This window comes from Gordonia sp. McavH-238-E, from assembly GCF_022348225.1.
Taxonomy (GTDB): Bacteria; Actinomycetota; Actinomycetes; order Mycobacteriales; family Mycobacteriaceae; genus Gordonia; species Gordonia terrae.
On record NZ_JAKRFE010000015.1, the window covers coordinates 1 to 56,509 of the forward strand.

Below are 56,509 nucleotides of genomic sequence, written 5' to 3' on the forward strand. Positions count from 1 at the left end.
ATACCGCGGTGGCCCCGGTGGCGGCGGCGGTGCACCCGGTGCACCCGCAGGTGGCGGCTTCCGCGGTCGTCCCGGCGGCGGTGGCGGTGGCGGCCGTGGCCGCGGCGGCGCAGCAGGCGCCTTCGGTCGTCCCGGTGGTGCACCGCGCCGTGGTCGCAAGTCGAAGCGGGCGAAACGCGCCGAATACGAGAACATGCAGGCACCGGCCGTCGGTGGCGTCCGGCTGCCGCGCGGCAACGGCGAGATCATCCGCCTCGCCCGTGGTGCGTCGCTGTCCGACTTCGCCGACAAGATCGACGCCAACCCGGCATCGCTGGTCCAGGCGCTGTTCAACCTCGGCGAGATGGTGACCGCGACCGAGTCGGTCAACGACGAGACGCTCGAGCTGCTCGGCTCGGAGATGAACTACCGCGTCCAGGTGGTCAGCCCCGAGGACGAGGACCGCGAGCTCCTCGACAGCTTCGACCTCACCTACGGCGAGGACGAGGGCGGCGAGGAAGACCTCGAACAGCGTCCGCCGGTGGTCACCGTCATGGGCCACGTCGATCACGGTAAGACCCGACTGCTCGACACGATCCGCAAGGCCAACGTCCGTGAGGGCGAGGCCGGCGGTATCACCCAGCACATCGGTGCCTACCAGGTGAACACCCACCTCAACGGTGAGGATCGCCTGATCACGTTCATCGACACCCCGGGTCACGAGGCGTTCACCGCCATGCGTGCCCGCGGTGCCAAGGCGACCGACATCGCGATCCTGGTGGTCGCGGCCGACGACGGCGTCATGCCGCAGACGGTGGAGGCGGTCAACCACGCCCAGGCGGCCGACGTGCCGATCGTGGTCGCGGTGAACAAGATCGACAAGGAAGGCGCCGACCCGCAGAAGATCCGCGGACAGCTGACCGAATACGGTCTGATCCCCGAGGAGTACGGCGGCGACGCCATGTTCGTCGACATCTCGGCCAAGCAGGGCGAGAACATCGACGCGCTGCTCGAAGCCGTCCTGCTCACCGCGGACGCGTCGCTCGACCTGCGGGCCAACCCGGACATGGACGCCCAGGGTGTCGCCATCGAGGCGCACCTCGACCGCGGCCGCGGCCCGGTGGCGACCGTGCTGGTCCAGCGCGGCACGCTGAAGGTCGGCGACTCGATCGTCGCCGGTGACGCCTACGGACGTGTCCGTCGCATGGTCGACGAGCACGGCGACGACGTCCCCGAGGCGCTGCCGTCACGTCCGGTCCAGGTCATCGGTTTCACCTCGGTCCCCGGCGCAGGCGACAACCTGCTCGTGGTCGAGGAGGACCGCATCGCCCGGCAGATCGCCGACCGGCGCAACGCGCGCAAGCGCAACGCGCTGGCCGCACGCAGCCGCAAGCGGATCAGCCTGGAAGACCTGGATTCGGCGCTCAAGGAGACCAGCCAGCTCAACCTCATCCTCAAGGGTGACAACTCGGGTACGGTCGAGGCCCTCGAAGAGGCGCTGCTGAACATCGAGATGGGCGACGAGGTCTCGCTGCGGATCATCGACCGCGGCGTGGGTGGCGTGACCGAGACCAACGTCAACCTGGCGGCGGCCTCGGATGCGATCATCATCGGCTTCAACGTCCGTGCGGAGGGCAAGGCCACCGAGCTGGCCAACCGCGAGGGCGTCGACATCCGGTACTACTCGGTGATCTACCAGGCCATCGACGAGATCGAGAGCGCGCTCAAGGGCATGCTCAAGCCGATCTACGAAGAGGTGGAGCTCGGCCGCGCCGAGATCCGCGCGATCTTCAAGTCGTCGAAGGTCGGCAACATCGCCGGTTGTCTCGTGCAGTCGGGCATCATGCGGCGCAACGCCAAGGCCCGCCTGTTGCGCGACAACGTGGTGGTCGCCGAGAACCTCACCGTCTCCTCGCTCAAGCGCGAGAAGGACGATGCCACCGAGGTTCGCGAAGGCTACGAATGTGGTCTCACGCTGACCTACTCGGACATCAAGGTGGACGACGTGATCGAGACCTACGAGCTGCGGGAGAAGCCGCGCGACTGATCGCGGCAGCGACTGCCCTCGTACGACATCTCGACAGCTGTGGTGCGCGCCGACCGGTTTCCGGTCGGCGCGCACGCAGCGCTACGGAAGGAGTCCTGTAATGGCTGATCCGGCACGAGCTCAGCGCCTGGCCAAGCGGATCTCGTCGATCGTCGCGTCGGCGATCGCGCACGAGATCAAGGATCCGCGACTGGCGTATGTCACCGTCACCGATGCCCGGGTGACCAACGACCTGCACGACGCGACGATCTACTACACCGTGATGGGCGAATCCATCGATGCCGAGCCCGATGTCGAGGCCGCGGCCGCGGGGCTGGCGAAAGCGACCGGCGTGCTGAGGTCGAAGGTCGGCGCGGGCACCGGGGTGCGCTTCACCCCGACGCTGCGTTTCGTACTCGACACGGTGCCCGACGCGGCACGTCAGATGGAGGAGCTCGTCGCCCGCGCCCGCGCGAACGACGAAATCGTCGCCCGGCGTGCGGCGGAGGCGAAGCCGGCGGGCGATTCGGACCCGTACCGTTCGGCGGACGACTCCACCGGTACCGAAGAGTGAGCGGTTCGTCGAGCGCGGCGATCGCCGCGACGCTGGCCTCTGCGACCGCGGTGACCATCTGCTGTCATGTGCGCCCCGATGCGGACACGATCGGCAGTGGTCTGGCGCTGGGGCTGGCACTCGACCGCCGGGGCGTCGACGTCGAGGTGTCCTACCCGGGGACCGAGCAACTCCCGGCGTCGCTCGCCGGGCTGCCCGGCAGCAAGCTGCTGTGTTCGCCCGCGCAGGTCGTCGGACATCCGCTCGTGGTGGCGGTCGACGCCGCCAATCTCGATCGTCTCGAGTCGCTCGGCGCGACGTTCACCGCGGCGCAGACCTCGGTCGTGATCGACCACCATGCGTCGAATCCCGGCTTCGGGGACCTCGACCTGGTCGACCCGGACGCCGACTGCACCGCGGTCCTGGTGCTCGACGTCCTCGACGACCTGGGCGTCGAACTCGACGCCGACATCGCCACCTGCATCTACGCCGGTCTCAGCACCGACACCGGTTCGTTCCGGTGGGCTCGTCCGGCGTCGTTCCGGGTGGCGGCCCGACTCCTCGAGACCGGCGTCGACGCGCGTAGGTGGAGCCGCATCCTGTTCGACTCGCATCCGTTCGCGTGGTTCTCGATGATGTCGGGCGTCCTGGCGTCGGCGCAGCTCGCCCCGTCCGCGTGCAACGGCGAGGGTCTCGTCTACGCGATCGTCGATCACCAGGCACTGGCCGGGATGAGTTGGGACGAGGCCGAGAGCGTCATCGACACGATCCGTACCGCGCGCGAAGCCGAGGTGGCCGCGGTCTTCAAGGAGAGCGAGCCGGGGAGGTGGACGGTCTCGCTGCGATCCAAGGACATCGTCGATCTCGTCCCGATCGCCCGGGCCCATGGTGGCGGCGGACATCGTCAGGCCTCCGGGTACAGCGACACCGGTACCGCTGACGACGTGGTCGCCAGGTTGCTGGAGTCGCTCTGAGCGAGGATTCCCCAGGCGTGGCGCGCATCGCCACGCTGACCGTCTCGGCTCTCGCGGTTCTCATCGCGCCTCCGCTCTACCTCCTGCTGGACCTTGCCGTCGTGGGACGTCTGGGCGGCGAACAACTGGCCGCACTGGGAGTCGGCACCCTGGTGCTCTCGATCGTCAGCACCCAGCTGACCTTCCTGTCCTACGGCACCACGGCCCGGTCCGCGCGACGCTTCGGTTCCGGTGACCGGCCCGGTGCGGTCGTCGAAGGCGTGCAGGCGAGTTGGATCGCGGTGGCGGTCGGCATCCTGATCGTCGCGGTGGCGTATCCGTGTGCCCCGGTCGTGATGCGCCTGCTGGTCGGAACGTCGTCGCCGGAGTCGGCCGCGGTCGCCCAGGACGCGGCGGGCTGGCTGCGGATCGCGATGTTCGGTGTCCCGCTGATCCTGTTGTCGATGGCGGGCAACGGGTGGATGCGCGGAGTGCAGGACACGCGTCGTCCGGTCGTCTACGTCGTGGTCGGTCTGTCCCTCGCCGCGGTGCTCGTCGTCGGACTGGTCCACGGCATCGGCCCGTTCCCGCGTCTGGGCCTGGACGGCAGCGCGGTGGCCAACGTGATCGGACAGGGTGTGACCGGCATGCTGTTCGCCGTGCGAGTGGTCCGTGAGGCGCGACGGGTCCCGGGTTCGCGCGCCTTCGCGCCCGACTGGTCGATCATCCGCGCCCAGCTGGTCATGGCGCGTGATCTGGTCGTGCGCAGTCTGTCGTTCCAGATCTGCTTCGTGTCCGCGGCCGCAGTCGCCGCCCGATTCGGGGTGGCCCAGGTCGCCGCTCATCAGCTGGTGCTGCAGCTGTGGGAGTTCATGGCGCTGTTCCTCGACTCGCTGGCCATCGCCGCCCAGGCCCTGGTCGGCGCCGCACTCGGTGCGGGACGCCTCGGCGCCGCCGACTCCGTGGCCCGTCGCGTCACCGCGGTGTCCGTGGTCGCCGCCACCGCGATGGGTGCACTGTTCGCCGCCGGCGCGACGCTGATCCCGCGCATCTTCACCTCCGACGCCGCGGTCCTCGATGCCGTGGGTGTGCCGTGGTGGTTCTTCGTCGGGATGCTGCCGATCGCCGGGGTGGTCTTCGCGCTCGACGGCGTCCTGCTCGGCAGCGGCGACGCCGCCTTCCTGCGCACCGCGACACTCACCGGCGCCCTGGTCGGCTTTCTGCCACTGATCTGGCTGTCGCTGGTGTTCGACTGGGGCCTCGCCGGCGTCTGGTCGGGCCTGGTGGTGTTCATGCTCGTCCGGCTGGCCACCGTGGTGTGGCGGATCCGATCCGGACGCTGGCGGCAGGCGGGTGCGGTCCGCGCCTGAGACCGCGACTCTGGCACGATGGATCCTCGTGGCTACTCTGTGGGCGATCAGCGATCTGCACATCGCACATCGGGGCAACGAGCACATCATCGACAGCATTCGGCCGACGTCGCCGGAGGACTGGCTCATCGTGGCCGGTGATGTCGCCGAACGCACCGACGACGTCGTCGACACCTTGCGTCGACTGCGGGCGCGCTTCGCCACCGTCGTCTGGGTGCCGGGCAATCACGAGCTGTACACGACGGCCAAGGATCCGCTGCAGGTGTTCGGGGTCGCGCGCTACGACTACCTGGTGCAGGCCTGCCGCGACATCGGTGTGGTCACCCCGGAGGACATCTATCCGCTCTTCGACCCGGGTGACGGCTCGGATCCGGTCCGCGTGGTCCCGATGTTCCTGCTCTACGACTACACCTTCCGCCCCGAGGGCACGGCGAACAAGCTGACCGCGCTCGCGCTCGCCCGGGAACGCAACGTGGTGGCGACCGACGAGTTCCTGCTGTCGCCCGAGCCGTTCCCCACCCGCGACGCCTGGGGGCGAGCGCGGATCGAGATCACCCGACGCCGGCTGGAGGCCATCGATCCGGCCGAGAAGACGATCCTGATCAATCACTGGCCCCTGCGTCGGGAACCGTGCGACGCACTCATCTATCCCGAGTTCGCGCTCTGGTGCGGCAGCGAACTGACGGCCGACTGGCACACCGAGTTCAACGCGGCCTGCTGCGTCTACGGCCATCTCCACATCCCGCGGACCACCTGGTACGACGGCATCCGGTTCGAAGAGGTGTCGGTCGGCTACCCGCGGGAATGGAAGCGTCGCGGACTGCCGAATCCGTTGATGCGCAACATCGTTCCCGGCGATGGGCTCGGCGCGGCCGATCTGCCCGAGCACGGGGTCCGGTTCGATCTGCCCCCGGACTATGCCGAACGCGCCGCCGAGTTCCGCCAGCGCGTCGAGCAGCGGCAGGCGGAGCGCCGCACCCGACAGGCCGAGAGACAGGCCGAACGCCAAGCACGAGAGGACAACCGATGATCGAGCAACTCCTGCCGGCGGGCGTCGCCTCGGCGGAGGCGTTCGCCGACCCGCCCGGTCTGGTCCTGATGCCGGCCGAGCAGAGCCTGATCTCCCGTGCGGTGGAGAAGCGCCGCCGCGAGTTCACCACCGTCCGGCACTGCGCCCGCCAGGCGCTGGGCGAGCTCGGTCACGAGCCGGTCCCGATCCTCAAGGGCGACAAGGGTGCACCCGTCTGGCCGGCCGGGATCGTGGGCAGCCTCACACACTGCGACGGCTATCGCGCCGCGACGGTGGCGTATGCCATGTCGGTGCGGTCCCTCGGCATCGACGCCGAACCGCACGACGCCCTGCCCGACGGCGTGCTCGAGCACACCAGTCTGCCGGCCGAGCGGGAGGTCCTCGCGACGCGATCGGGCGACCTGCACTGGGATCGATTGCTGTTCTGTGCCAAAGAGGCCACCTACAAGGCGTGGTTCCCGGTCGCCAAGCGCTGGCTGGGTTTCGAGGACGCGCACATCACCTTCGAGCAGTCCACCCCGACGTCGGGCACGTTCACCTCGCGCATTCTCATCGACCCGGCCGCGACCGACGGGGGGCCGCCGCTGCTCGAGTTCTCCGGTCGCTGGCTGGTCGAGCGGGGCATCATCACCACCACGATCGCGCTGACCTGACGTGGCCGACGCAACCATCGAGAACGCCGGGCTGCTCGTCGTCGACAAGCCGGCCGGTATGACGAGCCACGACGTCGTCTCGCGCTGCCGGAAGATCTTCAACACCCGCCGCGTCGGCCATGCGGGCACCCTCGACCCGATGGCGACCGGCGTCCTGGTCGTCGGGATCGAGAGGGCCACAAAACTTCTCGGTCTGTTGTCGCTGACCACGAAGTCCTACACGGCGACGATCCGGCTCGGTGCGTCCACGACGACCGACGATCGCGAGGGGGAGATCCTCTCCACCGCGGACGCATCCGGGGTGTCCGATACCGAGATCGCCACGGCGATGGTCGAACTCACCGGTGACATCCAGCAGGTCCCGGCGAAGGTCAGCGCGATCAAGGTCGACGGCCGACGGGCGCACGCGCTCGTGCGTACCGGCGCCGACTTCGACCTCGCGGCGCGCCCGGTCACCGTGTCCCGCTTCGAGCTGCTCGCCACCCGGCGCGACGGGGAGTTCGTCGATCTCGATGTGGTGGTGGACTGTTCGTCGGGTACCTACATCCGATCACTGGCACGCGATCTCGGCGCCGCCCTGGAACTCGGCGGGCACCTCACCGAACTCCGCCGGACCGCGGTCGGCCCGTTCACGCTCGACCATGCGCGCACGCTCGACGACGTGCGCGAGGAGCCGCGCGTCAGCCTCGACATCGACGAGGCGGTCAAGATCTCGTTCCCGCGCCGGGACATCGACGACGACGAGGCCGAGTCGATCAGTCAGGGACGGTGGCTGGAGCCGATCGGACGCAAGGAGATCTATGTCGTCGTCGACCCGCGGGAGCAGGCGATCGCGCTGATCCAGGAGAAGGGTCGTCGCGCGAGTTCGGTGATGGTGGTCCGGCCGGCGACGCTGCGCTGACGCCGGTGACCGCGCTCCCGGACCGGGTCAGGCGCGCGGGACGACGAAGATGGCGCGCGCGGCGATGTCGCCGAGGTCGATCGGATCGGCATCGTCGAGCGACACCGAGATCGTGCCCGCGAACGGGCGTTTCTCGGCGACGGTCACCACGCAGTCGAGCGCGACGCCCACCTGATCGAAGTAGCGCAGCATCTCGGGATCGGTGTCGGAGATCCGGGCGATGGCGCCCGACGCCCCCACATCCAGGTCGGCGAGCAGGGCCGCGTCCGGCGCGGGGATCGTGCCGTCCAGGGCGGGGATCGGGTCACCATGCGGATCCCGGTCGGGGAAACCGAGTTTCGCGTCCAGCCGGGCCATCAGACGGTCGGAGACCGCGTGCTCGAGGATCTCCGCCTCATCGTGCACCTCGTCCCACCGGTATCCGAGTTCGCGCACCAGGAAGGTCTCGATCAGACGATGGCGGCGCACCATCAGGATGGCCGCGGATCGACCCTCGTCGGTCAGGGTGACCGCGCCGTACGGTTCGTGGGAGACGAATCCCTGGTCGGCGAGCTTGCGGATCGCCTCCGAGGCGGTGGATGCGGACACACCGAGGGACTGGGCCAGCAGCTTGGTGGTGACCTTGACGTCCTCCCACTCCTGGCTGGTCCAGATCACTTTCAGATAGTCCTGGGTCACCTGTGACAGTTCTGTCACCGGACGATCCGATCCCCGAGGCATGACCAAGAGCTTAACCCCACCGCAAACGCGAGTGGCGGTGGTGGTTTGGAACACCGGGTGCCCGTAGTCTGGTCGCGTGTTGCGATGGCGAGGTCTGGACGACATCCCCGCGGACTGGGGACGGTGCGTGGTCACCATCGGTGTCTTCGACGGTGTCCACCGGGGACACGCCGAGCTCATCAGCGCCGCCACCACGGCGGCGAAGGAGCACGGGGTGCCGGCGGTGCTGATGACATTCGATCCGCATCCGTCCGAGGTGGTCCGGCCGGGATCCCATCCGCCGCAACTGACGACGCTGACGCGGCGCGCCGAGCTGGCCGAGGAACTCGGCATCGACGTCTTCTGCGTCATGCCGTTCACCCCCGAACTCGCCGCCCGGTCGCCGAAGGACTTCGCCCACGACATCCTCGTGGAGACGTTGCACGCTGCCGTCGTGGTGGTCGGCGACAACTTCACCTTCGGTCGCAAGGCGGCCGGGGACGTGTCCAAGCTCGCCGAACTCGGTGGGAAATTCGGCTTCTCGGTGGAATCGGTGTCGCTGTTCGGTGAACACGCGGTGACGTTCTCGTCGACCTACATCCGTTCCTGTGTCGCGGCCGGTGACGTGGACCGTGCCACCGAGGCGCTCGGTCGACCGCATCGGGTCGAGGGCGTCGTGGTGCGTGGCGACGGCCGCGGCCGCGACCTGGGCTACCCGACGGCCAATGTGGCGCCGCCGATGTACGCCGCCATCCCGGCCGACGGCGTCTACGCCGCCTGGTTCACGATCCTCGGCGCCGGTCCGGTCGTCGGCGAGGTCGAGCCGGGGGAGCGGTACGAGGCCGCGGTGTCGGTGGGCACCAATCCGACGTTCTCCGGCCGGACTCGCACCGTCGAGGCGTTCGTGCTCGACAAGAGTGCCGATCTGTACGGCCAGCACGTCGCCGTCGACTTCGTCCATCGCATCCGCGGCATGGAGCAGTTCGACGGCGTCGACGATCTGATCACCGCGATGGGTGACGACGTCACGAAGACCAGGGAGATCCTGGCCGCGGCCGAGAGCTGAGGGTTCACGGCCCGCTCGCTGCGCTCCCGGCGCCGATTTGGGCCGCGTCCCACCCGGGCTGTAGCCTGATCAGTCGGTGTTGCTGCAGTCCGCGGTGGCGCACCGTTGTCGTTTCGGACGCGGTACTGAGAAACAGGAGTATCTCCATGGCTTTGACTGTCGAGCAGAAGAAGGAAATCCTCGCCGAGTACGGTCTGCACGAGACCGACACCGGTTCGCCCGAGGCCCAGGTCGCGATGCTGACCAAGCGCATCACCGACCTCACCGAGCACCTGAAGCAGCACAAGCACGACCACCACAGCCGGCGCGGCCTGCTCCTGCTGGTCGGACGCCGTCGTCGTCTGCTCAAGTACGTCGCCAAGGTCGACATCAACCGCTACCGTTCGCTCATCGAGCGCCTCGGCCTGCGTCGCTGATCTCACGACTTCGACCGGCCGCCCCCGAATCCGGGGGCGGCCGGTTTGTCGTATGCATGTTCGTCGTATTGAGGTATTGACAGTCGGCGGTGATACGCTGACAGACGGATCGTGCCGGAACTCGAGGCAGTACGGAACGACCAGCCAGATCGGTCCTCGGTAGTGGCCGCCGGAAACCTCGCCCGGGCAATCCCCGGGCGCGCAGGATTCCGGCCGCTTCGATCGAAGGCCGTCTGAGCACTCATCCGGCGCTGATACGTTGCGCCATTCACCGTGCTGCCGCACATTCTCGGCGCGTTCTGGGTCGGTCCGATCCGCGCGTGCGCTCTCGAGGACATGTCCGCTCGACGCGGCATGTGAGTACGTGCTGCGCACCTCCGCGATGACCACCCCCAACCGCACAAGCGGCCGACTTCGCGTGGCCGCGTCAGACGGCCGCCACCGGCAGCCGCTACGAAGGGATTCCACCCCACATGACAGATGTGAACACGACCGAAGACTTCGCCGACGACTACGACGACGCCATCACCGAGGCGACCGCCGTCATCGACAACGGGAGTTTCGGCACCCGCACGATCCGGTTCGAGACCGGACGCCTCGCGCTGCAGGCCGCCGGGTCGGTCACCGCCTACCTCGACGACGAGAACATGCTGCTCTCGACCACCGCTGCGTCGAAGCACCCGAAGGAGCACTTCGACTTCTTCCCGCTCACCGTGGACGTCGAGGAGCGGATGTACGCCGCCGGACGCATCCCCGGATCGTTCTTCCGCCGCGAGGGCCGCCCCTCGACCGACGCGATCCTGACCTGTCGCCTCATCGACCGTCCGCTGCGCCCGTCGTTCGTCGACGGTCTCCGCAACGAGATCCAGGTCGTCGTGACCGTCCTCTCGCTCAACCCCAACGACCTCTACGACGTCGTCGCGATCAACGCCGCGTCGGCCTCGACCCAGCTCGCCGGCCTGCCGTTCTCCGGCCCCGTCGGCGGCGTGCGCGTCGCGCTCATCCCGACCGAGGAGAACAAGGCCGGACAATGGGTCGCGTTCCCGACCGTCGAGCAGCTCGAGGGCGCCGTGTTCGACATGGTCGTCGCGGGCCGCATCGTCGCCGGCTCCGGTGACACCGCCGACGTCGCGATCATGATGGTCGAGGCAGAGGCCACCGACAACGTCATCGACCTCGTCGCCGGTGGCGCACAGGCGCCGACCGAGGCGATCGTGGCCGAGGGCCTCGAAGCCGCCAAGCCGTTCATCGCCCGCCTCTGCGAGGCGCAGAAGTCCCTGGCCGCCGCCGCGGCCAAGGAGACCGCCGAGTTCCCGCTGTACCCGCCGTACCAGTCGGACGTCTACGACGCCGTGGCCGCCGCTGCCACCGATCGCCTGTCGGAGATCCTGACGATCGCGGGCAAGCAGGAGCGCGACGACAAGACCGACGAGCTCAAGGCAGACATCCTGGCCCAGCTCGGCGAGCAGTTCGAGGGTCGCGAGAAGGAGATCGGCGGCGCCTACCGGTCGCTGACCAAGAAGCTCGTACGCCAGCGCATCCTGACCGACCACTTCCGCATCGACGGTCGCGGCATCACCGACATCCGCGCGCTGTCGGCCGAGGTCGCCATCATCCCGCGTGCGCACGGCAGCGCGCTGTTCGAACGCGGCGAGACCCAGATCATGGGTGTCACCACCCTCGACATGGTCAAGATGGCGCAGCAGATCGACTCGCTCGGACCCGAGACGTCGAAGCGGTACATGCACCACTACAACTTCCCGCCGTACTCGACCGGTGAGACCGGCCGCGTCGGTTCGCCCAAGCGTCGCGAGATCGGCCACGGCGCGCTCGCCGAGCGTGCCCTGGTGCCGGTGTTGCCGAGTGTCGAGGACTTCCCGTACGCGATCCGTCAGGTCTCCGAGGCATTGAGCTCCAACGGTTCGACCTCGATGGGTTCGGTCTGCGCGTCGACCATGTCGCTGCTGAATGCCGGTGTGCCGCTGCGCGCCCCGGTGGCCGGTATCGCCATGGGCCTCGTCTCCGACACCGTCGACGGCGAAACCCGTTATGTCGCACTGACCGACATCCTCGGCGCCGAGGATGCCTTCGGCGACATGGACTTCAAGGTCGCGGGCACCAAGGACTTCGTGACCGCGCTGCAGCTCGACACCAAGCTCGACGGCATCCCGTCGCAGGTGCTCGCGGGTGCGCTCAGCCAGGCCAAGGACGCCCGGCTGACCATCCTCGACGTCATGGCCGAGGCCATCGACGAGCCGGACGAGATGAGCCCGTTCGCGCCGCGGATCACCACCATCAAGATCCCGATGGACAAGATCGGTGAGCTGATCGGCCCCAAGGGCAAGACGATCAACGGCATCACCGAGGAGACCGGCGCAAACGTCTCCATCGAGGACGACGGCACCGTGTTCGTCGGCGCCGCCGACGGCCCGTCCGCGCAGGCCGCGATCGACCGCATCAACGCGATCGCGAACCCGCAGCTGCCGAAGGTCGGGGAGCGTTTCCTCGGCACCGTCGTCAAGACCACCGCGTTCGGTGCGTTCGTGTCGCTGCTGCCGGGTCGCGACGGCCTGGTGCACATCTCGAAGCTCGGCAAGGGCAAGCGCATCAACAAGGTCGAGGACGTCGTGAACGTGGGCTCCAAGCTCCGCGTGGAGATCGCCGACATCGACGAGCGCGGCAAGATCAGCCTCGTCCCGGTCGACGACGACGCCGACAAGGCGGAGGCACCGGCTGCCGAGGCAGCCACCGCAGACGCCTGATCTGACACCGAGTGGGTCCGGAAGGGGCCCGTCGTCCATGCGGACGGCGGGCCCCTTCGCCGTGTCGTGGCTCTACCGACGATCGGGTTCGTCGAACCAGATCTCGAATCCGTCGGTCCAGGCCGTTCCGGAGCCGGCGATCTGCTCGTACAGACCCTCGATGGTCTGGGCCGTCGAGATCGCCTGGTCGGGGTTCTGGGTACCGAAGTTCCCGCTCGAGGAGATCCCGACGAGGACGTACCGGCCGGCGCGGGTCTCCTGGTACCAGGGCGACTCGGAGTCGCCGCCCAGGACGACGAGCTCGGCGTTGACGAGCCGGTGTTCGGGTGCCGCGTCCTGATGCAGCAGTCCCGTCACGGTGCCGACGGTCGTGCCGGTGCGTTCACCGGTCTTGGCCACCGGTTCGCCGACCTCGGGGTCGGCCGCCGTCACGAACACCGGGTCCACGTCCCAGTCGTCCTCGATCGCGATGACGGTGTAACCGCGGGGATCGGCGAGGGCGATCGACCCGTCCGGGGTGCCGCCGTCGTCCTTCCATTCCACGACCTCGCCGATCGGCTCGCCGTCGGTGGTGGTGACCTCGTCGCCGACACCGTCGGCGCAGTGCCCGGCGGTGACCGCGAGACGGTCGCCGTCGGCATTGGTCCCGAAGAATCCGATGGAGCACAGTCCGTCGCCGATCAGGATGCCCTGCCCGGCGGTGAGCGTGTCGGCGTACCGGGGCGTGACCGCGGTTGCGGGGGTTGCGGTGCCCAGCGCCACGGCCAGGGCGGCCAGCAGGGTGGTCGCGGCAGCGACGTGAGGCTTGATCATCGGGGTGTCCTTTGCTCCGAGCGGGTGTCTGCTCCGTTGGAGTGCCGCACGGGTCCTGTGGTGTCCGGCCCGACCCGGAATCATCCGACCGGCCGACGGCCCGGTCGGTCGCGACGCGCGCCTAGACTCTGCAGAGATGTCCGGTGAGGAGAAGGTGCAGCTGACGGTCGCGCGCCGTCGCGACGCCGGCGACGTCTCCGCCGCGCGCGCCGTCGCCGAACTCCTGCGCACCGCACCGGTGATCGGCCGGGCCGACATGACCGTCCGTCAGGCGGCCGCGCTGATGACCGAGCGCGGACAGGATTATGTGGTCATCCCGCTGCCGGACCGACGCCACGGTGTGCTGACCGACGGCGACATCCGGGCCGAGGTGGTCGCGGCCGGGCGCAGCGTCGACACCGAGGTCGGGGAGATCGTGACGGAGCCGGCGTTCGTCGTCGATGCCGGGGCGGCCGCCGTGGACGTCCTGACCGAACTCGTCGATCGTGACCTCTCGATCGTCCCGGTGTGCGATGCCGACGGCGATGTGGTCGGTGTCGTCGGTCCGGGCGATTTCGTCGCCGACCCGGCGGGTGCCGGAATTCCTCTGCGCGAACAGATCCGGCGGTCGATCGACGTCGACGAGCTGAAGGGGCACGCGCGCCGCCTGCCGCAGTTCGTCGCCGACCTGGTGCGCCGCGACCGGCCGCCGTACGAGATCACCCGCGCGGCGTCCCTGATCGTCGATTCGGTCGTCGGTCGTGCGCTCGATGTCGTCCTCGCCGCCCATCCCGAGCTCGATCCGGCGGCGTTCACCTGGCTGTCGCTGGGCAGCACCGCTCGTCGGGAACCGGTCTTGAGCTCCGACGTGGATTCGGCTGTCTCTCTCGATGATTCGGTGGCCGACGAGATCGATCGGTACCGGGCGGCGTTCGGTGAGGTCGACGAGGTGTTGCGGAACGCTGGACTGCGGGTCGACGCCAACGGCGCCCTCGCGTCGAAGCCGCTGTTCGCGCGGACGCACTCGCAGTGGCAGGCGGCGGCGCGGGGCTGGATCGACGACCCACTCGCGGGCAAGGGGATGATCTTCACGTCGCTGATGCTCGACGGCCGGCCGGTCCGCGGGGGCGGCGCGTCGTCGGCGACGCCGGCGGTCGCGATGATCGCCGGCCTGCGGCGTGACCCGAGGACGATGAATCTGCTTCTGGCCGAGACTCTGTCGACGCGCGCCCGGTTGCGTTCCCGGCGTGATGTGCTGACCGGGCGGGGCAACGTCGTCGACATCAAGCAGCATGCGGTCACACCGCTGGTCAACATCGCGCGATGGGCTGCGGTCAGTGTCGGGTCGACCGACGTCGACACCCGGGGCCGTCTGCGCGCGGCGTCCGGCAGCGAGATGCTGCCGGACGAGCAGGCGTCGATGCTCATCGAGGTCTTCGACGTGTTGCAGCGCGTCCGACTGCGATATCAGGTCGCGCAGTTCGACAACGGCGACCCGCCCGGCGATCGGTTCGACGTCAGACAGTTGTCCCCGCTGGACCGCAGCCTCCTCGGGCAGGCGGTCCGCGAGATCGCCGGTGTGCAGCGGCGGATGTCCACCATGAGCCGACTCCTCCCCGGACCCGAGCAGGTGACCTGAAACCCGATGTGTCTGATCCTCTTCGCGTGGAACGCCCACCCCACCCGGCGTCTGATCGTGGCCGCCAACCGGGACGAGCAGCACCGCCGCCGCACGTTCGCGCTGTCGCACTGGGACGACCTGCCGAACCTCGGGGGTCGCGATGCCGTCGCCGGCGGGACGTGGATGGCCGTCTCGGCGGAGACGCCCGACCGGGTGGCGATGGTCACGAACGTTCGCGTCGGTCCGGCTCGACGAACCGGAATCCGTTCGCGCGGACAGCTTCCGGTGGACTATCTGGTCGGTGACGACGATCCGAAGGTGTACGCGCACCGGGTCGTCGACGACGCTGCCGCGTACGACCCGGTCAATCTGCTCGTCGCCGATCGGAACGAGCTGTGGTGGATGACGAACTGGCCGGAGCCGCGCGCCGAGCGGGTTGCCGACGGCGTGCACGGTCTCTCCAACGGGGCCCTGGACAACGACTGGCCGAAGGTCGTCGACGGTGCGGCGGCGCTGGGTGAGCTGGTCGAGGCGGAGGGCGCCGATCCAGACGCCGCCACCCTGGACGAGTCCTATTTCGCCATGCTGGCCGACCAGGATCGGCCGGACCCGGCGAGGCTGCCCGACACCGGCGTCGGCCCACAGGCTGAGGCGGCGCTGTCGTCGATGTTCATCAACATCCCCGGATACGGCACCCGGGCATCGACCCTTCTGCGGGTCGGGCACGACGGCCACGGATCGATGACCGAGCGACGCTATGGCTGGCGTGCGCGACGTCGAGGAACCACGACGCTGACCTTCTGACCGCTTGTGCTCAGTTGTGCGCGAAGGGGTTCGGCGACACTTCCAGGCCGAGTGCGGCGCCGACCTCCGCGGTGAACAGTTCGCCGTCTCGCGTGCTCAGCCCCGAGGCCAGTGCCGGGTCGGCCGCGCACGCCTTCGCCGGTCCCGAATCGGCCAGCCGGAGGACGTGCGGGAGGGTGGCGCCGGTGAGCGCCTGGGTCGACGTACGCGCGACATTGCCGGGCATGTTCGCGACGCAGTAGAAGACGGTCTCGTGGACGGCGAAGGTCGGATCATCATGCGTGGTGGGCCGGGAGTCCTCGAAACAACCACCCTGGTCGATCGCGACGTCGACGAGCACCGCGCCCGGCTTCATCCGGGCGACAGTGCTGTTCGAGACGAGGACCGGTGCCTTGGCACCCGGGACGAGAACGGCTCCGATCACCAGGTCGGCGTCGACGACGGCGGACTCGATCGCGAGTGCCGTGCTGTACCGGGTGTGGACGCGGCCGGCGAAGCGGGCGTCGACGGCCCGCAGTTTGGCGATGTCGATGTCGAAGACGGTGACCTGGGCGCCCATGCCGAGCGCGATCTGGGCCGCGTTGACGCCGCTGACGCCACCGCCGAGAACGACGACGTCGGCGGGCTCGGTTCCCGGGACGCCGCCCATCAGTACGCCCCGGCCACCCGCCGAACGCATCAGGTGGTAGGCGCCCACCTGCGGTGCGAGGCGTCCGGCGACCTCGCTCATCGGGGCCAGGAGGGGGAGTGCACCGTCGGCGCTGCGGACCATCTCGTAGGCGATGGAGGTGATGCCCGAGGCAAGCAGTGCCTGTGTGCACTCTCGGCCCGCCGCGAGGTGAAGGTAGGTGAACAGGGTCTGATCCCGGCGCATCAGCGGGAACTCGGAGGCAATCGGTTCCTTGACCTTCAGCAGCAGATCGGCCTGCTCCCACACCTCGGCGGCCGATCCCAGGATCTGTGCGCCCGCGGCCTTGAAATCGTTGTCGGGAATCGCCGAGCCCTCACCCGCACCGGCCTGGATCACGACGTCGTGACCGCGATGGTGGAGTTCGGCGACGCCGGCCGGGGTGATGGCCACCCGGTACTCGTGGTTCTTGATCTCGGTGGGGATGCCGATACGCATGGTGACTCCGTACTGGTTGCGTCTCCTGAATGTTCCTCGGTGAACTGATTCCAGCGTGAAGGAACGTCGACCGTGTCACAATGTGACTGAAGAATATTCTCGACAGTCGGGATTCGCCGACGATTCTGTGATCGGAGAGCATGCGATGCCCGCGACGCCGAAGGATGTTCGGACGGGCGACCTCGACGCGACGGACCAAGAGCTATTGCGACTGCTGCAGTCGGATGCGCGGATGCCCAACAGCGAACTGGCCCAGCGCGTCGGCATCGCCGCGTCGACCTGCCATGGGCGTCTGCGGAGGCTCGTCGAACTCGGCATCATCCGCGGCTTCTTCGCCGATGTCGACCCGGCCGCGCTGGGACGTCCGTTGCGCGCGATGGTCGCCGTCAGCCTGCAGTCCGACGCGCGCGGGCGGATCCGGCAGTTCGTCGGCGAGATCGCCACCCACGACGAGGTGATCGATGTGTTCTTCCTCGCCGGCACCGACGACTATCTGCTGCATGTCGCCGCTGCCGACACCGAGGCGCTGCGCCAGTTCGTCGAACGACTCAACGGCCGGCCGGAGGTCGCCGGCACCACCACGTCGCTGGTGTTCGAGCACCGCCGCGGCGGTGCCCCGATCTTCTGAGGCTACGACGCCACTAGACTGGGCCGGCAACGATTGGGATGTGGCGCGTCGACAAGAAGAGGGTGGGCATGAGCGGTATCAAGGTGGGCGTCCTGGGCAGCCAGGGCAAGGTCGGGCAGGCGATCGTCGCCGCGGTCGAGAACGCCGACGACCTCACCTACACCGTGGGCGTCGACAAGGGGGACTCCCTGGAGTTCTTCACCGACACCGAGACCCAGGTCGTCGTCGACTTCACCCACCCCGATGTGGTGATGGACAACCTGAAGTTCCTCATCGCCAACGGGATTCACGCCGTCGTCGGCACCACCGGATTCACCGAGGAACGACTGGACACGGTCCGTGGCTGGCTGTCGGACAACCCCGGCGTGGGCGTCCTCATCGCACCCAACTTCGCGATCGGCGCCGTGCTGTCCATGCGTTTCGCCGCGCAGGCCGCCAAGTACTACGAGTCGGTCGAGGTGATCGAGTTGCACCACCCGCACAAGGCCGACGCGCCGTCGGGTACCGCCTATCGGACGGCAGAGCTGATCGGGCGGGCGCGGGCCGAGGCCGGGGTCGGACGGAGCCCCGACGCCACGACCGAGGAACTCGACGGCGCCCGCGGCGCTGTCGTCGACGACGTGCGCGTCCACTCGGTGCGGCTCGCCGGACTCGTCGCCCATCAGGAGGTGCTGCTCGGCACCGCCGGTGAGACGCTCACCATCCGGCACGACTCCCTCGACCGGGCGTCGTTCGCACCGGGAGTGCTCCTGGGCGTGCGCAGCATAGCCGGCCGCCCGGGCCTCACCATCGGGCTCGAAGAACTGATGGACCTCTGACCGATGACCCCCGCCGACCCGCAGGGTGAACCAGCCCACGACGACGACACCGAAGGCGGCGCACCGCGCCTGGGCCCGCGGAAGAAGGACTCCCGGCCGATCGTCTGGATGATCGGGTTCCTGGTCGTGGCGCTGATCGTCTACTTCGTGTTGCTCGGATGGCGCGGCTTCCAGCTGATCGCCTCCGGTTCGCTGGCGGGCATCGGTCTGGGCGTGGGCGTCATCGCGCTGCCGCTCATCGGGGCATGGCTGGTCTACGCGACGCTGCGGGCGGGGCTCGAGCACCAGAAACTCGCCGCGATCATGGCCGACGAAGGTCGCGAACTCGACATCTCCCACCTGCCGCACCGCGCATCGGGCCGCATGGAGCGCGATGCGGCCGACGAACTCTTCGCACAGGTGAAGTCCGAGTGGGAGGCCGACCCGAACGACTGGCGCAACACCTACCGCATCGCCCGTGCCTACGACTACGCCGGCGACCGCACCCGCGCCCGCTCGATGATGAAGCGGGCCGTCGCCCAGTACCACGGCCGGGAACAGTAGACCGGTGAGCCGGCTGCTGATCGTCCACCACACGCCGTCTCCGGCGTGCCAGGAGATGTTCGAGGCCGTCGTGTCCGGCGCGACCGATCCCGAGATCGAGGGCGTCGAGGTGATCCGACGGGCCGCGCTCGCCGTCACCGCCTCCGACTTCCTCGACGCCGACGGGTACCTCCTCGGCACGCCCGCCAATCTCGGATACATCAGCGGCGCACTGAAACACGCCTTCGACGTCAGCTACTACCAGATCCTCGACTCGACCCAGGGCCGGCCGTTCGGGCTGTACCTCCACGGCAATCAGGGCACCGAAGGTGCTGTGCGAGCAGTCGATTCGATCACCGGCGGGCTCGGTTGGACCAAGGCCGCCGAACACGTCATCGTCTCCGGGGCCCCGGGCAAAGACGACCGCGAAGCATGCTGGGAGCTGGGTGCGACGGTCGCGGCGGGGTTGATGGAGGGGTGAGCGAGCGGGGCGCGGCCGTTGCTGCGCTTATCGTGTCGACCAAGAGCGCCTGTATCTCCCTCGAGCGGCCTGAATGACAACGCATTCTTCGATAGGATCGATTGTGGCGCAGCATTATTCAATCGGTCCGTGTCGATCGGCCCCAGATGCACTGTTCTCGGCGTGCTCGGTCTCGGCGTTGATGACCTGCTCGATCTCGTCGGAGTCGACCAACCCTGCGTCGATGAGTACCTGGTGAACTGATAGCCACTGGGTGGGGTCGAGATCCTGTGACGGGTCGCTGGGCATCGGCGGTGGTTCTCCGTCCTCGCCCGCGGGAGCCCTGGGGCGGCTGCGTGGTAGCGGTCGTCGATGCTGAGGTCTTTGATCACTGGGGATCGCGGTGTGGTGGCGTGAACCAAGTCGCCGTAGATCCAGGCGTACACGAGCTTGCGGTCGGTGATTTGGCCGCTTGCGGTGCCGACTAGGTCCGCCCGGTCTAGGTCGGCCTGGGTTGCCGCTCGTCGATCAGCGCTCTCTCGGCGAGCTGTGAAAGTACAGAGATGGACGCGGGATCGACGTCATCGCGACGATTCGTTTTGAGCTTCTGGAGTGGCTGGCGAGTGTTCCGCGGAACACTCGTGACTCGGCTTGAGGCCCGCGCGATTGTCGGTGCCGGGCGATACCTTGTTGCTGTACTTCTCGTTTGTTTCAGGGGGTTGCGGTGGGGGTCAGTGCTTTTCGTTCGGGTGGGGATGTGTCGTCGATGTTCGATGATGCGCATCCGGAGTCGCTGTCTGACGAGGTGCTCGAGGGTCGGGTGCTGGGGTATGCCGCGCAGATCACGGCACTGACAGCGAACTTCCTTGAACTGGTGGCGGAATTGGATGGGCGGGAGTCGTGGCGGGGGCCGGGGATTCACTCGCTGGCGCACTGGTTGTCGTGGAAGGCCGGCATCGCACCGCGAACGGCGCATGAGCATGTGAGGGTCGCGAAGGCGATCCGAGGATTGCCGTTGATCGGCAACGCTTTTGGCGAAGGTCGGCTCTCGTATTCGAAGGTCCGCGCCCTGACGCGGGTGGCCACCCCGGAGCGGGAGGCCGAGTTGGTCAATCTGGCGTTGTCGTGCACGGCGAGTCAGTTGGATCGGGCGGTACGGGCGATGGGCCAGATCGACCGTAACCGTGGCGTCGAAGACGAAAGCCGGCCGCCGGTGGAGTCGACGGGCCGGTGGAAGTGGAACTTCGACGGTTCGTTGTCGGTGTCGTTGACCCTGTCTCCGTTGGACGGTGCACGTTTCCTGGCGGGCACGGTGCGCGCCGAGTATGAACGCACCCGGACCTGTGATGACCCGGATCTATCGTCGGCTGAGAGTGTTCCGCGGAACACTGAACCTGATTCGGAGATGGTTCCGTCGCGGCGTCGGGATCTGTGGCGGCAGGTGCCGTCGAATGTGGCGCCGGCGGTGGTGGCGATGGCCGACATGGTGCATGAGGGGATCGCGATGCCCGATCTCGCGCCGGGTGCGGAGATTCTCATTCATGCCGGTGAGGGTGTGGGCCAGTCTCATCTCAATGATGGGCCGGCGTTGTCGGAGGCTGAGGTGGCCGAAGCCCGGTGTGGTGCGTCGACGCGGGAGGTGGTGAGCCGCAGAATTGCTGGCCAGCCGGGGAAACTGGCGTTGTTGGGGGTGGGTCGTCGGAAGCGGTCGCCGAACAAGGCGTTGGTGCAGGCGTTGTTCGTGCGGGATCGGTGTTGTCAGATGCCGGGGTGTGGTCGGACGCGTCATCTGCATGCTCATCATGTGCGGTTCTGGTCGGCGGGTGGGCGGACCGATCCGGATAATCTGATCTTGTTGTGTGGGTCGTGTCACCGCTCGCTGCATCGGGGCGAGTTCTCGATCACCGCACACGGGAAGCAGCGGTTCACGTTTCATCGACCGGACGGCACTGAGATCGAGGTGGCGCCACCTACGTCGAAACCGGGCGGGTGGCGACCCGATCAACGGATCGGGGTAGATGCGACGGTGCCGATCGGTGGTGGTCGGATGGACCTGGGGTACACGACCGAGGTGCTCTACGCGGTGTGGGAGTGGAAGGCGCGCAACGCAACTCACTCCGAGTCTGCTGTGCACAGGGCTGCGTAGATGCGTAGCTGTTAGACTAACACGCGGTGTGCCGGGAAGTCTGGTCGGCTGCGCGTTGACGGTGAGCCCTGCACGCTGGGCGGCCACGACGCGTACGTAGCCCACCCGACGAAGGACTCCGTACGCACCATGACTGACACCGACTCACGTCGGGCCACCCCGACGCTCTTCTCGCGCGGCTCCTGGCCCGAGGCTTCTCGCATCGCCGACATCTTCCGGCGCGAAACCATCGGCGGCATGCTGCTTCTCGTCGCCGCGGTCGTCGCCATCATGTGGGCGAACTCCCCGTGGTCCGCCGCGTACTTCGGTCTCGGCGACATCCACGTCGGATCCGACGCGCTCGGTCTGTATCTCGATCTGTCCCTGGCGACCTGGGCTGCCGACGGCCTGCTCGCCATCTTCTTCTTCGTCGTCGGACTCGAGCTCAAACGCGAGTTCGTCGCCGGCGACCTCCGCGACCCCGCCCGCGCAGCCCTGCCCATTGCGGCGGCGGTCGGCGGAATGGCCGTTCCCGCACTCATCTTCGTCACCATCACGATGCGGGCCGGCGACGGCGCGGTTCAGGGTTGGGCCATACCCACCGCCACCGACATCGCATTCGCGGTCGCCGTGCTGGCCGTCATCTCCACGCACCTGCCCGTCGCGCTACGCACCTTCCTGTTGACCCTCGCAGTGGTGGACGACCTGCTCGCCATCACGGTGATCGCGGTGTTCTACACCGATTCCATCAACGGCACCGCGCTCGCGGTGGCCCTCGTCCCGCTCGCGGCGTTCGCCGTGCTCGTGCAGCGGCGGATCACCTCGTGGTGGCTCCTGCTCCCGCTGGCGGCCTTCACGTGGGCGTTCGTCCACGAGTCCGGAGTCCACGCCACCGTCGCCGGCGTCGTCCTCGGCTTCACCGTCCCGGTGCTCCGTCGGGCCGGGAGCGACGAGACGGATACCCGGCATTGCCTGGCAGAGCATTTCGAACACCGGGTCCGGCCCATCTCGGCCGGCTTCGCCATCCCGGTGTTCGCCTTCTTCGCCGCCGGCGTCACCATCGGCGGTCTCAGCGGCCTCCGCGAGGCGCTCACGAATCCCGTTGCGCTGGGCATCATCTTCGGTCTGGTGGTCGGCAAGACGGTGGGCATCGTCGGCACCACCGCACTCCTCGCCAGGTTCACGCGCGCCACCCTCGACGCCAGCATCCGATGGATCGACGTGACCGGGGCGGCCATGCTCGCCGGCATCGGATTCACGGTCTCCCTGCTCATCGGCGACCTTGCGTACGACCCGGAATCCGACCGCGCGGAGTACGTCAAGATCGGTGTCCTGGTCGGTTCACTGACGGCCGCCTCGGCCGCGGCGATCATCCTGCGGATGCGCAACCGGCACTACCGCCGGGTCGCCGAAGAAGAGTCCCGGGACGACGATCACGACGGCATCCCGGATGTCTATCAGCGGGACAGCTGATAGGCGGGACTGGAGGTCGTCGCCATCGCGGCTGCCGCCAGGCCTGTGGCGTAGTCGTCGATCGTCGTCGGACCGGTGATCACCGTGGTGCCCGGACGTCGGCCGACGACCCGGCCGTCGTTGATGGCCCGGGTCATGCCCACATGGTGACGCGCGACGTCGGGGCTGAAGCCGGCCTCAGCAACGAGGGTCGCGATCATGTCGTCGTCGGACAACCGCTGGTAGTGCAACTCGGGGAGACCGAAGGCGTCGCCCAGTGCGTTTGTCACAGTCCGCTGATCGACGTCCACCGGACCCAGGATTTCACTCGTCAGATGTCCGCCGCCCCAACCCGTTTCGACCAGCGCGTCCACCGCTGCCGCGGCGATGTCCCGCGTGGCGACCATCGGAACACGCACCTCGGCGTCGAGCGAGTCCGCGATCAAGCCCGCGTTCTGCATCAGCGGGAGGTAGGAGCGGGCGTTGTCGTAGAACCAGCCCGCACGCAGAGCGAGTACCTCGACATCGGACAACGCCGCCAAGCCCTCCTCCAGGATGTGCAGACCGACGAGAAACCCGGTGCCGGCCGGGATCTCCGCTCCGACACTGCTGAGGGCGACCACTCGCGGAACGTCCGACTCACGGACCGCACGGACAATCGATTCGGTCATCGTCCGTTGCGAGGCGAGATGGTCGGTGGCGGTGTAGTCCGCGGGCTGCAGAACGAACACGGCCGACGAGCCGCGCAGCGCTGCGGCGAGCGCGGACGGATCTGTTGTGTCGCCGACCGCGGTATCGGCGCCCAGCCGAGCCAGGGCGTCGAGCCGCTCGGGCGAACGGCCGACCGCCCGAACCCGATGTCCGCCGTCGAGCAGGCGGGTGGTGACCTGTGCGCCGACGGTGCCCGTCGCGCCGAGAATTGTGTACATGAGACCTCCTTGACTGATGCTGTGAGTCCAGAATCGTCGGAGATGGCCGGACGTTCCATGGCGTAGAGTCCGTCATTCTTGTCCGAACGTCCGAGATCTCCGGACGTTCGGCACGCAATGGTCGATCATGGAGGGGTGCGCACCGCCGACGACATACATCCGGACCCGTTCCACACCCCCGATCCGCTCGGGGAGGCCCTGCACTTCTTCCGGCTGAACGGCGCGTTCTACTGCCGATCCGAACTGAGCGAGCCGTGGGCCCTCACGATGCCGGTGTGGGAGGACTGCCTGTGCGTACACCTGGTCGTGTCGGGAGTCCTGCGCCTGTCCGCGCCGAATGGTGAGACGCTGAGCTTCGGGCCGGGGGATCTCGTCGTCGTGCCGCACGGCCGGTCGCACGTCATCCGCGGACACGCCGAGGCGACCTTCGCCCCGGTCGTCACCGAGCTGCCCCATGACTACCTGAGCGACCGGTATGCCATCCTGCGCCACGGCGGCGACGGACCCGATCGAACTGTCCTCATCTGTGCGGTGGTCAGATTCGACCATCCCTCGGCGCGATCGTTGACGTCGATGCTGCCGCCGGTCCTCACCATCCGCGCCACCGAATCCCGCTCCGGTGCGAACGCATCGTGGCTGCGGGACCTCATGCGCATCGTGATCGACGAGGCCGGCGAACTCCGCCCCGGGGGCGAAGCGGTCATCACCCGGTTGTCCGACATCATCGTCATCCACGCCATCCGATCGTGGTTACAGGACGCGGAGGGCGCCCGCACCGGATGGCTCGGAGCTCTCGCCGATCCGCAACTCGGCCGAGCGGTCGCCGCGGTCCACCGGGATCCGGCTGCACCGTGGAGCGTCGATCGTCTGGCCCGGGTGTGCACCATGTCGCGGTCGACATTCGCGGCGCGGTTCACCGCCGTCGTCGGCGAGCCGGCGATGCAGTACGTCACCCGCTGGCGGATGTATGTGGCGGCAGATCGTCTCCGCGATCAGGACGCGTCGGTCGCGTCGGTGGCGGGTGGTCTCGGCTACTCGTCCGAAGCGGCGTTCAGCCGGGCGTTCAAGCGGGTCAACGGGTCATCGCCCGGCCGGGTTCGACGCGAGGCGCGAGCTGGGTGATCAACCGTCCTGGTCGGCGTCCGGGTCGACGGCTTCGGCGAGCGCCCTGCTCACCTCGAACTGCCGGACCAGGAACGCCTTCTCGTCCAGCTTCTTGCGCCGCATCCACGTCGTGACCTCGGAGTTGCACTTGCTCGCATTGCACGAACCGCAGCACGGCACGACGTTGGCGATGGTGTAGCGGCCGCCCCGGGAGATGGCCAGCATGCAGTCCCGCTGCAAGGCGACACCGACCGCGCCGCAGTACGCGCACCCACCCCAGGCCTCCTGCAGTGCGAGCCACTGGGTGTCGGTGAGGTCGTTGTCGCGGGCGGCGACACGCTTTCGACGACGCTTCGCGTAGCGATTGGCGCGGGTCGTGCTGCGGGTGGCCACGAGGGGAGACTACCGCCCGGACCACATGAGTCACAGCTGTCACAACCTGACGTGGCGTCGTGTCGTGCGCCCGGCAGTACGACCGCGGCTTTGCCTAGACTGGCAGCCGTGAGTACGGCCATCCGCGACATGTCATCGACCGGGACCATCCCGACACCGTACGAGGACCTGTTGAGCCTCGTCATGGAGACCGGGACACCGAAGGCCGACCGCACGGGAACCGGGACACGCAGCCTGTTCGGACGACAGTTGCGCTACGACCTCGCCGAGGGCTTTCCGCTGATCACCACCAAGAAGGTGCACCTGAAGTCGATCGTCTACGAGCTGCTGTGGTTCCTGCGCGGTGATTCCAACGTGCGGTGGCTGCAGGAGCGCGGGGTGAGCATCTGGGACGAATGGGCCGACGAGAACGGTGAACTCGGACCCGTCTACGGGGTGCAGTGGCGGAGCTGGCCGACTCCGTCGGGCGAGCACATCGATCAGATCGCGGCCGCTCTGGATCTACTCAAGACCAACCCCGATTCGCGCCGGAACATCGTGTCCGCGTGGAACGTGGGGGAGATCCCGCAGATGGCGCTGCCGCCCTGCCATGCGTTCTTCCAGTTCTACGTCGCCGACGGCAAACTGTCGTGCCAGCTGTACCAGCGCAGCGCCGATCTGTTTCTCGGGGTCCCGTTCAACATCGCGTCGTATGCGCTGCTGACCCACATGATGGCCCAGCAGGCGGGCCTCGAGGTCGGCGAGTTCGTGTGGACCGGCGGCGACTGCCACATCTACGACAACCACGTCGACCAGGTCACGCTGCAACTGTCGCGCGAGCCGTATCCGTATCCGAAACTGGAACTGGGCAAGCGGGACTCGATCTTCGACTACGAGTACGACGACATCGCCATCGTCGATTATCAGTCCCACCCCGGGATCAAAGCCCCGGTGGCAGTGTGACATCCGACCTCGCGGAGGAGGGGTCGCGCCAGGTGCGGCTGGTCTGGGCGCAGGGACGGGGCGGGGCGATCGGCCGGGACAACACGATCCCGTGGCGGGTCCCCGAAGACGTGGCGCGATTCAAGGAACTGACGGTCGGGCACCCGGTTGTCATGGGCCGCAAGACCTGGGATTCGCTGCCGCCGCGCTTTCGGCCGCTGCCCGGCCGTACCAATGTGGTGGTCACCCGCGACGCGGGATGGTCCGCCGACGGGGCGACGGTCGCGGGATCGGTCGCCGACGCACTCGAGCTGGCCGGCGGCGACCACATCGGGGTCATCGGTGGTGGCGAAATCTACCGTCTGGCAATGGAATTCGCCACCGAACTGTGCGTGACAGAGATCGACGTCGAGGTCGACGGTGCCGACGCGCATGCGCCGGAGATCACCGACGACTGGACGGTGGCGGTCCGTGGCGAGTGGCAGACCTCGACGAGCGGGATCTCGTACCGATTCGTCGACTACCGGCGGACCCGGCAGGCCTGATGCCGCCGGATCGTCTCTCGCCGGCTCAGGCGCGCCGAACCGCGCTGGCCGCACAGGGTTTCACCGACCGCCGGCCCGCCGCGGCACCCACCATGGCGCACCTGAAGCGGGTCGTCGGCCGGACCAGGCTCCTGCAGATGGACTCGGTCAACATCGCCGCGCGAGCCCACTACATGCCGCTGTACTCCCGGCTCGGCCCCTACGACCCCGATCTGCTGCACCGCGCCGCGTGGCAACCCGGGCGGAGTCAGCGGTTGCTCGTCGAATACTGGGCGCACGAGGCCGCGCTGATCCCGGTGGCCGACTGGCCGCTCTTCCGGTGGCGGATGGACGAATTCGCCGATGGACGATATCGGCACACGCGAGACGTGATGCGTCGCAACCGTTCTCTGGTGAGTGACGTCCGGGCGGTGATCGAGGCGGTGGGTGCGACCACGCCCCGCGCCATCGAAGCGGAACTGGGCATCGAACGGGCACCCGGCGCCGCGGGCAGCTGGTGGCAGCGGGGTGAGGTCAAGCACCTGTGCGAGGCCATGTTCGCCGCAGGTGACCTGTCCGCCGTGCGCAACGGCAACTTCGTGCGCCACTACGACCTCACCGAACGGGTCGTCGGCGCCGACACCCTCGCGCAGCGACCCAGCCGCGCCGAGGCGCACCGTGAACTCGTCAGCCGCGCCGCACAGGCACTCGGAGTCGCGACCGTCGCCGATCTGGCGGACTACTACCGGCTCCGGCCGGCCGACGCGCGACCCGCGGTCGCCGAACTCGTCGAGAGCGGGGCGCTGCAAGAGATCTCCGTGGACGGCTGGCGCGACCCCGCCTACCTGGCCGCGGGTGCACCGATGCCGCGACGCGTCGACACCTCGGCCATCCTGTCGCCGTTCGACCCGCTGGTCTTCTTCCGTCCGCGGGCCGAGCGTCTCTTCGACTTCCACTACCGCATCGAGATCTATGTGCCCGAACACAAACGCGTGCACGGCTATTACGTGCTGCCGTACCTGTTGGGCACCGACATCGCCGCGCGCGTGGACCTGAAGGCCGACCGCAAGAACCGCACCCTCCTGGTCCTCGGGGCGTACTGCGAACCGGGGCATCCCCGCGACCTCGTCGCCGACCGGATGTCCGCGGATCTGCGGAACTTCGCCGGCTGGCAGGACCTCGACGACGTCGTCGTGGCCGGGCGCGGGGACCTCGCACCCGACCTGCAACGCCTCGCGCACGGCGGGTGAGTCACGGCGGGTGCTGTGCACCGGTTGATGCAATCCTGGAGATCAGAAGTTCACGACAGCGATGGGAGACGAAGAGATGACCGTGTCGTATGAGGGCAACGACTACCGATTGGTGATGTTCGATCTCGACGACACCCTGGCGCCGTCGAAGAGCCCGCTCGACGACAAGATGGTCGAGCTCCTGCGTCGCATGCTCGACGTGAGCCTGGGCTGCATCATCTCCGGCGGCAACTTCACCCAGTTCCAGAAGCAGGTGCTCGCGCGCCTGGGCAGTTTCGACAGCGTCGGGAACCTCCACCTCATGCCGACCTGCGGAACCCAGTACGTGCGATGGTCCGGCGACGAGTGGGAGACGGTCTACGCGGAATTCCTCACCGACGACGAGAAGCAGCGCACTCTCGACGTGCTGGAGACCGGCGCTCGGGAACTCGGCCTGTGGGCGAGCGAGACGTGGGGTGACATCCTCGAGGACCGCGGCAGCCAGATCACCTTCAGCGCGCTGGGCCAGAAGGCCCCGGTCGATGCGAAGGCGGCCTGGGACCCCGACGGGGCGAAGAAGGAGTCACTGCGTGCCTACGCTGCGGAGCGACTTCCCGACCTCGAGGTGCGCAGCGGCGGTTCGACGTCGGTGGATGTCACCAAGAAGGGCATCGACAAGGCCTATGGCGCACTGAAGTTGATGGACATCCTCGGACTGGGCACAAGCGACATCCTGTTCTTCGGCGACCGGCTCGACGAAGGCGGCAACGACTACCCGGTCAAGGCCCTCGGGATCACCTCGATCGCGGTCCACGGCTGGCCCGACACCCACGCCAAGCTGTCGGCGCTGCTCGATCAGGTCGACACCGGCAGCTAGACCGCGGGCCCGCCCGCCGGGACGACCCGCTGGGTGCCGCTGGCGACCCGGTAGGACTTCGCGTAGTACTGGCCCGACCGCGGGTTCGTCTTGTCGTGCACGAAATACCAGTCCATCTGGGTGGCCGCCGGGGTCACGGTCAGGACCGAGTAGCCGTGCGCGTCGAACTCGCTCCAGCGCACGTGGTGGTTGGTGGCACCGAAGGCCGAGGACACGGCGACCCCCGCGGTGTTGGCGGGCACGTTCAGCATGTCGTCGATGTTGGTGGACGTGATCGATGTGCCGACCAGTTCGGTCGCGACACTCCCGCCGCCGGGGTAATTCGCCGGGTCGGCAGGGATGTCGCAGGCCCACGACGAGTGGATGTCGCCGGTGATGAACACGACGTTGTCCACACGATCGCAGCGGAGCGATTCCAGCAACCGCCGGCGATCGGCCGCGTAACCGTCCCACTGGTCGGCGTTGTACGGGATTCCCTCGCGCGGGATGCCCAGCAGCGCGGTGACCGCCCCGGTCGTCTGCGGATCCAGCGGGGGGATCAGCACGGGGGCGATCATCACCGGATTGCCGACGATCTTCCAGCGGGTCTCCGACGACGTGAGTCCGTTGGTCAGCCACGACATCTGCGCGCGGCCGAGGATCGAGCGGGCGGGATCGTCGATGGCCGCCGACCGCGCGCTGACCTGCAGGTCGCGATAGGAGCGCAGATCGAGCATGGACAACTCGAGCAGACGGCCGAAGCGGAGCCTGCGGAACAGATGCCGGCCCGCGGTGTCGACGGCGGGGCGGATCGGCATCCACTCGGCGTAGGCGCGTAGCGCCGCGGTGCGCCGCGCGGCCCAGGACCCCTCGCCCGGTTGGTGATTCTCCGCGCCGCCCGACCACGAGTCGTTCGACGACTCGTGGTCGTCCCAGATGCAGATGAACGGCTGTTCCCGGTGCAATGCGGCCAGATCCGGGTCGGTCTTGTACTGCGCGTGGCGAGTTCGGTAGTCGCGCAACGTGATGATCTCGTGCCGGGGCTCGTGCGCCCGAACGGTTCCGGTCTTGCCGGTGTAGCGGCCGGTCTCGTACTCGTAGAAGTAGTCGCCGAGATGGACCACAGCGTCGAGTGCGGGCTGCGCGGCCAGATGACGGTAGGCGGCGAAGTAACCGGCCTCCCAGTTGGCGCACGAGACGACGCCGAAGCGGATCTTCGCGACGTCGGCGCCGGCCGCGGGAGCGGTGCGCGTCCGCCCCACCGGCGACACCGCACCGGCCGCCGGGCCGGACACGACGGTGAAGCGGTAGTGGTACCGGGTCCGCGGGGCCAGGCCGGTGACATCGACCTTCACCGTGTGGTCGGCGTCGGCCGAGGTGCGGGTCTGGCCCGACGCCACGACAGTCCCGAAGCCGGGATCACCGGCGACCTCCCAGCGAACCAGACTCTCCGGTCCGATCCCGGAACCGGGCGTCGCCGCCGGGGTCGGGGTGATGCGGGTCCAGAGGATGACGGCATTCGGAAGCGGGTCGCCCGAAGCGATGCCATGGGCGAAGACGCGCGCGGACGAGGACTCGGGCGACCGCGGTGCCGCGTGGGCGACGACTGCGGGTGCGGCGAGCGCGGTCCCGGTCACGACCGCACCGGTGCGCAGGAAATCGCGTCGTGTCGTCATCGCATCCCACCCCCGGTCGTCGAGCACGCCCCAGGGACTCTACCCGCGGGCACAGCCCGAAGGTGCGGTACGGAGGCGGTGGGGGAGAATCGGGTACCGCAGGGCACGCGGAGGTGTGGCCGTACGTGAGGGACGACAGGAGACATGCGTGTCCGAATTGGTGCCGCTGAAGGTGCAGATGGTGGCGATGACCCAGTTCACCCCTCCGGAGGACGTGCCGTGGAGCACCGACGCCGAGGGTGGTGAGGCGCTCGTCGAGTTCGCCGGTCGGGCGTGCTACCAGAGCTGGGACAAGCCGAACCCGCGCACCGCGACGAACGCCGGCTATCTGCGGCACATCCTCGAGGTCGGGCACCTGTCGCTGCTCGAGCACGCCTCGGTGACCTTCTACATCAGCGGCATCTCGCGGTCGTGCACCCACGAGCTGATCCGGCACCGGCACTTCTCGTACTCGCAACTGTCCCAGCGGTTCGTGCCCGAGCACGACTCGAACGTCGTCGCGCCGCCCGCGATCGTGGGCGACCCCGAACTCGAGGACCTGTTCACCGCGGCGACCGAGGCCAGCCGGGCCGCCTACACCGAACTCCTCGCGGCGCTCGAGGCGAAGTTCGCCGACGTCCCCAACGCCATCCTGCGTCGGAAACAGGCACGTCAGGCCGCTCGGTCCGTGCTGCCGAACGCCACCGAGACCAAGATCGTCGTCACCGGCAACCACCGGGCCTGGCGGCACTTCGTCGGCATGCGTGCCACCGAGCACGCCGACGTCGAGATCCGCCAGCTGGCGGTGGAATGCCTACGCCAGCTGATGCGCGTGGCGCCCACCGTGTTCGGTGATTTCGAGATCGGCACCCTGGCCGACGGGACCGAGGTCGCGACCTCACCGTTCGTGCTGGAAGGGTGAGGATCGTCACGGACAGGGAGGCGGTAGCCTTGAGCACCATGAACGCAGTCCAGGAACCGCTGCACGAGCATCCCTTCGGGACGAACGTGGTTGCGATGGTCACCCCCTTCCGCACGGACGGAAGCCTCGATCTGGACAAGGCGGCCGTCCTCGCCGATCACCTGGTCTCCAAGGGCTGTGACGGGCTGGTCGTGTCCGGTACCACCGGCGAGTCGCCGACCACCACGGTGCCGGAGAAGCTCGAGCTGCTCCGGGTCGTCCTCGACGCGGTGGGCGACCGGGCCCGGATCACCCAGGGCGCAGGCAGTTACGACACCGCCGAGAGCGTTCGGTTCGCGATCGAGTCCGAGAAGATCGGCGCCCACGCGCTCCTCGTCGTGACCCCGTACTACTCGAAGCCGCCTCAGGCCGGCCTCCTCGCGCACTTCCGGACCGTCGCCGACGCCACCGCGTTGCCGGTCCTGCTCTACGACATCCCGCCGCGGTCGGTCGTCCCGATCATGAACGAGACGATGCTCGCTCTTGCCGAACACCCCAACATCCGCGGGGTCAAGGACGCCAAGGGCGATCTGCACTCGGCGGCCGGTCTGATCGCGAGCACCAGCCTCGAGTACCTCTCCGGTGAGGACGCGCTCAACCTGCCGTGGCTCTCGATCGGTGCCACCGGGTACGTCAGCGTCATCGGTCACCTCGTCCCGGATCGGTTGCGGGACATGCAGATCGCCGTCGAGAAGGGCGATCTGCACGCCGCCCGGGCGATCAACACCTCGATGCTCCCGCTGGTCAACGCCATGGGCCGGCTCGGCGGGGTCACGATGGTCAAGGCGGCACTGCGCATCCTCGGGCTGGAGGTCGGCGACCCGCGCCTTCCGCAGGTCCCGGCGAACCCGGCGCAGATCGAGCAGCTGATCGTGGATCTGCGTGCGGCAGGTGTCCTGGTCTGATGACGGACAACGACACCACCGGTCCCCACACCGGCAACGACACCCCCGGCACCGACCGTCCCCGGACCCGACGCCGGGCGGCCGCCCGCAAGGCCGGCCCGCCCAGTCCGCCGCCGGCCGTGGCCACGCAGCCCGCCACACCCGCCACCTCCGACGCGACCGCCCCGAAGCATGCGGCCAAGCGTCCGGCGAACCCCGCGTCGAACACCCGCCGGCCGCGTCACGAACGCGGTGATGCCCGCGGTGGGCGTCGGACCGAGCCGGCGACCCCGGCCCCCGTCGACCGGTTGGGCACACCCCGACGACTGCCCAAGGGTGGTCTGCGCGTGGTGGCTCTCGGCGGTATCGGCGAGATCGGCCGCAACATGACCGTCTTCGAGTACAACGGCCGTCTGCTGATCGTCGACTGCGGTGTGCTGTTCCCCGAGGACGCACAGCCGGGTGTCGACCTGATCCTGCCGGACTTCCGGTACATCGAAGACCGCATGGACGACGTCGACGCGGTGATCCTGACCCACGGCCACGAAGACCACATCGGCGCCCTGCCGTTCCTGCTCCGGCTCCGCAGCGACATCCCGGTGATCGGTGCGAAGTTCACGCTCGCCCTCGTCGAGGCCAAGTGTCGCGAGCATCGCCTGCGACCCAAGCTCGTCGAGGTCGTCGAAGGCCAGAAGACGTCGCACGGCCCGTTCGAGTGCGAGTACTTCGCGGTCAACCACTCGATCCCCGACGCGCTCGCGGTGGCGATCCGGACCCCCGCCGGCGTGGTGCTGCACACCGGCGACATCAAGCTCGACCAGCTCCCGCTCGACGGCCGCCTGACCGACCTCGCCGGCTTCAGCCGACTCGGCGACGAGGGCGTCGACCTGTTCCTGGTGGACTCCACCAATGCCGAGGTGCCGGGCTTCGTCACTCCCGAACGCCAGATCGGCGGGGTTCTCGACCAGGTCATCGGCAAGGCCAAGCAGCGCGTCATCGTGGCGTCGTTCGCCAGCCACGTCCATCGCATCCAGCAGATCATCGACGTCGCCCACACCCACAACAGGCGGGTGACCTTCGTCGGCCGTTCGATGGTGCGCAACATGCAGATCGCGCAGGACCTCGGCTACCTCTCGGTCCCCGACGGCGTCGTCGTCGACCTCGACACCGCCGCGAGCCTGCCGGACCATCGCGTCGTGCTGATCTCCACCGGTTCGCAGGGTGAGCCGCTGTCGGCGCTCTCGCGGATGGCACGCGGCGAGCACCGGCAGATCAACATCCGGGCCGACGACCTCGTCGTGCTGGCGTCCTCGCTCATCCCCGGCAACGAGAACTCGGTGTTCGCCGTCGTCAACGGTCTCGCCAAGCGCGGCGCGACCGTCATCACCCAGCAGAGCGCGAAGGTCCACGTCTCGGGCCACGCGTCGGCCGGCGAGCTCCTCTACCTCTACAACGCGGTGCGCCCCTCGAATGCGATGCCCGTGCACGGCGAATGGCGGCACCTGCGTGCCAACGCCGCACTCGCGGTCGCGACCGGTGTGCCCGAGGACCGGGTGGTCCTCGCCGAGGACGGCGTCGTGGTCGACCTCGTCGACGGTCGGGCCGACATCGTCGGACGGGTTCCGGTCGGGCACGTCTACGTCGACGGCCTCTCGGTCGGCGACGTGGGGGAGTCGACGCTCTCCGAACGCCTCGTGTTGGGTGAGGGCGGCTTCATCGCCATCACGGTGGCCGTGGACGTGGCGACGGGCCGGGCAGTGAGCACGCCCGAGGTCTCCGGCCGCGGATTCTCCGATGACCCCGACGCGCTCAAGGAGGCGGCGAACATCGTCAACCAGACGCTCGATTCGTTGGCCGCCGAGGGCGTCTCCGACACGCACCGGATCGCCCAGGGGATCCGGCGAGCGGTCGGGCGCTGGGTGTCGACCGCCTATCGTCGCCGGCCGATGATCGTGCCCACGGTCATCGCGGTGGGGGACTGACCGGCGCCAAGGAACGAATTCCCGGTGATGTCGCTACCGTGGTCGTGTGACCGGTGCACAGAACGAAAGAGCAGCCCTCGTCGAGACCCTCGCGAAGGTGGGCCCCGACGCGCCCACCCTGTGTGAGGGTTGGACCACCCGCGACCTCCTGGCCCATCTCGTCGTCCGCGAGCGGCGACCCGACACCGGCCCGGGCATCCTCATCCCCGCCTTCGCAGGCCACACCGAGAAAGTGCGGGTTCAGGCGACGTCGAAGGACTGGGATGAGCAACTCGCGCTGCTGGCGTCGGGGCCACCGGTCTTCTCGCCGTTCAAACTGGTCGACCGATTCGCCAATCTGGCCGAGATGTTCGTCCACCACGAGGACGTCCTGCGTGGCGGCGCCGATCCCGACGGTCCCTGGACCCCGCGGGCGCTGACCCCGGAACTCGAGGCGGAGCTGCGCACTCCGGCGAAGTCGATGGGCAAGATGACGCTCAAGAAGGTCCCTGCCCGGGTGACACTGCGTACCCCCGACGGTGAGGACCTCGTCACCGCGGGATCGGGCGAGGAGGTCGTCGTCACCGGCCGGATCGGTGAGCTGGTGCTCTTCGCGTTCGGTCGTTCCCCCGTCGACGTCACCTTCACCGGCGACGACTCGGCGATCTCAGATGTCCGAGCGAGTTCCCGGGGCTTGTAGAGCGGTCACAACTTCGACACGTACCCCGTTGTCCGTGTTGCCCGTGTGACTGATGTGATCACCGCCCACTAGTCTGTCCGTATGGCTTCGAAGGCAAGCACGGGTACGCGCGCGTCCTCTTCGCGCGGCGCCGCCGGCTCCACACGCGGCGGTTCCGCACGCGGTGGGTCGACGCGCGGGAGTTCGACCTCGGGGAATCCGACCGCCGGCCGGCGTTCGACGAGCGGTTCGAAGGGTGGCGCCTCGAGGAGCGGCAAGTCCACCGGCAAGCCGACGAGCGGCGGTACCACGAGGTCGAAGGCCGGGGCCTCGCGAGGCGGCTCCCGCTCCACTGCACGATCGGCGCCCGCCGAGTCGGTGGACCTGCATCGCCGGTCGGTCGCCGCGGCCGGGGCGTCCGCGGTCGGCAAGGGCATCGGCGCCGGGTGGTCGCTGTTCGCGCGCGGAGTCGGAAGTGCCGCACGGGCGGGTTCAGGCGTCGGGCGCGGGCCGCGCACGGAAGTGGTCGGGGAGTACGACGACGACTCGGACTTCGATGCGGACCTGTTCGACGACGACGCCGGGGTGGACGAGCGTGGTCGGCCCCGCGCCGGCGGTCACAGCCATCGACGTGACGGAATCGCGCTCGGACTCCTGGCCTTCGGCCTGCTCGTCGGTGCCAGCGTCTGGTTCGGCGCGGCCGGCCCGGTGGGCGCCTTCATCGAAGCCCTCATCCGTGCGGTGATCGGCACCGCGGCGGTGGTCGTGCCGGTCGGTCTGCTCGCGCTGGCCGTCGTCCTGATGCGCCGCCCGGCTGCTCCGGAGCGACGCGGTCGCTACCTGGCGGGCGGGTTCCTCGTGGTCCTGCCGCTGCTGGGTCTGATGCACCTCATCGCCGGGGCGCCGGTTGATCTCCCGGGCCGTTCCGAGGCCGCCGGGTTCGTCGGTTTCGCTGTCGGCACACCGTTGACGGCGGGTGTGACCGCCTGGGTGTCCGTCCCGATCTTGTTGCTGTGCATGGCATTCGGCGTGCTCATCCTCAGTGGACGAACCGTCCGCGAGGTGGTGGACGCCGCCGCGGGCTACCTCGGTCTCGGGGTGGGCCGCGCCGACGACGCGCCCTGGGACGACGACGAGTGGGACGCGGAGGCGTGGGACACCGACGCCGAGAACTACGAGGATCCCGACTTCGGCGATCCGGCCGGCGGCGATGCGGACGCCGACTCGGACCGCTGGGATTCCGACGCCCTCGCATCGCGGTCCCGGCGCCGCCCGTACTCGTCGAATCCGTACGACAACTACCCGCCGGACTCGACGCCCGCGCGGACCTCGGGACGAACGGCGCGGCGCAAGCCCACCGACGTCGCCGACGCCGCACCGCTCGAGGAGGCCGTCACCGAGAATTTCGCGGATGCCCCCGGTGGTGTCACCGATCAGGTCACCGAGGTGATCGCACCGAGCCCCCGTACCCGTACCACCCCCGCCCGGCGGGTGACCGCGCGGCCGGCACCGCGCCCCGCACCCGAACCGGAACCCCAGCCCGACCCCGCGGACGAGAGTGTGGACGACGAGGCGTTCGTCCCGTCGGACCCGACGGGCGACGGGGACTATCGACTGCCGCCGCCCGATCTGCTCCTCGAGGGCGATCCGCCCAAGATGGGCAGCAGCGCCAACGACGACATGATCGACCGGATGACCGGGGTGCTCGAGCAGTTCAAGATCGATGCCGCGGTGACCGGATACACCCGCGGCCCGACCGTCACGCGCTACGAGATCGAACTCGGCCCGGGCGTGAAGGTCGAGAAGATCACCGCGCTGCAGCGCAACATCGCCTACGCCGCGGCGACGGACAACGTCCGCCTGCTCGCGCCCATCCCCGGCAAGTCCGCGGTCGGCATCGAGGTCCCCAACTCCGACCGCGAGATGGTCCGCCTCGCCGATGTGCTGAACTCGCCGTCGACCCGAAAAGACAAGCATCCGTTGGTGATCGGCCTCGGCAAGGACATCGAGGGCGATTTCGTCAGCGCGAACCTGGCGAAGATGCCGCACCTGCTCGTCGCCGGTTCGACCGGTTCGGGCAAGTCGAGCTTCGTCAACTCGATGCTCGTCTCGCTGCTCAGCCGGGCGACCCCGGAGCAGGTGCGGATGATCCTCATCGACCCGAAGATGGTCGAGCTCACCCCGTACGAGGGGATCCCGCACCTCATCACGCCGATCATCACCCAGCCCAAGAAGGCCGCCGCGGCCCTGGCGTGGCTCGTCGAGGAGATGGAGCAGCGCTACCAGGACATGAAGGCCTCGCGCGTGCGTCACATCGACGACTTCAACTCGAAGGTCCGGTCCGGTGACATCACCGCCCCGCTGGGCAGCGAACGCGTCTACAAGCCGTATCCGTACATCCTGGCCATCGTCGACGAGCTCGCCGACCTGATGATGACCGCGCCGCGCGACGTCGAGGACGCCATCGTGCGGATCACCCAGAAGGCGCGCGCCGCCGGTATCCACCTGGTGCTCGCGACGCAGCGCCCGTCGGTCGACGTGGTCACCGGTCTGATCAAGACCAACGTGCCGTCGCGGCTGGCGTTCGCGACGTCGTCGCTGACCGACTCACGCGTCATCCTGGACCAGCCGGGTGCGGAGAAGCTGATCGGCATGGGCGACGGGTTGTTCCTGCCGATGGGTGCCAACAAGCCGATCCGCATGCAGGGCGCCTACATCACCGACGAGGAGATCGCGGCGGTCGTCGACTTCTCCAAGGAGCAGGCCGAGCCGGAGTACACCGAGGGCGTCACCGCGGCGAAGGCCGGCGACAAGAAGGACATCGACAGCGACATCGGCAACGACCTCGACGATCTCCTGCAGGCCATCGAACTGGTCGTGTCGAGTCAGTTCGGCTCGACGTCGATGCTGCAGCGCAAGCTGCGGGTCGGTTTCGCCAAGGCCGGCCGGTTGATGGACCTCATGGAGACGCGTGGAGTGGTCGGACCCAGCGAGGGATCGAAGGCGCGAGAGGTGCTCGTCAAGCCCGACGATCTCGCCGGCGTGATCGCCTCCATCACCGGCGGGGACGGCGAAACGGACAGTTCCGACACCTGACGCATTCGCCTGACCAGCGGTTTCTGCGCGTCACCGGCGGTTTGTATATGGTGGCCGAAGATCCATGAGGGGAGTATCCCCAAAGCGGCGTCTCCGTCAATACGGTCACGACCCCCGACGATGCCGATCATCGTCGCGGCCGGGACCCGGAGCGTCGGCCCCCGTTCGGTGGGAGAGACCTCTGGCTCGTCAGCTCATGCTGCCTGCTGGAGGTATGGAATGGATGTGTCGCTGTCCGTATGGCTGATCACCTGTGCGGTGATCCTCGGACTGTTCGTGTTCGACTTCTTCACCCACGTGCGCGTGCCCCACGCGCCGTCGCTGAAGGAGTCGGGCATCTGGTCGGCGGTCTACATCGGCTTCGCCGTCATCTTCGGTCTCTTCGTCTGGTGGAACTGGGGTTCCACCTTCGGCGGTGAGTACTTCGCCGGGTACGTCACCGAGAAGGCCCTCTCGGTGGACAACCTGTTCGTCTTCGTCATCATCATGGCGAAGTTCGCGGTGCCCAAGGAATATCAGCAGAAGGTCCTGCTGCTGGGCATCCTGATGGCCCTGGTCATGCGCGGCATCTTCATCGCCGTCGGCGCCGCCGCGATCAACGCCTACAGCTGGGTGTTCTATCTGTTCGGCGCGTTCCTGATCTTCACCGCCGTCAAGCTGCTCCGCGAGAGCGACGACCCGGTCGAGCACGAGGAGGAGCGCGAGACGCGCCTCGAGCGGTTCGTGAAGCGCTACCTGCGCACGCATGACTCGTACGACCGCGACAAGCTGTTCACCCGCGTCAACGGCAAGCGCCTCGCGACCCCGATGCTGATGGTCCTCATCGTCATCGGCTTCACCGACGTCCTGTTCGCGCTCGACTCGATCCCGGCGATCTACGGACTCACGTCCGAGCCCTACCTCGTCTTCACCGCCAACGCGTTCGCGCTGATGGGTCTGCGTCAGCTGTTCTTCCTCATCGGTGGACTGCTCGATCGTCTCGTTTACCTGTCCATCGGCCTGTCGATCATCCTCGCGTTCATCGGCGTCAAGTTGGTGCTGCACGCCCTGCACGAGAACACCCTGGGATTCATCAACGGCGGCGAGCACGTGGCGGTCCCCGAGATCTCGACGGCCCTGTCGTTGTCGGTGATCCTCGGTGTCCTGGTGATCACGACGGTGGCCAGCCTGATCAAGAGCCGTGGGATGGCCAAGACGCCGGAGGTCGAGTCCGCCGGTGATCCGACCGGCTCCGACACCCCGGCGCCGAAGACCAAGGACCTCTGACCGGTCGGTCCGTCCCGGATCGACGGGTGGACGTGGGTCAGGCCGGGAACGGCCCGAACACCTGCGTCCACTCGTCGATGCGGATGGCGTCCACTGCCTGATGGGCCTGGAACGGATCATTGGCGAGGAACGCCTCGGCCGCCTCGAGGTCGGCGGCGCGGATGACGATGAGTGCGCCCGAACCGTCGGGGTACGGGCCGGCGATCAGCACGTTCCCGGCCGAGTGTTCCTCGGCGAGCCACTCACGATGCAGTGGCCGGTGCTGATCCCGCAGGGCGGCCTTGGCGGGACGGTAGGTGTACTGCACGGCGAAGAACGGCATGGTCACTCCTGCTCGATGGTTGCCAGCATCCGGGTGTTGCCCAGGGTGTTGGGTTTGACATAGCTGAGGTCGAGAAATTCCGCGACGCCGGTGTCGTACGACCGGCACATCTCCTCGAAGACCTCCCGCGTGACGGGGGTGCCCTGGATCTCGGCGAATCCGTGGCGTGCGAAGAAGGTCGTCTCGAAGGTGAGCACGAAGACGCGCGAGAGCTGCAGCTCCCGCGCGACCGCCATGAGCCGGTCGACGAGCAGGTGGCCGATGCCCCGCCCGGCGTGCGCGTTGTCGACGGCGACGGTGCGGACCTCGCCGAGGTCGGCCCAGAGCACGTGCAGCGCACCGCAACCGACGACCACCCCGTCGATGTCGGCGACCCAGAACTCCTGGACGGACTCGTAGAGCGTGACGAGATTCTTCTCGAGCAGGATCTTGCCGGCGTACTGATCGATCAGTTCTTTGATCCGCGGGACGTCGGAGGTGCGCGCACGACGGACGACGACGTGTTCGGCGGGGGGCATGGGAATCCACTTTAGTCCTGTCCGGCGCGCGCGCAGTCCACGCCGGCGCGGCGCGCAGGACCGACCTGTTCACCACGTTCACCGGGCCTGCCGATACCCTGATGGGCGTGTACATGAGGACTGCCCCGAACTGCGGCACGACGCCGCGATCGGGGACGAGCTCATGACCGACCGGATCAGGCGGGCCGTCGACGAGAAGGGCATCGCCAACGTCGGCCGCGGGCCCGATCACATCACCGACCCGGTCGACCCGGTGCCGGTGGTCAACATCGCGAACGCGCTCACCGTGTTCCGCATCGTCCTGGTCCCGGTGTTCCTCGTGGCGTTGTTCATGGAGTCCGGTGAGTCGACGCTGTGGCGCGCGATCGCGACGATCGTCTTCGGTGTCGCGGCGCTGACCGATCGCTACGACGGGATGATCGCCCGGCAGCGTGGCCTGATCACCGACTTCGGGAAGCTCGCCGACCCGATCGCGGACAAGGCGCTGATCGGCGGTGCGCTCGTCGGCCTGTCGATTCTCGGCATCCTGCCGTGGTGGGTGACCGTGGTGATCGTCGCCCGCGAGGTGTGGGTGACCGCGCTGCGTTTCTGGGTGTTGCGGCACAAGGTCATCCCGGCCAGCCGGGGCGGCAAGCTGAAGACGCTGTTGCAGGCGCTCGCCATCGGCCTCTACCTGCTCCCGCTGGGCGGTCCGTGGCAGGTCGCCGCCGACATCCTCATGGGGCTCGCGGTGGTGGTGACGATCTACACCGGGCTGGACTACACCTGGCAGGCCATCAAGGTCCGGTCCGACCGCGATGATCCGGAACCGCAACCGTCGGCACCGCGGCGACGTGCTGTGGGAGGAACCGGCGGCGGCCGCTGAGTTCGACTATCGTCGACCAGACGGTGCTTCGGTGACCCCACCGGTCGGTCTGCGGGAACTCGTCGACGCCGCGAAGCGTTGGCTAGGGCAGCAGACGCGCCACCGTCAGGTGTGCGTGGCGAGATGGTCAGTAGGGAGGAGACTCGATGGCGATGCTCTTACGCGAGGCGCTCGGCGACAGCCTGCGTCGGGTCCGCACGCAACAGGGCCGAACGCTGCGCGAGGTGTCCACCGGAGCGCGGGTGAGTCTGGGGTACCTCTCGGAAGTCGAGCGCGGGCAGAAGGAGGCGTCGAGCGAACTGCTCGCCGCGATCTGCGATGCGCTCGACGTGGAGATCGCCGACCTCCTCCTCGAGGTCGGGAGCGCCATGCGTCCGGCCGGTGCCGAACCGGTCGTGGTCGGCGCCGAGCCGATGGGCGACGCCGCCGGTGTGGATGCAGCAGACGCCGGCCTGACCGCGACCAAGGTCGTCATCCCCGCTCCCACCGGGCGGCGTGATGCGACGGCTCTGGCCGCTGCCTGATCCCCGGTTCCGCCGAAGGACGCCGTGTGCACGGTCCGACGGGCGCCGGTTTGCACCATCCGAACGACACCGAATCACCCGGGACTCACAGACGCTAGATTGGTCACCAGAGTTCTCAGACCCCGGAATGGAGTACGACGAGCATGGCGAACCCGTTCGTGAAGTTGTGGCGCTACCTCACAGCACTCGGCAACGCGAAGATCGACGAGCACGCAGACCCGAAGGTCCAGATCCAGCAGGCCATCGAAGACGCCCAGCGCCAGCACCAGGCGTTGTCGCAGCAGGCGGCCTCGGTGATCGGCAACCAGCGCCAGCTCGAGATGAAGCTGAACCGGCAGCTCGAGGACATCGAACGGTTGCAGGCCAACACGCGTCAGGCCCTGACCCTGGCCGACCAGGCTGCCGCGGCGGGTGACACCCAGAAGTCGACCGAGTACACCAATGCCGCCGAGGCGTTCGCGGCGCAACTCGTGACCGCCGAGCAGAGCGTGGAGGATCTCAAGTCCCTGCACGATCAGTCGCTGCAGGCCGCCGATCAGGCCAAGAAGGCCGTCGAGCGCAACGCGATGATCCTGCAGCAGAAGCTGTCCGAGCGGTCGAAGCTGCTCAGCCAGCTCGAGCAGGCCAAGATGCAGGAACAGGTCTCGGCCTCGCTCAACCAGATGAGCGAACTGTCGGTTCCCGGCAACACGCCGAGCCTGGATCAGGTCCGCGACAAGATCGAGCGCCGCTACGCCAACGCGCTCGGTTCGGCCGAACTGGCCAAGAACTCCGTCCAGGGCCGCATGCAGGAGGTCGAGCAGGCCGGCGTCCAGATGGCCGGTCACTCTCGCCTCGAGCAGATCCGCGCCAGCATGCGCGGCGACGCGCTGCCCTCGGGCGGTGCCACCGCACCCGGCCTGCAGAAGCCCGCGACCCAGGCTGCGCCGCCGACCACCGAACCGCCCCAGCAGAATTGACGCGGTCGAGCTGACGCGTCCGGAAGGCGGTCGCGACGTGCCCGTCCGCGTCGCGATCGTCGCGGGTTCCGACGCCGGGCACGCTTTCCCGGCCTTCGCGCTCGCCGAACGACTTCGAGCGGCCGGTGACGATCCGATCGTGTTCACCTCCCTGGGGTGGTCGGACGCCGCGCGTCGCCGGGGGATCGAGATCGCCGAACTGCCCGGATTGCGTGCCGAGAACTCCGACGACGACACCGACGCAGGGGCCAAGCTGAGCGCACGCGCCGCCCGGATGGCCCGGCAACTCGTCGGGCCGATGCAGTCGGCCGGTACCGAACTCGTCGTCTCCGATGTCATCACGGTGGGCGGTGGCTGGGCTGCCCAGCTGTGTGGCCTGCCGTGGATCGAGCTGTCCCCGCATCCGCTGTACCGGCCGTCCCGGGGATTGCCGCCGATCGGTTCCGGACTCGAGCCGGGCCGCGGCATCGGCGGACGGCTGCGCGACACCCTGATGCGGGCGGCCACCGCGTCGTCGATCCGGCAGGGCGTGCGGCAGCGTGAGGTCGCCCGACGCTCGATCGGTCTGGGCGCAGCCGACGCGGAGCCATCAGCGCGCCTGATCGCCACCCTGCCCGGGCTCGAGGTCCCGCGACCGGACTGGCCGGCGGCCGCGCATCTCGTCGGGCCCCTGGTGTGGGAGCCGACCGACGAACTCTTCGCCGTGCCGGCCGGGGACGATCCGCTCGTCGTCGTCGCACCGTCGACGGCCGAGACCGGTGCCGCCGACATGCTCGGCGCGGCCCTCCACGCGCTGTCGCCCGCCTCGCTGGGCAGGACGGTTCGAGTGGTGGTCTCCGGGCTGCGGTACCCGGCCGACGCCGACCTCGCAAGATTCGACGGCCGACTGATCACCGTCGGAGCGGGCAGGCAGGACGAGGTGCTCACCCACGCTGATCTGCTGATCTGCGGTTCCGGGCACGGCATCCTCGCCAAGGCGATGATGGCATCGGTGCCGGTGGTCGCGGTGCCCGGTGGGGGAGACCAGTGGGAGCTCGCCACGCGCATCCGGCGTGCCGGCGCAGGCCGCGTCGTCCGCCCGGTCACCCCGGTCTCCGTCGCCGAGGCCGTGCGCGCGGTGCTCGACGATCCGGCGCACGCCCGAGCCGCGGGTGCGATCGGGGAGTCGGTGGCCGACGTCGTCGACCCGGTGGCGGTGGCGCATCGGGTCCTGGCGTCGTCCCCTAGGCTGGACCCGTGCGTCTGACCGAGTTCACCGAGCTGATGACCGCCGAATTCGGTGTGCCCTCGGCGGATTCGATCCTGTCCGATCACATCCTGATCGATGTCGGCGGCCGTACCGGCGCCCAGGCGATCGACGACGGGGTCGACCCGCGCGACGTCTGGGTCGCGATCTGTCGCGACTTCGACGTGCCGCGCCACCGCTGGTGACACGCGACCGCGTGTCGCACTTGCCATCGAACAGGTGTTCGTCCATCCTGGTGCCCAGAGGTGAAATCAGACGGAACCACACGGGCCGCGTCTGCGTCTGAAGAGTTGTCGGACCCACCGGCTACCTTTCATCACATGAACGCCCGGACCGCACAGACCGCCCGCCGGAAATCCGGCTCACAACCGAGGAGAACTCCCATGGCACCTGCGCCCCAAGACCGCGAGAAGGCTCTCGACCTCGCCCTCGCGCAGATCGACAAGAACTTCGGCAAGGGCTCGGTGATGCGGCTCGGCGAGGAGACCCGTCAGCCGATCGAGATCATCCCCACCGGGTCGATCGCGCTCGACGTCGCCCTCGGCATCGGCGGGCTGCCCCGCGGCCGCGTCGTGGAGATCTACGGCCCGGAGTCGTCGGGTAAGACGACCGTCGCCCTGCACGCGGTCGCCAACGCCCAGGCGCAGGGCGGCATCGCCGCGTTCATCGACGCCGAGCACGCACTCGATCCCGACTACGCCGCCAAGCTCGGTGTCGACACCGACGCGCTCCTGGTGTCCCAGCCCGACACCGGTGAGCAGGCTCTCGAGATCGCGGACATGCTGATCCGGTCGGGCGCTCTCGACATCCTGGTCATCGACTCGGTGGCCGCGCTGGTCCCCAAGGCCGAGATCGAGGGCGAGATGGGCGACAGCCATGTCGGTCTGCAGGCCCGTCTGATGAGCCAGGCGCTGCGCAAGATGACCTCGGCACTGAGCCAGTCGAAGACCACCGCGATCTTCATCAACCAGCTGCGCGAGAAGATCGGCGTCATGTTCGGTTCGCCCGAGACCACCACGGGCGGTAAGGCGTTGAAGTTCTACTCCTCGGTGCGTCTCGACGTCCGTCGGATCGAGACCCTGAAGGACGGAACCGACGCGGTCGGTAACCGGACGCGCGTCAAGGTCGTGAAGAACAAGGTCGCACCGCCGTTCAAGCAGGCCGAGTTCGACATCCTCTACGGCCAGGGCATCAGCAAGGAGGGTTCGCTGATCGACATGGGCGTGGCGGAGGGCTTCATCCGCAAGTCCGGCTCGTGGTTCACCTACGAGGGCGATCAGCTCGGTCAGGGCAAGGAGAACGCCCGTAAGTTCCTCCTCGAGAACGTCGACATCCGCGACGAGATCGAGAAGAAGATCAAGGAGAAGCTGGGCATCGGTGCCACGGTCGACGCCGACGACATCGCCCCGGCCCCGGTCGAATTCTGAGGTAGTTCTTGAGCGAGGCATCGGACCCCGAGCAGACGCGCAGGCGGCGGGACAGTGATCCCGACCGCAAGGGACCCAGCGCATGGGACTCGGCGTTGCGGCTGCTCGGGGTCCGTGCGCGTTCTCGGCAAGAGATGCGGGATCGGCTGACGCGCAAGGGTTTCGAACCCGAGGTGGTCGACGAGGTGATGGCACGCCTGGAACAGCACAAGCTGCTCGACGACGAAGAGTTCGCGTCCGAGTGGGTGCGGTCCCGGCACCTCAATTCCGGTAAGGGACGCGTGGCGCTACGGCATGAACTGCGCACCAAGGGCGTCGACGAGTCGGTCATCTCCGAGGCACTGGCCCATATCGACCCCGACGACGAACGAGAGATCGCGTCCGGTCTGGTGGCCCGCAAACTCACACCCTCGGTCGTCGACCGCATCGGCGATGATCGCGCCGAGCGTGACAAGGCGATGCGTCGCCTCGTCGGGATGCTGGTGCGGCGCGGGTATTCCCAGTCACTCGCCTTCGAGGTCGTGGGTGAGGCGCTCAGTGCGCTTCGCAGCGGCTGAGCGCCTCACCTCGTACTACTTACCGGTCGGCATGTTCTCCGACGCCGCGAGTTCCGTCGCCTCGGGGTCCGCGGGCCGCCCGGACGACCGGCGCCCTTGCCGAAGCCGTCGCTCGAGAGCGGTGGCGAAGGTCGAGAGCCCGAAGTTGATCAGGATCATGATGATGGCGACGACGATCAGCGCGGGGATGTAGTTGCCGTAGCGCGATGCCGAGAGCAGGCCGCTGCGCACCACCTCGGAGTACCCGATGATGTAGCCCAGCGCGCTGTCCTTCAAGGCCACGACCATCTGCGAGATCAGCGCGGGCATCATCGCGGTGATCGCCTGCGGCAGAAGGACGATGCGCATCATCTGGCTCTTGCGCAGCCCCAGTGCCATCGACGCCTCGGTCTGGCCCTTGGGCAGCGAGTTGATTCCCGACCGCAGGATCTCGGCCATGACCGACCCGTTGTAGAGGGTCAGACCGGTGACCACGGCCGCGAACGCCAGGAACGACGACGGGAAGATGCCGTAGATGGCGAACAGGAACCACGTGAACACCATCAGGATCAGCACCGGGATGGCACGGAAGACCTCGACGAACAACCCCGAGAGCGTCCGCACCCACAGGTGGTCGGAGAGCCGACCGATGCCCAGGACGGCCCCGAGCAGCAGCGACAGCACGATGGACACCGCCGCGGCCGCCAGGGTCCGCCACAGGCCCGGCAGGATGTAGCCGGTCCAGGTGCTCCACGTGACGAACGGCGACCACTTCTCGGCGGTGAACTGTTCGTTGGCGGCGAGGACGACGATCACGTAGATCGCGATGGCGGCCAGGATCGCGAGGAAGGCGATCGCCAGCAGGCGGTTGCGGGCCCGGGCGCGTGGTCCCGGCGCGTCGTAGAGAACGGTCGAGTCGGCACTCATCGTTTCACCGCCAGTCGCTTGGCGAGGTAGCCGAAGACGGCACCCTCGCTGAGTGTGATGATCATGAACCCGACTGCGATGACGCCGAAGATGACGAACAGCTGATCGGAGTAGGTCTCGATCTCGGTCTTCATCAGGGCCGCCGCCTCGGCGACACCGATCACCGAGGCGACCGTGGTGTTCTTGGTGAGCGCGATCAGGACGCTGCCCAGCGGACCGATCACCGACCGGATCGCCTGCGGCAGCACGATGATCCCGAAGACCTGCGCGAACGACAGACCGAGGGAACGAGCCGCCTCGGCCTGGCCGAGCGGGACCGTGTTGAAGCCCGACCGCAACGTCTCACAGACGAACGTCGACGTGTACAGCACGAAGGCCAGGACGGCGAGCCAGAAGTTGTTCGACTCGATCGTCGGCGCGAACGTGAGTCCCAGGTTCTGATACAGGCCGATCGCACAGAACAACACCACCAGGGTCAGGGGTGTGTTCCGGACGATGTTCACGTACACCTCGGCGAATCCGCGCATCACCGGCACGGGGGAGACGCGCATGGCGGCGAGGATCGTGCCCCAGACCAGCGAGCCGATCGCCGAGTAGAAGGTCAACTGGATGGTCACCCAGAAGGCGGGCCACAGTTCGGGACCCATGCTCTCCCACAGAGAGACGTCATTCATCGGTTGCTCCGTCGCTCACTGGAGCCCGGGCGGGCACGGGGTGGAGGGCGAGTCGAGGAAGTCGAGATCGCCGGGATCGGGCAGGTACGGGAACTTCGAGTCCGGCCGGTCGGCACGCGCGATGATCTCGTCCACGTAGGGGTTGCCGAGCGCCTTGCGCAGTGCGGCGTTCCAGGCGGACTCGCCGTCGACCGCGGGCGCGAGCATGGCGTCGAGCGCCTTGTTCACCGCGTCCTGCGAGGCGGTGTCGTCCAGGGCGAGCCCCACGCCGTAACGCTCGGTCGAGAACGGGCTGCCCGCGGTCTTCAGGGCGTCCTTGACGCAGGCGTCCTTGAGGTAGGTCATCTCGACGAGCTTGAACTCGCCCTCCCAGAAGTTGGAGTAGCCGGCCAGGATCGCCTCGTCGGTGGTCACCGCGTCGACCTTGTCGCGGCGCAGCGCCTCGACACAGGCCGAATAGGAGTCGTACTCCTGCAACTGCACCGCGGGGAGCTGTGCCTTGACGTTCTGCGCCGGCGTCGAACCGGTCACCGAGCAGAGCTTCTTGCCCTTGTCGAGGTCGGCGAGCTGGTCGATCGTGTTGTCGTCGGCACGCACCATCAATCCCTGATAGGTGACGAGATACGGGCCGCCGAAGGACACCTTCTTCGACCGGGCCGCGTTGATCGAGTACGTGGCCGCGATGAGGTCGACCTCGCCGTTGTCGATCATCGCCTCGCGTCGTGCCGAGGGCGTCTCGCGCCAGGTGACCTCGGGATGGGGGACACCGAGGTCGTCGGCGATGTGGTTCACCACGTACCGCGACACCGACGCGTCGAAGCCCTCGACGTTGCCGTCCGGCTCGTACAGACCGAGACCCGGCTGATCGAACTTGACGCCGAGCACGACCGAGCCCTCGCGGATGGAGTCGAGCAGGTTGCGGGGTTCGGTGCTGCCACACGCCGACAGCACGGTGGCGAGCAGTGCGCCGACTGCCAGGATCAACCCGGCGGTGCGTACCTGTCTCATGTCAGTGCCCCAGGATCTTGCCGAGGAAGTCCCGGGCACGGTCGGTCGCGGGGTTGCTGAAGAACGTCTCCGGATCGGAGTCCTCGATGATCGCCCCGTCGGCCATGAAGATGATGCGGTCGGCGGCCTTGCGCGCGAAGCCCATCTCGTGGGTCACGACCACCATCGTCATGCCCTCTTTCGCGAGGGACACCATCACGTCGAGCACCTCGTTGACCATCTCCGGATCGAGCGCCGAGGTCGGCTCGTCGAACAGCATGATCTTGGGGTCCATCGCCAGCGAGCGGGCGATCGCCACCCGCTGCTGCTGGCCGCCGGAGAGCTGGGCGGGATACTTGTCCTTCTGGCTGGCGATGCCGACCCGTTCGAGCAGTTCGAGGGCGCGCTTACCGGCCTCGTCCTTGCTCTTCTTGCGCACCTTGATCGGTGCGAGGGTGACGTTCTCGAGAATTGTCTTGTGCGAGAACAGGTTGAAGGACTGGAAGACCATTCCGACGTCGGCGCGGAGGCGGGCCAGATCCTTGCCCTCGGCCGGCAGGACCTGACCCTCGACGAGGATCTCGCCGCCGTCGATCGGCTCGAGGCGATTGATCGTGCGGCACAGGGTGGACTTGCCCGAACCCGAGGGTCCGAGGACCACCACGACCTGGCCGGCGGGCACCTCGAGATCGATGTCCTTGAGGACGTGCAACGACCCGAAGTGTTTCTGCACCCCGCGCATCGCGATCATCGGCTTGGACCCGGGGTCCGCGGACTTGCTCGGCGAAATGGTCATTGGGGAACCCTATCCGCCGACGTGCATCCGGGTGTCCTGTGGGAGTCGATTTGCTCGCGCCCCGTACCCTCGTAAGAGTGAGTATCGAGTTGTCGGATCGGCCTGAGCAGGCAGCACCCGCCGCGCGCAGCTATCAGGTTCGTACCTACGGCTGCCAGATGAACGTCCACGATTCCGAGCGGATCGCCGGTCTCCTCGAGGACGCCGGGTACGTGCGCGCGGCCGAGGACGACGCCGCCGATCTGGTCGTCTTCAACACCTGCGCCATCCGCGAGAACGCGGACAACAAGCTGTACGGCAACCTGTCGCATCTGGCGCCGGTCAAGTCCGATCGGCCGGGTATGCAGATCGCCGTCGGCGGCTGCCTCGCCCAGAAGGACAAGGACACCGTGCTGTCGCGGGCCCCGTGGGTCGACGTCGTGTTCGGCACGCACAACATCGGTTCGTTGCCCGCGCTGCTGGATCGCGCCCGCCACAACGACGCCGCCCAGGTGGAGATCCTCGACGCACTCGAGCGGTTCCCCTCGAACCTCCCGGCCAAGCGCGACTCCGCCTATTCGGGCTGGGTCTCGGTGTCGGTGGGCTGCAACAACACCTGCACGTTCTGCATCGTGCCGTCGCTGCGCGGCAAGGAGGTCGATCGACGGCCGGGTGAGGTGCTCGCCGAGGTGCAGGCTCTCGTCGACCAGGGCGTCGTCGAGGTCACCCTGCTCGGCCAGAACGTGAACGCCTACGGCATGTCCTTCGCCGATCCCGACCAGCCGCGCAACCGGGGTGCCTTCGCCGAACTGTTGCGCGCCTGCGGCGACATCGAGGGACTCGAACGCGTCCGATTCACCTCACCGCATCCCGCCGAGTTCACCGACGATGTGATCGAGGCGATGGCGCAGACGCCGAACGTGTGTCCGCAGCTGCACATGCCGCTGCAGTCCGGGTCCGATCGCATCCTGCGCGCCATGCGCCGCAGCTACCGGCAGACCAAGTTCCTGGGCATCCTCGACAAGGTCCGCGAGGCCATGCCGCATGCGGCGATCACCACCGACATCATCGTCGGCTTCCCCGGCGAGACCGAGGAGGACTTCCAGGCCACCCTCGACGTCGTCGAACGGGCCCGCTTCTCGAGCGCGTTCACCTTCCAGTACTCGCCCCGCCCCGGCACCCCCGCGGCGACGATGGCCGACCAGGTCCCGCCCGACGTGGTGGCCGACCGCTACCGACGGCTCATCGCCCTGCAGGAGCGGATCTGCCTGGCGGAGAACGAGGCGCTGGTCGGCACCGAGGTGGAGCTGCTCGTCGTCGCCGACGAGGGTCGCAAGTCGGCGAAGACCCAGCGCATGACCGGACGGGCCCGGGACGGCCGGCTGGTGCATTTCGCACCCGGCACGACGTCGGGTATCCGCCCCGGTGACATCGTGCACGCGACGCTCACCGCGGCCGCGCCGCACCATCTGATCGCCGACTCCGGCGTCCTCGCGCACCGTCGGACCCGCGCCGGCGATGCGCATGAACAGAGCCGTACCCCCACGACCGCGCCCGTCGGCGTCGGGCTCGGGCTGCCGGGGGTCGGTGCCCCCGCCGCGGCCCCGATCGAGGCCGACGCCGGTTGCGGCACCGGCTGCGGCAGCTGACCACCATCACGAAGTGAGGCGATGACCATGTCCGACCCCGGCAAGTCCGACCCCGGCAAGTCCGACCCGGGAAAGCCCGACCCCGAGAAGACGGCGTTCGAGAAGTCCGTGACCGAGAAGTCGACGTTCGAGCAGTACGAGCGGGACCTGCGCAAGGCCGAACGCCGGGTCGCCGGCGAGATCGATCCGGGAGCCCGTGCGGTCGTCGTCGCCGTGGCCGTCGTCCTGGCCATGGTGTCGATGGTGCTGCCGCACACCGGTTCGGTGACCGGCCTCGAGGTGCTCACCTTCACACCCGAGGCGGCCGCCGAACGCGTCACGATCGTCTCGCGGATCTTCGTCTATCTGGTGACGATCTTCGGCATCGTCGTCTCGATGCTCGCGCTGCTCACCCGACGCTGGTTCCTGGCCTGGATCGCGTTGTGCGGGTGCGCCATCGCATGCGTCGCCGGGATGCTGGCGTGGTGGTCGCGCAACACCCCGGGAGTCGGTGGCGTCGAGCCGCCGTCGGGCGTCGGCGTCGGGCTCGTACTCGGCTGGATCGCGGTTTTCGTGCTGACGTTCCACTGGTCGCGGGTGGTGTGGGCACGTAGCTCGTACCAGCTCGCCCTCGAGGACGAACGCCGCCGCCAGGCCGCCGAGCAGGAGGCCTACGCCTCGGCGCTCTACCACAAGAAGCCGCAGCAGCCCTGACCGCTCGGATCTGACCAGCGAGGTCTGACCGCCGACAACTGACCGCCGAACCCCGACCGGGGTCGGCGGTCAGCGGATTCAGCGGTCGGTGACGGCGTTCTCAGCGGCGTCGGCCCACTCGCGCCACTGCGCCGCCTGGTCGCGCAGTTTCGCGGCGTCGCGGTCCTTGCCGCGTTCGGCGGCCTTGCGTGCCTGGTCCTCGAGTTGCGCTGCGCGATCGGCGAATTGCGCCGCCCGCGCCAGCGCCTCGGGATCGGTGCGCTGCCACTGTGCGTCCTCGGCGTCGCGGATGCGCTTCTCCAGTGCCCGCGCCCGGGCCTCGAGGCTGTGCATCTGGTCGCGCGGGACCTTGCCGAGTTCGTCCCACTGGTCGCGGAACGACCGGAACTCGCGCCGGGCGGCGTCGAGGTCGGCAGCCGGGTCGATGGCCTTCTCGGCGGCGTCGAGCAGCGCGATCTTGGCGGTCGCGTTCGCGCTGAACTCGGCGTCGCGCTCCGACGATGCCGCGTTGCGCGCCCCGAAGAACACGTCCTGGGCGGCCTTGAACCGCTGCCACAGCGCCTCGTCGGTGTCACGCGGTGCGCGTCCCGAGGCCTTCCACTCGCCGAGCAGTTCCCGGAACTTCGCCGACGTCGGGCCCCAGTCGGTCGAGCCGGACAGCTCCTCGGCGCGGGCGATCAGCGCCTCTTTGCGTTCTTTCGCTCCGGCGCGCTCGCGGTCGAGTTCGGCGAAGTGCGCACCGCGCCGGCGGTTGAACGCGTCGCGCGCCTTCGCGTAGCGCTTCCACAGCGCGTCGTCGGTCTTGCGGTCGACGCCCTTGATGGACTTCCACTCGTCGAGGATCTCGCGCAACCGGTCGCCCGCGCTCTTCCAGTTGGTCGCGTCGGCGCCGATCTGCTCGGCCTCGGTGGCCAGCACTTCCTTGCGGGCGACCGCCTCGGCGCGGTTCTTCTCGCGCTCGGCGCGGATCGTCTCGGCGACCTCGTCGGCGCTGCCGACGATGGCCTCGAGCCGGCGCTGCAGCGCGGCGACGTCACCGATCACATGCGCGTTGGGCAGTTCGTCGAGCAGATGCTTGGCGGCACCCTGCGCTTTGCGCGGGTCGCCCGACCGGGCGCTGAGTCGTTCCTCGAGGATCTCGACCTCGGTGGCCAGATCGTCGAACCGGCGTCCGAAGTGCGCGAGTCCCTCTTCGACCGTCCCGGCCTGCCACGACGCGATCTCGCGTTCGCCGTCCTCGGTCTTGAGCCACACGACGCCCGCTTCGTCGATCCGGCCGAAGCGGTGCGGATCGGCCGTGACCAGGTGCGTGACGACCGGCTCCGATGCGACGCCCGGCCGCGGGCCGGGTTTGGGGCGCGGGCCGGGTTTGGGCGCGGGTGTCGGTGAGCTCTGGCCTGCCTGCGCCGTCTGGGTGTCGGGTGAAGCGTCGCCCGGGGCGGACGATCCGGTCGCGGGTGCCGATTCGGTCGGGTTGGTCATGTGCACGTGTCCTGCCGCTCAGTGGTGCCGCGCGTCACGGCTGCCGGTCGCTGGAGTCGGCTTCCGCCGGGCATCCGATGCCCGCGATCGCCGAGAAGTACCGTTCCATTCAAGCAGTTCAGGCCCGTCGATGTGGCGTCCGTGCCGAGTTGGTGGGTCGTGGGCCGGATGTCCCGGCGCCGGGAGCGGAGCGAGCGGGCGCTTTGTTGTCGACTAGCGTCGTGGTGTGCTTGCGGCCCTCGTCTTCGTTCCGAGTGCTCCTCTGCTCGTTCCCGAACTGTCCGGACCGGCCGCCTCCGACACCGAACCGGTGCGTCGGGCGGTGCTCGACGCGGTGGCGGCGGTGCGCGACAACGGCATCGACCGGTGGGTGGCTCTCGGCGCCGCCGACGCGCCGACCGCGGGTCCGGTGTGCGAGCCGGTCCGGGGGACCTTCGCGCGGTTCGGCGTCGACGTCCCGGTCGCGACAGACACGGTGACCCCGATGATCACGGGGGCCACGGGGGATACGGCCCCCGACGGTGCGTCGCGTCGGATGAGTCTGTCGATTCTCATCGCCGGCTGGCTTGCGGAGCGGATGGCGCTCGGACCCCTGCAGGTGTGCAGTGTCGGTTCGACGACGCCGCCCGCGGAGTGCGTGGCCCTCGGTGCGGGATTGTCCGTGCGGCTCGACGAGGGGACGGAGCGGGTCGGTGTCCTCGTGGTGGGGGACGGGTCGACCGCGCTCACCGACAAGGCCCCGGGCGGGGGTCGTCGGGAGTCGGCGGTGGCGCTCAACGACACGGTCGTCGCAGCGCTCGGTTCGGCGGATACCGCGGCGCTGACGGCACTCGATCAGCAGCAGTGCGATGTCGAGGGTGTCGGCGGCCGGGTCGCGTGGCAGGTTTCGGCGGGCCTCGTCGGCGACCGTTCGGTCCGGGCCGCACTCGACTTCGCCGACGCGCCCTTCGGGGTGGGGTATGCGGTCGCGACGTGGACCGTCGACCGCGGCGGACGTGTTCAGTGAGCGAGGCATCCCTCCCGTCGGCTCCCACCCCGATCGCTGTCGTCGGGCCGACTGCCTGCGGCAAATCCGACCTCGCCCTCGACCTGGCCGAACGGCTCGGCGGGGAGATCGTGAACATCGACGCCATGCAGCAGTACCGGGGCATGGACGTCGGAACGGCCAAGCTCCCGCCCGGCGAGCGCCGCGGCATCCCGCACCATCAGCTCGATGTGCTCGACGTGACCGAGGTGGCGACCGTCGCGCGTTATCAACAGGCCGCGCGGGCCGACGTCGACCGGTTGCGCGCCGCGGGCCGGGTCCCGGTGATCGTCGGCGGATCGATGATGTACGTCCAGGGACTCCTCGACGACTGGCAGTTCCCGGCCACCGATCCCGACGTCCGGCGGCGCTACGAGGACATGCTCGACGAGCGCGGGGTGGGCGCGATGCACCGGTTGCTCGCGTCGGTCGACCCGGCCGCGGCGGCGACCATCCTCGCCACCGACGGCCGCCGCATCGTGCGAGCGCTGGAGGTGGTCGAGTTGACCGGTGCGCCGTTCGCCGCGTCACAGCCGACGATAGGCGAGCCGCGGTGGGGCACGATCATCCTCGCCCTCGACCGGGACACCGAGGAACTCGACGACCGCATCCGACGGCGCACGAGTGCGATGTTCGAGCAGGGTCTCGTCGACGAGGTGGAGGAGCTCTGTGCCCGTGGCCTGCGGGACGGGCGCACGGCCTCGCAGGCGATCGGCTACAAGCAGGTGCTCGCCGCCCTCGACGGCGAGTACGACCTCGCGCAGGCCGAGGAACTGACGTTCATCGGGACCCGGCGGTATGTCCGGCGGCAGCGGTCGTGGTTTCGGCGCGATCATCGGGCCGTGTGGCTCGACGCCGCCGCACCCGACCTCCTCGACCGAGCGCTGCGTGTCGTCGCCGGCGACGCCCCGTAGTCTGTTCTCCGTGACTTCCGCCCCGCAGAGCAGTGCGAACGACGGCCTGGCCCCACCGGGTGTGCAATTCGGCGGCCTGCCTTTCGTCAAGGGGCACGGCACCCAGAACGACTTCGTGGTCCTCGCCGACCCGGAGGCCGAGCTGTCCCTCGACGCCGAGATGGTCGCCGCGCTGTGCGACCGGCAGCGGGGGATCGGCGCCGACGGACTGCTGCGCGTCGCGCGGTCGAGTGCCCTGGTGGCCGCCGGTGTCCTCGACGCGCTGCCCGACGGGGTGTCCGCCGACGACTGGTTCATGGACTACCGCAACGGCGACGGCTCGGTCGCCGAGATGTGCGGCAACGGCGTCCGGGTGTTCGCGCACTTCGTTCGCGCGTCGGGCCTCGTCGACACCGACACGTTCCCCGTCGGTTCCCGGGCGGGCGCGCGAGGCGTCACCATCCACTCCTTCGACGCGGTACACGCCGAGGTCACCGTGGAGATGGGCGTGGCACGGCTGGACGGATCGTCGGTGGTCCGCATCGGCGACGACATCTACCCGGGCGCGATGGTCGACGTGGGCAACCCCCACCTGGCGTGCGTCGTCGCGGACATGACCGCCGACGATCTCGCCGCCATCGACTTCGGGGCCGGGGTGACGATCGAGGCCGACGACTTCCCGCACGGCGCCAACGTCGAGCTCCTCACGCCTCCTGTCGACGGACCCGACGGCGGGCTGACCGCGCGGATGCGGGTCTTCGAGCGGGGTGTCGGGGAGACGCGCAGCTGTGGGACCGGCCTGGTCGCGGCCGCGCGCGCCGCGCTGGACGCCCGCGGAACGGACGCGGGGGAGCTGCGTATCGGTATCCCGGGCGGAGAGGTCACGGTGACGATCCGTCCCGACGGATCGACCCTGCGCGGGCCGTCGATGCTCGTCGCCGACGGGGTGCTCCGGCCCGGCTGGCAGCGCTGAGCTCGATATTCGCGTGCTCGCATCCTGGCGGACGTGAGACCATGGATCTCGTATGACCGAATCACGAGAAGACATCATGTCCGCAGCCGATCTCAGTGTCCGGGACACCACAGGTCCCACCAGTGGGGACCCGATTGGCGTGGACCCCACCACCGGCGAACTCCAGCTCTCCGAGCGTGCATCTCTGCAACGCGTCGCGGGACTCTCCACCGAACTCACCGACGTCACCGAGGTCGAGTACCGGCAGCTCCGACTGGAACGCGTGGTCCTGGTCGGCGTGTGGACCGAGGGCAGCGCGGCTGCGGCCAAGGCCAACATGACCGAGCTGGCCGCGCTCGCCGAGACGGCCGGATCCCAGATCCTCGACGCGGTGATCCAGCGTCGCTCCAAACCGGATCCCGCCACCTACATCGGCAGCGGCAAGGCCGAGGAACTCCGCGAGATCGTCCTCGCGACCGGCGCCGACACCGTCGTCTGTGACGGTGAGCTCACCCCCGCCCAGCTGAACGCGCTGGAGAAGGTGGTGAAGGTGAAGGTCATCGACCGCACCGCCCTGATCCTCGACATCTTCGCCCAGCACGCGACCTCGCGGGAGGGCAAGGCGCAGGTCTCCCTCGCGCAGATGGAGTACATGCTCCCGCGACTTCGCGGTTGGGGTGAATCGATGTCCCGGCAGGCCGGTGGCCGGGCGGGCAGCAACGGCGGCGTGGGTCTTCGCGGTCCGGGTGAGACCAAGATCGAGACCGACCGTCGCCGGATCCGGGAGCGAATGGCCAAGCTGCGCCGCGAGATCCGTGGGATGAAGAAGGCGCGGATGACGA

Annotated in this window: 55 protein-coding genes and 1 pseudogene (1 of these 56 cut by a window edge); 42 read left to right on the forward strand and 14 right to left on the reverse strand. The window is 68.5% G+C overall.

The features are described from left to right. The 7 genes from infB to truB all read left to right on the forward strand — a co-directional run. A partial coding sequence (gene infB / locus MHN80_RS20330; RefSeq protein ID WP_239403430.1) for a translation initiation factor IF-2 occupies positions 1-2,026 on the forward strand: 2,026 nt, incomplete at its 5' end. A gap of 100 nt (positions 2,027-2,126) precedes the next feature. After that, positions 2,127-2,579, forward strand: coding sequence for a 30S ribosome-binding factor RbfA (rbfA, locus tag MHN80_RS20335; RefSeq protein WP_004021895.1), 453 nt, complete (start codon positions 2,127-2,129; stop codon positions 2,577-2,579). Further along, positions 2,576-3,532, forward strand: coding sequence for a bifunctional oligoribonuclease/PAP phosphatase NrnA (locus MHN80_RS20340; RefSeq protein ID WP_004021894.1), 957 nt, complete (start codon positions 2,576-2,578; stop codon positions 3,530-3,532). Before rbfA ends, MHN80_RS20340 begins: the two co-directional genes overlap by 4 nt. A 17-nt stretch (positions 3,533-3,549) precedes the next feature. Next, positions 3,550-4,881, forward strand: a complete 1,332-nt coding sequence (locus MHN80_RS20345; protein ID WP_004021893.1) for an MATE family efflux transporter — start codon at positions 3,550-3,552, stop codon at positions 4,879-4,881. Between the two features lie 28 nt (positions 4,882-4,909). Then, complete coding sequence (locus MHN80_RS20350) at positions 4,910-5,911, forward strand: metallophosphoesterase (protein WP_172622053.1); 1,002 nt, start codon at positions 4,910-4,912, stop codon at positions 5,909-5,911. Further along, positions 5,908-6,564, forward strand: coding sequence for a 4'-phosphopantetheinyl transferase (locus tag MHN80_RS20355; protein WP_239403431.1), 657 nt, complete (start codon positions 5,908-5,910; stop codon positions 6,562-6,564). The genes MHN80_RS20350 and MHN80_RS20355 overlap by 4 nt, the downstream gene beginning before the upstream one ends. Position 6,565: 1 nt before the next feature. After that, on the forward strand, positions 6,566-7,465 hold the full coding sequence (truB, locus tag MHN80_RS20360) for a tRNA pseudouridine(55) synthase TruB (protein ID WP_004021890.1): 900 nt from the start codon (positions 6,566-6,568) through the stop codon (positions 7,463-7,465). Between the two features lie 27 nt (positions 7,466-7,492). Here the strand turns inward: truB and MHN80_RS20365 are convergent, their stop codons facing one another. Further along, entirely contained in the window at positions 7,493-8,161 is a 669-nt protein-coding gene (locus MHN80_RS20365) for a metal-dependent transcriptional regulator (RefSeq protein WP_004021889.1), read from the reverse strand. Between the two features lie 100 nt (positions 8,162-8,261). Here MHN80_RS20365 and MHN80_RS20370 point away from each other — a divergent pair, with 100 nt between their 5' ends. From MHN80_RS20370 to MHN80_RS20380, 3 genes are all read left to right on the forward strand, one after another. Continuing rightward, on the forward strand, positions 8,262-9,230 hold the full coding sequence (locus MHN80_RS20370) for a bifunctional riboflavin kinase/FAD synthetase (RefSeq protein ID WP_081487019.1): 969 nt from the start codon (positions 8,262-8,264) through the stop codon (positions 9,228-9,230). Positions 9,231-9,376: 146 nt separating this feature from the next. Further along, positions 9,377-9,646, forward strand: coding sequence for a 30S ribosomal protein S15 (gene rpsO / locus MHN80_RS20375; RefSeq protein ID WP_004021887.1), 270 nt, complete (start codon positions 9,377-9,379; stop codon positions 9,644-9,646). Between the two features lie 473 nt (positions 9,647-10,119). After that, entirely contained in the window at positions 10,120-12,408 is a 2,289-nt protein-coding gene (locus MHN80_RS20380; protein ID WP_064571714.1) for a polyribonucleotide nucleotidyltransferase, read from the forward strand. 72 nt (positions 12,409-12,480) lie between these two features. Here the strand turns inward: MHN80_RS20380 and MHN80_RS20385 are convergent, their stop codons facing one another. Next, a complete protein-coding gene (locus MHN80_RS20385) occupies positions 12,481-13,221 on the reverse strand; it encodes a S1 family peptidase (protein ID WP_239403432.1) in 741 nt (246 codons plus the stop codon). 136 nt (positions 13,222-13,357) lie between these two features. Here MHN80_RS20385 and MHN80_RS20390 point away from each other — a divergent pair, with 136 nt between their 5' ends. Together MHN80_RS20390 and MHN80_RS20395 are read left to right on the forward strand one after the other, a co-directional pair. Further along, positions 13,358-14,839, forward strand: coding sequence for a putative nucleotidyltransferase substrate binding domain-containing protein (locus MHN80_RS20390; RefSeq protein WP_239403433.1), 1,482 nt, complete (start codon positions 13,358-13,360; stop codon positions 14,837-14,839). A 6-nt stretch (positions 14,840-14,845) separates the two neighbouring features. Then, positions 14,846-15,625, forward strand: a complete 780-nt coding sequence (locus MHN80_RS20395; protein WP_239403434.1) for an NRDE family protein — start codon at positions 14,846-14,848, stop codon at positions 15,623-15,625. Between the two features lie 10 nt (positions 15,626-15,635). On the opposite strand, the gene ald is transcribed toward MHN80_RS20395, so the two are convergent. Continuing rightward, on the reverse strand, positions 15,636-16,751 hold the full coding sequence (gene ald, locus MHN80_RS20400) for an alanine dehydrogenase (protein WP_101818715.1): 1,116 nt from the start codon (positions 16,749-16,751) through the stop codon (positions 15,636-15,638). A 145-nt stretch (positions 16,752-16,896) separates the two neighbouring features. On the opposite strand from ald, the gene MHN80_RS20405 reads away from it, so the two are divergent. The 6 genes from MHN80_RS20405 to nhaA all read left to right on the forward strand — a co-directional run bounded on the left by MHN80_RS20405 (position 16,897) and on the right by nhaA (position 22,777). Then, positions 16,897-17,379 (forward strand): Lrp/AsnC family transcriptional regulator, encoded by a 483-nt coding sequence (locus MHN80_RS20405; protein ID WP_239403435.1) that lies wholly within the window; start codon positions 16,897-16,899, stop codon positions 17,377-17,379. A 68-nt stretch (positions 17,380-17,447) separates the two neighbouring features. After that, a complete protein-coding gene (dapB, locus tag MHN80_RS20410; protein WP_239403436.1) occupies positions 17,448-18,197 on the forward strand; it encodes a 4-hydroxy-tetrahydrodipicolinate reductase in 750 nt (249 codons plus the stop codon). 3 nt (positions 18,198-18,200) lie between these two features. Next, positions 18,201-18,740 carry a hypothetical protein gene (locus MHN80_RS20415; protein ID WP_239403437.1) on the forward strand — a complete coding sequence of 180 codons (540 nt, stop codon included), beginning with the start codon at positions 18,201-18,203 and terminating at the stop codon, positions 18,738-18,740. A 4-nt stretch (positions 18,741-18,744) separates the two neighbouring features. Then, complete coding sequence (locus MHN80_RS20420) at positions 18,745-19,200, forward strand: flavodoxin family protein (RefSeq protein ID WP_101818717.1); 456 nt, start codon at positions 18,745-18,747, stop codon at positions 19,198-19,200. 745 nt (positions 19,201-19,945) lie between these two features. Further along, a complete protein-coding gene (locus MHN80_RS20425) occupies positions 19,946-21,325 on the forward strand; it encodes an HNH endonuclease signature motif containing protein (protein ID WP_239403438.1) in 1,380 nt (459 codons plus the stop codon). A gap of 129 nt (positions 21,326-21,454) precedes the next feature. Then, the gene (nhaA, locus tag MHN80_RS20430) at positions 21,455-22,777 is read left to right on the forward strand and encodes a Na+/H+ antiporter NhaA (RefSeq protein WP_239403439.1); all 1,323 of its coding nucleotides are present in this window, start codon (positions 21,455-21,457) and stop codon (positions 22,775-22,777) included. Here the strand turns inward: nhaA and MHN80_RS20435 are convergent. Next, positions 22,762-23,685: an NAD(P)H-binding protein gene (locus MHN80_RS20435; RefSeq protein ID WP_239403440.1), complete on the reverse strand. Its 924-nt coding sequence runs from the start codon at positions 23,683-23,685 to the stop codon at positions 22,762-22,764. The genes nhaA and MHN80_RS20435 overlap by 16 nt on opposite strands. Positions 23,686-23,820: 135 nt before the next feature. Between MHN80_RS20435 and MHN80_RS20440 the strand changes: the two genes are divergently transcribed. Next, positions 23,821-24,807 (forward strand): AraC family transcriptional regulator, encoded by a 987-nt coding sequence (locus MHN80_RS20440; RefSeq protein WP_239403441.1) that lies wholly within the window; start codon positions 23,821-23,823, stop codon positions 24,805-24,807. Here MHN80_RS20440 and MHN80_RS20445 read toward each other — a convergent pair whose 3' ends face one another. Continuing rightward, on the reverse strand, positions 24,808-25,182 hold the full coding sequence (locus MHN80_RS20445) for an HNH endonuclease (protein WP_239403442.1): 375 nt from the start codon (positions 25,180-25,182) through the stop codon (positions 24,808-24,810). It abuts the gene before it with no gap. 108 nt (positions 25,183-25,290) lie between these two features. Between MHN80_RS20445 and MHN80_RS20450 the strand changes: the two genes are divergently transcribed. From MHN80_RS20450 to MHN80_RS20465, 4 genes are all read left to right on the forward strand, one after another. Beyond that, on the forward strand, positions 25,291-26,124 hold the full coding sequence (locus tag MHN80_RS20450; protein ID WP_308219791.1) for a thymidylate synthase: 834 nt from the start codon (positions 25,291-25,293) through the stop codon (positions 26,122-26,124). Next, on the forward strand, positions 26,121-26,648 hold the full coding sequence (locus MHN80_RS20455; RefSeq protein ID WP_239403443.1) for a dihydrofolate reductase: 528 nt from the start codon (positions 26,121-26,123) through the stop codon (positions 26,646-26,648). The genes MHN80_RS20450 and MHN80_RS20455 overlap by 4 nt, the downstream gene beginning before the upstream one ends. Next, the gene (locus tag MHN80_RS20460; protein ID WP_239403444.1) at positions 26,648-27,877 is read left to right on the forward strand and encodes a winged helix-turn-helix domain-containing protein; all 1,230 of its coding nucleotides are present in this window, start codon (positions 26,648-26,650) and stop codon (positions 27,875-27,877) included. The genes MHN80_RS20455 and MHN80_RS20460 overlap by 1 nt, the downstream gene beginning before the upstream one ends. A 76-nt stretch (positions 27,878-27,953) precedes the next feature. After that, positions 27,954-28,733 (forward strand): HAD-IIB family hydrolase, encoded by a 780-nt coding sequence (locus MHN80_RS20465; protein ID WP_033203553.1) that lies wholly within the window; start codon positions 27,954-27,956, stop codon positions 28,731-28,733. On the opposite strand, the gene MHN80_RS20470 is transcribed toward MHN80_RS20465, so the two are convergent. After that, positions 28,730-30,388: an alkaline phosphatase gene (locus tag MHN80_RS20470; RefSeq protein ID WP_239403445.1), complete on the reverse strand. Its 1,659-nt coding sequence runs from the start codon at positions 30,386-30,388 to the stop codon at positions 28,730-28,732. The genes MHN80_RS20465 and MHN80_RS20470 overlap by 4 nt on opposite strands. Before the next feature lie 148 nt (positions 30,389-30,536). Between MHN80_RS20470 and thyX the strand changes: the two genes are divergently transcribed. From thyX to MHN80_RS20500, 6 genes are all read left to right on the forward strand, one after another. Next, a complete protein-coding gene (gene thyX, locus MHN80_RS20475; protein ID WP_239403446.1) occupies positions 30,537-31,289 on the forward strand; it encodes an FAD-dependent thymidylate synthase in 753 nt (250 codons plus the stop codon). A gap of 38 nt (positions 31,290-31,327) precedes the next feature. Further along, positions 31,328-32,233: a 4-hydroxy-tetrahydrodipicolinate synthase gene (dapA, locus tag MHN80_RS20480; protein ID WP_064571729.1), complete on the forward strand. Its 906-nt coding sequence runs from the start codon at positions 31,328-31,330 to the stop codon at positions 32,231-32,233. After that, a complete protein-coding gene (locus MHN80_RS20485; RefSeq protein WP_239403447.1) occupies positions 32,233-34,194 on the forward strand; it encodes a ribonuclease J in 1,962 nt (653 codons plus the stop codon). The genes dapA and MHN80_RS20485 overlap by 1 nt, the downstream gene beginning before the upstream one ends. Before the next feature lie 46 nt (positions 34,195-34,240). Continuing rightward, a complete protein-coding gene (locus MHN80_RS20490; RefSeq protein ID WP_239403448.1) occupies positions 34,241-34,873 on the forward strand; it encodes a TIGR03085 family metal-binding protein in 633 nt (210 codons plus the stop codon). An 81-nt stretch (positions 34,874-34,954) separates the two neighbouring features. Then, positions 34,955-37,948, forward strand: a complete 2,994-nt coding sequence (locus MHN80_RS20495) for a DNA translocase FtsK (RefSeq protein WP_239403449.1) — start codon at positions 34,955-34,957, stop codon at positions 37,946-37,948. Positions 37,949-38,167: 219 nt separating this feature from the next. Next, positions 38,168-39,214 (forward strand): TerC family protein, encoded by a 1,047-nt coding sequence (locus MHN80_RS20500; RefSeq protein ID WP_004021861.1) that lies wholly within the window; start codon positions 38,168-38,170, stop codon positions 39,212-39,214. 37 nt (positions 39,215-39,251) lie between these two features. Here MHN80_RS20500 and MHN80_RS20505 read toward each other — a convergent pair whose 3' ends face one another. Together MHN80_RS20505 and MHN80_RS20510 are read right to left on the reverse strand one after the other, a co-directional pair. Next, a complete protein-coding gene (locus tag MHN80_RS20505) occupies positions 39,252-39,536 on the reverse strand; it encodes a YciI family protein (RefSeq protein ID WP_004021860.1) in 285 nt (94 codons plus the stop codon). A gap of 2 nt (positions 39,537-39,538) precedes the next feature. Further along, entirely contained in the window at positions 39,539-40,054 is a 516-nt protein-coding gene (locus MHN80_RS20510) for an amino-acid N-acetyltransferase (RefSeq protein ID WP_004021859.1), read from the reverse strand. A gap of 163 nt (positions 40,055-40,217) precedes the next feature. On the opposite strand from MHN80_RS20510, the gene pgsA reads away from it, so the two are divergent. The 7 genes from pgsA to MHN80_RS20545 all read left to right on the forward strand — a co-directional run bounded on the left by pgsA (position 40,218) and on the right by MHN80_RS20545 (position 45,632). Then, positions 40,218-40,919, forward strand: a complete 702-nt coding sequence (gene pgsA, locus MHN80_RS20515) for a CDP-diacylglycerol--glycerol-3-phosphate 3-phosphatidyltransferase (RefSeq protein ID WP_101818732.1) — start codon at positions 40,218-40,220, stop codon at positions 40,917-40,919. A 146-nt stretch (positions 40,920-41,065) separates the two neighbouring features. Then, entirely contained in the window at positions 41,066-41,443 is a 378-nt protein-coding gene (locus MHN80_RS20520; protein WP_064571734.1) for a helix-turn-helix domain-containing protein, read from the forward strand. 143 nt (positions 41,444-41,586) lie between these two features. Further along, entirely contained in the window at positions 41,587-42,402 is an 816-nt protein-coding gene (pspA, locus tag MHN80_RS20525) for a phage shock protein PspA (RefSeq protein ID WP_033203461.1), read from the forward strand. A 37-nt stretch (positions 42,403-42,439) separates the two neighbouring features. Further along, positions 42,440-43,648, forward strand: coding sequence for a glycosyltransferase (locus tag MHN80_RS20530; protein WP_239403450.1), 1,209 nt, complete (start codon positions 42,440-42,442; stop codon positions 43,646-43,648). Then, complete coding sequence (locus MHN80_RS20535; protein WP_004022862.1) at positions 43,639-43,833, forward strand: DUF3046 domain-containing protein; 195 nt, start codon at positions 43,639-43,641, stop codon at positions 43,831-43,833. Before MHN80_RS20530 ends, MHN80_RS20535 begins: the two co-directional genes overlap by 10 nt. Positions 43,834-44,031: 198 nt before the next feature. Then, complete coding sequence (gene recA, locus MHN80_RS20540; RefSeq protein WP_004022863.1) at positions 44,032-45,075, forward strand: recombinase RecA; 1,044 nt, start codon at positions 44,032-44,034, stop codon at positions 45,073-45,075. An 8-nt stretch (positions 45,076-45,083) separates the two neighbouring features. Further along, positions 45,084-45,632, forward strand: coding sequence for a regulatory protein RecX (locus MHN80_RS20545; protein WP_239403451.1), 549 nt, complete (start codon positions 45,084-45,086; stop codon positions 45,630-45,632). Between the two features lie 15 nt (positions 45,633-45,647). On the opposite strand, the gene MHN80_RS20550 is transcribed toward MHN80_RS20545, so the two are convergent. The 4 genes from MHN80_RS20550 to MHN80_RS20565 are packed head-to-tail and all read right to left on the reverse strand — an operon-like array spanning position 45,648 to position 48,950. After that, positions 45,648-46,538: an amino acid ABC transporter permease gene (locus tag MHN80_RS20550; RefSeq protein ID WP_239403452.1), complete on the reverse strand. Its 891-nt coding sequence runs from the start codon at positions 46,536-46,538 to the stop codon at positions 45,648-45,650. Next, complete coding sequence (locus MHN80_RS20555; RefSeq protein WP_064571738.1) at positions 46,535-47,212, reverse strand: amino acid ABC transporter permease; 678 nt, start codon at positions 47,210-47,212, stop codon at positions 46,535-46,537. Before MHN80_RS20555 ends, MHN80_RS20550 begins: the two co-directional genes overlap by 4 nt. A gap of 15 nt (positions 47,213-47,227) precedes the next feature. After that, on the reverse strand, positions 47,228-48,220 hold the full coding sequence (locus MHN80_RS20560; RefSeq protein ID WP_239403453.1) for a glutamate ABC transporter substrate-binding protein: 993 nt from the start codon (positions 48,218-48,220) through the stop codon (positions 47,228-47,230). A 1-nt stretch (position 48,221) separates the two neighbouring features. Continuing rightward, entirely contained in the window at positions 48,222-48,950 is a 729-nt protein-coding gene (locus MHN80_RS20565) for an amino acid ABC transporter ATP-binding protein (RefSeq protein WP_197505675.1), read from the reverse strand. A gap of 134 nt (positions 48,951-49,084) precedes the next feature. On the opposite strand from MHN80_RS20565, the gene miaB reads away from it, so the two are divergent. Beyond that, complete coding sequence (gene miaB / locus MHN80_RS20570; protein WP_239403484.1) at positions 49,085-50,623, forward strand: tRNA (N6-isopentenyl adenosine(37)-C2)-methylthiotransferase MiaB; 1,539 nt, start codon at positions 49,085-49,087, stop codon at positions 50,621-50,623. A 77-nt stretch (positions 50,624-50,700) separates the two neighbouring features. On the opposite strand, the pseudogene MHN80_RS25940 reads toward miaB, so the two are convergent. Beyond that, positions 50,701-50,778, reverse strand: a pseudogene (locus MHN80_RS25940) (hypothetical protein); the annotation flags it as partial. Between MHN80_RS25940 and MHN80_RS20575 the strand changes: the two are divergent. Then, positions 50,771-51,316: a hypothetical protein gene (locus MHN80_RS20575; RefSeq protein ID WP_110117494.1), complete on the forward strand. Its 546-nt coding sequence runs from the start codon at positions 50,771-50,773 to the stop codon at positions 51,314-51,316. The pseudogene MHN80_RS25940 and the gene MHN80_RS20575 overlap by 8 nt on opposite strands. A 78-nt stretch (positions 51,317-51,394) precedes the next feature. Here MHN80_RS20575 and MHN80_RS20580 read toward each other — a convergent pair whose 3' ends face one another. Continuing rightward, complete coding sequence (locus tag MHN80_RS20580) at positions 51,395-52,798, reverse strand: DUF349 domain-containing protein (RefSeq protein WP_239403454.1); 1,404 nt, start codon at positions 52,796-52,798, stop codon at positions 51,395-51,397. A 226-nt stretch (positions 52,799-53,024) separates the two neighbouring features. Between MHN80_RS20580 and MHN80_RS20585 the strand changes: the two genes are divergently transcribed. The 4 genes from MHN80_RS20585 to hflX all read left to right on the forward strand — a co-directional run. Further along, positions 53,025-53,804, forward strand: a complete 780-nt coding sequence (locus MHN80_RS20585) for a hypothetical protein (RefSeq protein ID WP_239403455.1) — start codon at positions 53,025-53,027, stop codon at positions 53,802-53,804. Then, entirely contained in the window at positions 53,801-54,736 is a 936-nt protein-coding gene (miaA, locus tag MHN80_RS20590; RefSeq protein WP_064571744.1) for a tRNA (adenosine(37)-N6)-dimethylallyltransferase MiaA, read from the forward strand. The genes MHN80_RS20585 and miaA overlap by 4 nt, the downstream gene beginning before the upstream one ends. Before the next feature lie 61 nt (positions 54,737-54,797). Next, positions 54,798-55,688, forward strand: coding sequence for a diaminopimelate epimerase (dapF, locus tag MHN80_RS20595; RefSeq protein ID WP_239403485.1), 891 nt, complete (start codon positions 54,798-54,800; stop codon positions 55,686-55,688). A gap of 52 nt (positions 55,689-55,740) precedes the next feature. Beyond that, a protein-coding gene (hflX, locus tag MHN80_RS20600) for a GTPase HflX (RefSeq protein ID WP_239403456.1) crosses the window boundary here: on the forward strand, positions 55,741-56,509 show its 5' portion. 704 nt of this gene lie beyond the right edge of the window; the window shows 769 of its 1,473 coding nt (coding positions 1-769); it begins with the start codon at positions 55,741-55,743; its stop codon lies beyond the right edge, outside the window.

What these genes read in the sequence shown, in the direction of transcription:
- rbfA (WP_004021895.1), top strand. Translation starts at nt 2,127, where the DNA reads ATGGCTGATCCGGCACGAGCTCAGCGCCTGGCCAAGCGGATCTCGTCG.
- MHN80_RS20355 (WP_239403431.1), top strand. Translation starts at nt 5,908, where the DNA reads ATGATCGAGCAACTCCTGCCGGCGGGCGTCGCCTCGGCGGAGGCGTTC.
- rpsO (WP_004021887.1), top strand. Translation starts at nt 9,377, where the DNA reads ATGGCTTTGACTGTCGAGCAGAAGAAGGAAATCCTCGCCGAGTACGGT.
- MHN80_RS20380 (WP_064571714.1), top strand. Translation starts at nt 10,120, where the DNA reads ATGACAGATGTGAACACGACCGAAGACTTCGCCGACGACTACGACGAC.
- MHN80_RS20385 (WP_239403432.1), bottom strand. Translation starts at nt 13,221, where the DNA reads ATGATCAAGCCTCACGTCGCTGCCGCGACCACCCTGCTGGCCGCCCTG.
- MHN80_RS20390 (WP_239403433.1), top strand. Translation starts at nt 13,358, where the DNA reads ATGTCCGGTGAGGAGAAGGTGCAGCTGACGGTCGCGCGCCGTCGCGAC.
- MHN80_RS20395 (WP_239403434.1), top strand. Translation starts at nt 14,846, where the DNA reads ATGTGTCTGATCCTCTTCGCGTGGAACGCCCACCCCACCCGGCGTCTG.
- ald (WP_101818715.1), bottom strand. Translation starts at nt 16,751, where the DNA reads ATGCGTATCGGCATCCCCACCGAGATCAAGAACCACGAGTACCGGGTG.
- MHN80_RS20405 (WP_239403435.1), top strand. Translation starts at nt 16,897, where the DNA reads ATGCCCGCGACGCCGAAGGATGTTCGGACGGGCGACCTCGACGCGACG.
- dapB (WP_239403436.1), top strand. Translation starts at nt 17,448, where the DNA reads ATGAGCGGTATCAAGGTGGGCGTCCTGGGCAGCCAGGGCAAGGTCGGG.
- MHN80_RS20415 (WP_239403437.1), top strand. Translation starts at nt 18,201, where the DNA reads ATGACCCCCGCCGACCCGCAGGGTGAACCAGCCCACGACGACGACACC.
- MHN80_RS20425 (WP_239403438.1), top strand. Translation starts at nt 19,946, where the DNA reads ATGTTCGATGATGCGCATCCGGAGTCGCTGTCTGACGAGGTGCTCGAG.
- nhaA (WP_239403439.1), top strand. Translation starts at nt 21,455, where the DNA reads ATGACTGACACCGACTCACGTCGGGCCACCCCGACGCTCTTCTCGCGC.
- MHN80_RS20435 (WP_239403440.1), bottom strand. Translation starts at nt 23,685, where the DNA reads ATGTACACAATTCTCGGCGCGACGGGCACCGTCGGCGCACAGGTCACC.
- MHN80_RS20460 (WP_239403444.1), top strand. Translation starts at nt 26,648, where the DNA reads ATGCCGCCGGATCGTCTCTCGCCGGCTCAGGCGCGCCGAACCGCGCTG.
- MHN80_RS20465 (WP_033203553.1), top strand. Translation starts at nt 27,954, where the DNA reads ATGACCGTGTCGTATGAGGGCAACGACTACCGATTGGTGATGTTCGAT.
- MHN80_RS20470 (WP_239403445.1), bottom strand. Translation starts at nt 30,388, where the DNA reads ATGACGACACGACGCGATTTCCTGCGCACCGGTGCGGTCGTGACCGGG.
- dapA (WP_064571729.1), top strand. Translation starts at nt 31,328, where the DNA reads ATGAACGCAGTCCAGGAACCGCTGCACGAGCATCCCTTCGGGACGAAC.
- MHN80_RS20485 (WP_239403447.1), top strand. Translation starts at nt 32,233, where the DNA reads ATGACGGACAACGACACCACCGGTCCCCACACCGGCAACGACACCCCC.
- MHN80_RS20495 (WP_239403449.1), top strand. Translation starts at nt 34,955, where the DNA reads ATGGCTTCGAAGGCAAGCACGGGTACGCGCGCGTCCTCTTCGCGCGGC.
- MHN80_RS20500 (WP_004021861.1), top strand. Translation starts at nt 38,168, where the DNA reads ATGGATGTGTCGCTGTCCGTATGGCTGATCACCTGTGCGGTGATCCTC.
- MHN80_RS20505 (WP_004021860.1), bottom strand. Translation starts at nt 39,536, where the DNA reads ATGCCGTTCTTCGCCGTGCAGTACACCTACCGTCCCGCCAAGGCCGCC.
- MHN80_RS20510 (WP_004021859.1), bottom strand. Translation starts at nt 40,054, where the DNA reads ATGCCCCCCGCCGAACACGTCGTCGTCCGTCGTGCGCGCACCTCCGAC.
- pgsA (WP_101818732.1), top strand. Translation starts at nt 40,218, where the DNA reads ATGACCGACCGGATCAGGCGGGCCGTCGACGAGAAGGGCATCGCCAAC.
- MHN80_RS20520 (WP_064571734.1), top strand. Translation starts at nt 41,066, where the DNA reads ATGGCGATGCTCTTACGCGAGGCGCTCGGCGACAGCCTGCGTCGGGTC.
- pspA (WP_033203461.1), top strand. Translation starts at nt 41,587, where the DNA reads ATGGCGAACCCGTTCGTGAAGTTGTGGCGCTACCTCACAGCACTCGGC.
- recA (WP_004022863.1), top strand. Translation starts at nt 44,032, where the DNA reads ATGGCACCTGCGCCCCAAGACCGCGAGAAGGCTCTCGACCTCGCCCTC.
- MHN80_RS20550 (WP_239403452.1), bottom strand. Translation starts at nt 46,538, where the DNA reads ATGAGTGCCGACTCGACCGTTCTCTACGACGCGCCGGGACCACGCGCC.
- MHN80_RS20555 (WP_064571738.1), bottom strand. Translation starts at nt 47,212, where the DNA reads ATGAATGACGTCTCTCTGTGGGAGAGCATGGGTCCCGAACTGTGGCCC.
- MHN80_RS20560 (WP_239403453.1), bottom strand. Translation starts at nt 48,220, where the DNA reads ATGAGACAGGTACGCACCGCCGGGTTGATCCTGGCAGTCGGCGCACTG.
- MHN80_RS20565 (WP_197505675.1), bottom strand. Translation starts at nt 48,950, where the DNA reads ATGATCGCGATGCGCGGGGTGCAGAAACACTTCGGGTCGTTGCACGTC.
- MHN80_RS20580 (WP_239403454.1), bottom strand. Translation starts at nt 52,798, where the DNA reads ATGACCAACCCGACCGAATCGGCACCCGCGACCGGATCGTCCGCCCCG.